The following is a 56,572-nucleotide window of genomic DNA, read 5'->3' on the forward strand; positions in this document are numbered from 1 at the left end:
CCGGAAACGCCGGACGCGTCGTTCGGGGGGAGCTGGTGGGCCACCGCGCGGGGGCGGCGGGCGCGGGGCGGTGTGGGCGGGCGTGAGGTATTGGGGGTGCAGGGGTGGGGCGCTGTGGGGCTGCGTGCGGGGCGGTGGGGTCACGGAGACGCAAGGCTGGGGGGGCGAGGATAAGGGCCCCGGGGCAGGTGGAACGCGCGGCGCGGGGGTGTGGAGCGGCGGAAGCACGGGCAGGCGGGCGCGGAGGGCGGACGTAGCCCAGCGGGCGGCGGGAGGGCGGCCGTAGCCCAGCGGGCGCGGAAGGGCGGCCGTAGCCCAGCGGGCGGCGGGAGGGCGGACGTAGCCCAGCGGGCGGCGGAAGGGCGAACGTAGGCCCAGCGGGCGCGGAAGGGCGAACGTAGGCCCAGCGGGCGCGGAGGGCGAACGTAGGCCCAGCGAGCGTGGGTCCACGTGCCCGGGTCCGAGGAACGCGGGGCAAGAGAACGCGGGTCACGTCCCGTCGGGTGGTGTACCGGCGCGGAGGCAATGGCTCGGCAGGTCGGCCCGCTGGGCCGGTGCCGGTGAGCAGGCCACGCCGTGGCCGGGCGGGAGAGTCGGCAGGCGCCGCTTCGACTCAGGGCGGAGGCCGACGGGCCCGCATCGCCACACCAGCCGGCGGGACACCGCCCGAACACGGGACCGGTGTGCGGGATCCGACGGACGCGAGGCAAGGAGACACGGAACCGACGCGCGCGGGCCCGCCAAGCATGAGGCAAGCAGACACGGGACACCGCCCCGCGCGGGTCCGACGGACACCAGAGAGCTGGGCTTCGGGGGCGGAGGGTGTTCGAGGGTGGGGAGCGGAGTGAGGCGCGGGGTTGCGGGGTGGAGGCCGACCGGGGCGGGGCTCCTACTCCCCCAGCCGCCCCAAATACGCCCGCAGCAGCACCTTCAGCTGGGCCAATAGCGCCGCGTCCCCCTCCCCGTCCCCCCGGAACGCCTCCTGCGTCACCGCGTCGGCCGCGAGGAAGGCGGTGCGGCAGGCGGTCGCGGCCTCGGGGGTGGGTGGGAGGAGGTGCTGGGCGACGAGGACGGTGTGGAGGCCGGCGGACATGGTGTGTTTGTGGCGGCGGTCGGCGTCGCGGGTGCCGTCGGTGAGGTCGCGGCTGAACCAGAGGGCGCGGAAGCCGGGTTGGGAGCGGTAGAGCTCGGCGAACGCGTCGACGAGGACGCCGACGGGATCGTCCCAGACCTCTTCGGCGGCCCGCTGGGCGAACGTCGACATGGCCGCTTCGAGCCGGCCCAGGTACTGCTCGGCCAGCGCCTCGACGATGGCGTCCCGGTCGGGCAGGTACTGGTAGAGCGCGCCGACGGAGACGCCCGCCTCGGCGGCGACGCGGGTCGTCGTGAGGGCGCTCACCCCCTCCTCCCCGAGGAGCCGTTCCGCCGCCGCGAGCACGCGGGCGACCTTCTCCTGGGACCGGGCCTGCCGTGGCCTGCGCCGCAGCCGCACCCCGGCCAGTTCGTCGGACTCCGCCACGCACGCCTCCCGATCGAGTTCGCTGGATCCTGAAACCAAACGTGACTTTGTTTCAGGTTCAGGTTACGTTTCGCGTCATGACGGAGCCGAGTCCCCCCTGGGAGGAAGCGCGGCGCGCGGTCGCGGAGGCGAGCCGGCGCCTCGCGGACGAGGGCCTGCTGATCGGCACGGCGGGCAACGTGAGCGTGCGCGTCGGCGACGCGGTGGCGGTGACCGCGACCGGCGCGGTCCTCGCGGGGATCACCCCGGACGAGGTGACGGTGGTCGGCCCGGACGGACGGATCCTCGCCGGTGACCTCGCGCCGACGTCCGAACTGGAGCTGCACCTCGGCGTGTACCGGAGTTCCGGCGCCGGGGCCGTCGTCCACACGCACTCGCCGAGGGCCACCGCGCTCTCGCTGGTCCTGGACGAACTCCCGTGCGTGCACTACCAGATGCTGCTGTTGGGCGGCGCGGTGCGAGTCGCGCCGTTCGCGGTGTTCGGCAGTCCTGAGCTGGCCGCGCACGTACTGGCCGCGCTGGAGGGCAGGTCGGCGGCGCTGATGGCCAACCACGGTGCGGTGGCGCACGGTTCGACGCTGGACAAGGCCGTGGAGAACGCGCTGCTGCTGGAGTGGGCGTGCGACGTGTACGCCAGGGCGGCGGCCCTCGGCACGCCGCGCGCGCTGGACGAGGAGCAGCAACTAGCCGTCATCACGGCCGCGTTGAACAGCGGCTACGGCAGTACGCGTGCGGCGAAGCCGTAATAGGTCAGCGGAGACAGGGAGTTCTCGTGAGTCAGACGGTCATAGCGCTCGGCGCCCACGTGTTCGACGTCCAGGTCCGCCCCGTCGAGTCCATCCCCGACGGGCAGGGCGCGACGCTGGTCGACCAGATCCGCTTCGCCCCGGCGGGCACGGCGGCCGGGACGGCGGTGACGCTGGCCAAGCTGGGCGCGTCGGTGCGGACGGCCGGGGCGATCGGCACCGACCCGATCGGTGACCTGCTGCTGAGCCTGCTGGCCCGGTTCGGCGTCGACACCTCCCTGGTCCTGCGCCGCGACGACGTCCAGACCTCCGCGTCGGTGCTGCCGATCCGCCCGGACGGCAGCCGGCCCGCGTTCCACGTGCTGGGCGCGAACATCACCTACGGCGCGGACGACGCCCCGCACGACGAGATCGCGGCGGCGACCCATCTCCACCTGGGCGCACCGGAGTTGATGGGCGGCGAGGCGGCGGCGAAGATCCTGCGGGCGGCGCGCGAGGCGGGGACGGTGACCTCGGCGGACATCCTCGCGGCCGGTGACAGCGGTCTGTTCGACTGGATCGCGGAGGCGCTGCCGTACGTCGATCACCTGCTGCCCAACGAGGACCAGGTGCTCGGGTTCACGGGGGCGGGGAGCGTGGAGGAGGGGGCGCGGGTCTTCCTGGAGCGCGGCGTGGGGTGTGTCGCCGTGACGCTGGGGGCGCGCGGCGCGCTGGTCGTCACTCCTCAGGAGACCATCGAGGTACCGGCGTTCGCGGTGGACGTCGTCGACACGACGGGGTGCGGGGACGCCTTCTCCGCCGGCTTCCTGCGCGGCCTCGGCCTCGGCCGCACCCCGCGCGAGTGCGCGGTGCTGGGCTGCGCGGCGGCGGCCCTGGTGGCGCAGGGCCTCGGCAGCGACCACGGGGACTTCGACCTGGAGGCGGTGGACGAGTTCGCGGCGAACACGCCGGTGCTGAAGGCGGATTAGCGGTCCCGGGAGGCATCGGGACCGCCGTGTCCCGGGGCGAGTTCAGGCGCTCATCGCGTCGCGGACGAGCGCCGTGTCCACGAACTGTTCGAAGCGGACGATCAACCCGCCCCGCACGACGAAGTGGTGGGCGACGCGGACGTCGATCGGCTTGCCGGTGGCCTTGTTGACGGCCGTGTAGCGGGCGAGGACGACGACGTTCTCGCCGTCGACGACGTAGGTGTCGTCGTGGGCGGTCCAGTCGTCCCAGTCCTTGCCGAGCTGCTGCATGACGGCGGCGGTGACGCCCTCGGGGGTGCGGTAGGTGCCGGCGAGGGGGAAGCCGGCCATCTCCTTCCACTCGACGTCGGGCGCGAGGGTGGCACGCAGGGCGTCGAGGTCACCGGCGGCGGAGGCGAGGTACTGGCGGCGGACGACGCCGGCGGGGCTCTCGTGGGTCATCGCGGTCAGCCCCACGTCATCTCGCCCTTGGCGACCTTCGCGCCGATCTGCGCGGCGATCAGCATGCCGTGGTCCGGGTAGCGGGCGACGAGCGCGGCGGTGAGGGCGGCGCCGTCGGCGGCCTTGCCCAGCTCCTCCTCGAACGCGACCAGGTACTCACGGGTCGCGGTGATCGCGGACGCGTCGGCGGCGGTGTCCGGGAGGCGGTGGCCGGGGACGACCAGCTCGGGCTCCAGCGCGGCCATCTCGTCCAGCGCCTTGATCCACGCGGCGCGGTCGCCGGGGGTGGGCGTGTCGGCGACCCACACGTGCTCCTGCTGGAAGAGCAGGACCCCGCCGACGATCGCCCTGTGCTCGGCCTGCCACAGGTAGTGCCGGTCGGGCAGCTCCGCCGAGCCGCCCCTCAGCTCGAAACGGTGCCCCTCCAGAACGAGGTCCCCGGTCAGCGGCTCGATCTCCACCAGCCGCGTCGGCAGGTTCGCCCCCAACGCCGCCCACGCCTTCAGCTTGCCCTCGTAGGAGTCCTTGATGTGCTCGATGACCAGCGGCGTCGCCACGAACCTCGCGTCCGGGAAGGCATCCGCGACGACCTCGGCACCGAAGTAGAAGTCGGGGTCGGCATGGCTGACGAACACGGTCGTGAGCGTCTTGCCCGAGTCCAGCACGGCCGCGGCGAGCCGATGCCCGTCCGCCCGCGTGAACGCGGCGTCGACGAGCAGCGCCTCGCTCTCACCGGTGACGAGCGTCGCCGTCTTGTTCTTGCTGCCGGCCGGGAAGTCCAGGTCGAGGACGGTGAATTCCAGGGTGCTCATGGGGGCTCCTTGAGGAGGCTGAGGGGCGACGACAATCCGCCTGACGACACAGTATCTGACTGTACAGATAGTTCGCCTTCGCGCCCCGACCCCCTATCAGTTCAACCCCGCCGCAAACCCCCGCAACTCCCGTACAGCCTCCCGGAGTTCACGGTTCACAACCCGCCCCGCCCGCTTCACGACCCGCCCGGCGACAAGGACGGTGTCCACGTTGTGCGGCCCGGCGGAGGTGACGACGGCGGCGACAGGATCGCGCTCCGCCGTGAGGACGTTGAGGTCATCGAGGCGGAGAAGAACGACGTCGGCCTGCTTGCCGGGCCGCAGGGACCCGGTCCGATCGCCGAGGCCGAGCGCGGTGGCGCCATCGATGGTGGCCATGCGCAGCACATCGGCGACGGTCAGCGGCACCTCGTCGGCCAGCCGGCTGGCCAGCAGCGCCGCGCGCATCACGGAGAACATGTCCCCCGGCGCGGAGGTGACCGTATCGGCGCCGAGACCGGTGACGACGCCCGCACGGCGCAGGCGTCCGGCGACGGGCGAGCGGTTGCCGAGCATCGCCTCGGCACCGGGGGCCGCGCACGCGGTGGCACCGGAGTCGGCGATCAGCTTGAGTTCGCCGTCGTCGAGCGTGTTGCCGTGGACGTAGAGGATCCGCTCACGCAGCAGGCCCGCGTCGCGCAGGGCGGTGACCGGGCGCGACGCGAGGGGCGTCGAGGCGACGTGGAAGGTGACCGGCAGATCCAGTTCGTCGACGGCGCGCCACTCCTCCGTGATCCGCTCGACCGGCGCGAACGACGGCCCGAGCGGCGCGTACGCGAGGGTGACGAGCGCCCGGTCGCTCGCGAGCCGCTGGTTGCGCACCCGGTACAGGTCGTCGAGGCCGTCCCCGCCGGTGACGGGGGTGCCGTAGCCGTAGACCGCGCGCAGCCCGGACTCGATGAGGGCGTCGACGGCCGCGTCGGCGTGCTCCGGGGAGTAGGTGATGTGGGAGTGGTCGAGCTGGGTGGTGATGCCGGAGTCGACGCACTCCAGGGCGGCGGCGAGGGTCGCCGCGTAGACGGCGCCGGGCGTGAACTGGGGTCCGTAGCGGGCGAGTGCGGCGAGGTAGCCGGCGAGGTCGGTGTCGACGGCGGCGCCGCGCAGGGCGGACTGCCACAGGTGGCGGTGGGCGTCGACGAACCCGGGCAGGACGATCCGGTCGGTGGCGTCGATGACGGTGGCCCCCGCGTCCGGGAGCCCCCGGCCGAGGGCGAGGATCCTGCCGTCCTCGATCAGGACGTCCGTGGCGTGCGTGGCGTGGGGGTGCGGCTCGGTGTCGACGACACGGCCGTTGCGGATCAGGATACGGGGATCTGTCACATCGAGAAAGCTACCCTGAAAGGCAACAAGAAAGCTATTCACAAAGCTATCCAGGCAGAGAACAGGGGCGGCCCCGCACCCGGAACCGCCCCGCGTCCCTCACACGTTCCGCCGGTACTGGCCTCCCACCTCGAAGAACGCCTCCGTCACCTGCTGGAGCGTGCACACCCGGGCCGCCTCCATGAGGACGGCGAAGACGTTGCCGTCGCCCACCGCCGCCTCCTTCAGCGCGGCCAGCGCCCGGTCCGCCTCGCTCCGGTGGCGGGCCCGGAAGCCGGTGACCCGCTCCAGCTGGGACCGCTTCTCCTCCTCGGTCGCGCGGGCGAGTTCGACCGGCCCCGGGGCGGCGTCGGCGGCGTGCGGGTTGCGGAAGGTGTTGACGCCGACGATCGGCAGCGTGCCGTCGTGCTTGCGCTGCTCGTAGAGCATCGACTCGTCCTGGATCCGCCCGCGCTGGTAGCCGGTCTCCATCGCGCCCAGCACACCGCCGCGTTCGCTGATCCGCTCGAACTCCTGGAGCACCGCCTCCTCGACGAGGTCGGTCAACTCGTCGATGACGTAGGACCCTTGGAGCGGGTTCTCGTTCATCGCGAGGCCCCACTCGCGGTTGATGATGAGCTGGATCGCGAGCGCCCGGCGCACCGACTCCTCGGTCGGGGTGGTGACGGCCTCGTCGTAGGCGTTGGTGTGGAGGCTGTTGCAGTTGTCGTAGAGGGCGATGAGCGCCTGGAGGGTGGTGCGGATGTCGTTGAAGTCCATCTCCTGGGCGTGCAGGGAGCGTCCGGAGGTCTGGACGTGGTACTTCAGCTTCTGGCTGCGCTCGTTCGCGCCGTACTTCTCCCTCATCGCGACGGCCCAGATGCGGCGGGCGACCCGGCCGAGGACCGCGTACTCGGGGTCCATGCCGTTGGAGAAGAAGAAGGAGAGGTTGGGCGCGAAGTCGTCGATGTGCATACCGCGCGCCAAGTACGCCTCGACGTAGGTGAATCCGTTGGCGAGGGTGAAGGCGAGCTGGCTGATGGGGTTCGCGCCGGCCTCGGCGATGTGGTAGCCGGAGATGGAGACGGAATAGAAGTTGCGGACCTTCTGCTGGATGAACCACTCCTGGATGTCGGCCATCATCCGCAAGGAGAACTCGGTGGAGAACAGGCAGGTGTTCTGCCCCTGGTCCTCCTTGAGGATGTCCGCCTGGACCGTGCCGCGCACGCTCGCCAGCGCCTCGGCGCGCAGCTCCGCCGCCTCCTCCTCGGACGGCTCGCGGCCCTCGGCTTCGCGGAAGGCGTCGATGCGCTGGTCCGTCACGGTGTTGAGGAAGAACGCGAGGACCGTCGGCGCGGGCCCGTTGATCGTCATCGACACGGAGGTGGTGGGCGCGACCAGGTCGAAGCCGTCGTAGAGGGCCTTCATGTCGTCGAGGGTGGCGACGGAGACGCCTGAGGTGCCGACCTTGCCGTAGATGTCGGGGCGTTCGTCGGGGTCGCGGCCGTAGAGGGTCACCGAGTCGAAGGCCGTGGACAGGCGGGTCGCGGGCTGGCCCTCGGAGAGGAGCTTGAAGCGCCGGTTGGTGCGGAAGGGGTCGCCCTCGCCGGCGAACATGCGGGCCGGGTCCTCGCCGTCCCGCTTGAAGGGGAACACCCCCGCCGTGAAGGGGAAGTGGCCGGGCAGGTTCTCGCGGCGCCAGTAGGTCACCAGCTCGCCGTGGTCGGTGGACCGGGGCAGGGCGACGCGCGGGACGCGGTTGCCGGAGAGGGATTCGCGGGTCAGCCTGGTGCGGATCTCCTTGCCGCGCACGGTGACGACCTGCTCGTCCCCGGAGTACGAGGCGACCACGGCAGGCCAGTTCGCGATCTGGTCGGCGGTCTCGGCGGGGAGGGCGCGACGGGCCTCGGTGGTGAGCGCGCGCACGTTCGCGGCGTCGGAACCCGCCCGCTCCAGCTCCTCCTCGACGGCTTCGAGCCGCTGCAACCGGCGTGCGGCGTCCGCGAGTTGGACCGTGCGGGCGTGGTAGGCGCGGACGGTGTCGGTGATCTCGGCGAGGTAGCGGACGCGGTCGGCGGGGACGACCTGGCGGATGCCGGAGGAGTGCCGGACGGCGACGGGGGCCAGGACACCCTCCGTGACGGGCAGCCCCTTGTCCGCGAGGACCGACCTCAAGTGCTGGTAGAGCGCGGTGACTCCGTCGTCGTTGAAGGTCGCGGCGCTCGTGCCGTACACCGGCATGTCCTCGGGCCGCTGCCCGAACGCCTCCCGGTTGCGGACCAGTTGGCGGCCCACGTCACGCAACGCGTCCTTCGCGCCCCGGCGTTCGAACTTGTTGATGGCGACCGTGTCCGCGAAGTCGAGCATGTCGATCTTCTCCAGCTGCGAGGCCGCGCCGAACTCCGGTGTCATCACGTACAGCGAGGTGTCGACGAACGGCACGATCGCCGCGTCGCCCTGCCCGATGCCGGGCGTCTCGACGATGACCAGGTCGAACCCGGCGGCCTTCACGACCCCGATGACGTCGGCCAGGTGCGCGGGCAGTTCATGGCTGCCTCGGGTGGCGAGGGAGCGGAAGAACACCCGGTTGCCGTCGAGGGAGTTCATCCGGATCCGGTCGCCGAGCAGGGCCCCTCCCCCGCGCCGCCGGGTCGGGTCGACGGCGATCACCGCGATCCGCAGCTTGTCCTGCTGGTCGAGCCTGAGACGCCGGACGAGTTCGTCGGTGAGCGAGGACTTGCCCGAGCCGCCGGTGCCGGTGATGCCGAGGACCGGGACCGCGCGCGCCGGTTCGGTGAACTCCCGTGGCAGCTTGCCGAGTTCGGCGCCGGTGATGGCGCGGGCGAGGGCGGAGCGGTCGCCGGCGAGCACGGCGTCGAGGTCGGCCGGACGCTCGTCCCAGAGGTCGGTGTCGCAGGCTGCCACGACCGAGTTGACCATCCCGGCGAGCCCCATCCGCTGCCCGTCCTCCGGGGAGAAGATGGTCACGCCGGACGCGCGCAGCCGGGTGATCTCCTCGGGCACGATGACGCCGCCCCCGCCGCCGACGACCTTCACGTGTCCGGCGCCCCGCTCGCGCAGCGACTCGACCAGGTACTCGAAGTACTCGACGTGGCCGCCCTGGTACGAGGAGACGGCCACCCCGTGCGCGTCCTCCTCCAGGGCCGCGTCCACGACCTCGCGCACCGAGCGGTTGTGCCCGAGGTGGATCACCTCCGCGCCCTGCGACTGGAAGATCCGCCGCATGATGTTGATCGAGGCGTCGTGCCCGTCGAACAGGGCGGAGGCGGTGACGAGCCGGACGGGGTTCCTGGGCCGGTGCAGTGCGCTCATGGGGACCTTCCAACAGCACGCGTCGAGATACTTGGTCGAGATACTTGGACGTCCTACTAAATAAATACTAGGACGTCCAAGTGAATTCGTGGGGTCCGGATCCCCTCAGATCCCCGCCGCGAGCCGCGCGAGCATGTCGTGGGCCGCCACCAGCGACGGTCCGTACCAGGTCAGCGACCGTCCGCTCACCAGCCGTACCGTCCGCCCCGGGAACATCTCGGGCCCGTCCTCCGCCGTGAACACGTACGGCTCGTCGGGCAGCAGCACGGCGTCCGCGCGGATCTCCGCGGCCTCGACGCGCGGATACCGGCCCCGCGCGTCCCCGTCGAACACGTTGGCGAGCCCGGCGCGGCGCAGCAGGTCCCCGGTGAAGGTGGAGCCGCCGACGACCATCCAGGGGTCGCGCCAGACGGGGACGGCGACGGTCGCGGTGACCGGCGCCGGCGCGCCGCCCCACAGCTCCCGCGCCTCGCCGAGCCAGCCGGGCTCCGCCACCCGCAGAGCCTGAGTGAACAGCCGTCCGAGCGAGTCGAGGGCCTGCGGGACCGTCTCCACGACGGTCACCCACACCGGCACGCCCGCCGCCCGCAGCCGGGCCACGTCCAGCTCGCGGTTCTCCTCCTTGTTCGCGATCACCAGGTCCGGCGCGAGCGCGGCGATCGCCGCCCGGTCCGGGTTCTTCGTCCCCCGCACCCGGCTCACCCCGAGGTCCGCCGGATGCGTGCACCAGTCGGTCGCCCCGACGAGGACGCCCGTCCCGGCCAGGGCCTCGGTCAGCGAGGGCACGAGGGAGACGACGCGGCGGGGCGGACGCGGCAGGTGGACCGGGGTTCCCATGTCGTCGTACATCCCGGCACTGTGCCACAGGGGCACGCCGGGATGCCCGCGGGGCGGGTGGGCGGCGGCCGGGGTCCGCCGAGGGGCGTCGGGACAGGGGGCGTCGGGTTGCGGGGCGCCGGGACGGAGGGCGCCGGATTGCGGGCGCTGGGGCAGGGGGCGTCGGGTCGGAAGGCGTCGGATCGCGGGACGTCGGAGCAGAGGGCGTCAGGCGTACGGCTCGCGTTCACGCGCCGCCGTAGGCGACGCCCGCCGTGCGCTCGTCCAGGGCCGTGTCGCCGGAGAGGACGGCGTGGTGGAGCTGGCGCAGGGAGGGGGAGGGTTCGAGGCCCAGTTCGGTGACGAGGGCGCCGCGCAGGCGCTGGTACGCCTCCAGGGCCCGCCAGGCGCCGCCGGAGCGGTGCAGGGCCAGCATGAACTGGGCGCAGAACCGCTCGTGCATGGGGTGACGTGCCGTCAGAACCCGGAGTTCCGGGACGACTTCGGCGTGCCGGCCGAGCCGGATGTCGGCCTCGATGCGCCGCTCCAGCGCGGCCATCCGGTTCTCCTCCAGCCGCAGCACCTCCAGTTCGAGCACGCTGCCCGCGCGGACGTCGACCAGGGCCGGCCCGTGCCACAGGTTGAGGGCGTCGCCGAGGAGGCGGGAGGCGGTGCGGTAGTCGCCGGCGTCGTAGGCGAAGCGGCCGTCGGCGACCAGCTGCTCGAACTCCTGGACGTCGACCTGGCCGGGCTGCACGCGCAGCAGGTAGCCGCCGAACTGGGTGACGAGGACGTCCTTCGCGCTGCGCGTCGGGTCGCCGGCGAGGCCCGCCGCGATCCTGCGGCGCAGTTGGAGGATGTAGGTCTGGAGGGTCGTCGACGCGCTGCGGGGGATCCGTTCGCCCCAGATCTCCGCCATCAGCGTCGGCACGGTGACGACGTGGTCCGCCTGGAGGGCGAGCAACGCCAGAATCTGCCGGGGTTTGGCCGCGCTGGGAACCACCGAGGTTCCGTGGACGTGCGCGGACAGCGGTCCCAATACCTTGATCTCCATAGCGTGCTCTCCCTTTTCGAGTCGCATCCCCTGGACCCGGGTGTCCCCCACTCGGAGCGTGCTGCGCATGCTCCCATCCGTGGTCGGGGGCGCCCAGTGAGCAACGCACGAGCGCAATCATGAAAAATTCATGGTCGGCCCATGACGCGCACAGCTCCCCCGTCCGGGTCCGGTTCGCCCAGAATCTGACCGCGCACACGCTCGATTCCTCCGGGATTCCGCCGTCTTCGACGACCGGCGGCCGGGAAGCGGTGCGCCCGACGGCTTGCCTCCCGCGCGCCGTGAGCGCCGGTCTGCCTCCGGCGTGAACTGCCGGGCCCTGATGCCGGGTTCCGCCAATCAATCCCCGTTCGGCCAGCCTCCGAAGGGCTGGAACAACGTATATTTCGAACAGTTCCAGCGGTCTTACGAGGAGGCACCGCATGGCCGACCCGTTTCGCCATACGGACACCGGAGCCGGTCACGAGGGGTCGGGCGCGTCCTTAGGCGAGGACGGAAGACGGCGGCCCCGTCCGGACGGGGACATTCCGGCGGCCCACGTCGTGAAGTTCGTCGCCGTCGCCGTGCTGTGCGGCTACTCGGCGGTGCTCGTGCTCAACGTCCTGTGGCACAAGCCGGGGCCGGGGAAGCTGGCGCTGTGCCTGGCGTGTGTGACGGCCCTCGTCGGGGTCCAACTCCTGCACATCACCCCGAAGATGCGGCGCCGGCCGCTGCGCTGGAAGGTGCTCACGCTCGGCGTCCAGACGGTCCTGACGTTCCTGCCGTTCATGTGGTTCGGGGTGACCTGGGCCGGGGTCGGCGGTGTCCTCGGTGCCTCACTGCTGCTCCTGCTGCCCCGTCCGCTGTCCTGGGTCCTGTTCGGACTCGTCGCCGCGGCGATCTGCGCGTACACCGTGCACCTGGGGCTGCCGGTGGTCAGCCAGATCTACACGCCGCTGACCACGGTGCTCACGGGTCTGGTGCTGCACGGGCTGACGCGGCTGACCGATCTCGTGCGTGAAGTCCACGCCACGCGCGCCGAGTTGGCCCGGATGGCGGTCGCGCAGGAGCGGCTGCGGATCTCCCGGGACGTGCACGATCTGCTGGGCTACAGCCTCTCCGCGATCACCCTGAAGTGCGAGTTGATCCACCGGCTGGTGCCGGTGCACCCCGGGCGGGCACTGGACGAGGTCGCGTCCGTCCTCGAAGTGTCCCGGCAGGCCGTCGCGGACGCGCGGCTGGTCGCCCACAGCTACCGGGAGATGTCGCTCGCGGACGAGGCGGAGTCGGCGGCGGCGGTGCTGGCGGCTGCGGATATCCGCACCACGATGGACATCTCCTGCGGACGGCTGCACCCTGCGGTGGACACGGTGCTCGCGACCACGCTGCGCGAGGGTGTCACCAACATCCTGCGCCACAGCAAGGCGCAGACCTGTGAGATCAGGGCCGTGCGCGAAGGGGAGAGCGTGCGGCTCGTGCTCGTGAACGACGGGGTGGGCGGCAAGGACCGGCCGGCCGCCCCGGGCTGCGGGCTCGACAACCTCCGGAGCAGGGTCGACGCGGTCGGGGGGCGACTGACGGCCATGGTCCGGGAGGACGGAAGGTTCCGGCTTGTCGCTAAAGTACCCGTACGGCCGAACTCCTCGGCGGCACCGACCAATGCCGTGCGGGAGATCGCGTAATCGTCACCGCACACGCGGACACGCTTGATCAGGGGGAATCATGCTGTCGGTGAAGATTCTGCTCGCCGAGGACGTCCACATGGTCCGGGGAGCACTGGTGGCCCTGCTGGAACTGGAGCCCGACCTCCAGGTCGTCGCGTCGGTGGACCGCGGCGACCTGATCGTGGAGACGGCGCTGCGCACCCGCCCCGACGTCGCCGTCGTCGACATCGACCTCCCCGGTACGGACGGCATCACGGCCGCCGCCGAGCTGCACGAGCGGCTGCCGGCCTGCCGGGTCCTCATCCTCACCAGCCTCGGGCGGCCCGGCATGGTCCGCCGGGCCCTGTCCGCCCACGTCTGCGGCTTCCTCCTCAAGGACGCGCCCCCCTATCGGCTCGCCCACTCCGTCCGCGCGGTCGCCGCCGGGAAACGCGTCGTCGACCCCCAACTCGCGCTCTCCGCCTGGGAAGCCGCCGAGTCCCCCCTCTCCCCCCGCGAGGCCGAAGTCCTCCGCCTCGCCTCCCGAGGCGCCGACGCCGCCGAGATCGCCGACGCCCTCTACCTGACCAAGGGCACCGTCCGCAACTACCTCACCGCCATCGTCGCCAAACTCAACGCCCGCAACCGCATCGACGCGATCCGCATAGCCCGCGAGGCCGACTGGATCCCGTGACACGCGTCACTGACCGGGGGCCAACGGGGTAGGGGTCGGGGGGAGTTGGGGGTTGGCGAGGATATCGAGGCGCACCGGGGCCAGGGGAGCACCGACACCCGGCGAGCGCCGAGAGCACCGGCCAACTTCCCCGCCCCCAGGGCGCGTTCGAGGGAAGCTGAGGGTCGGGGGAAGCTGAGGGTCGGTGAGGGTATCGAGGCGCACCGGGGCCAGGGGAGCACCGACACCCGGCGAGCGCCGAGAGCACCGGCCAACTTCCCCTCCCCCAGGGCGCGTTCGGAGAAGCTGGGGATCGATGGAGGCGCCGAGGCGCGCCGGGACCCGGAAGACGCCGACGGCCAGCGAACGCCGAAGGCAACGACCAACTCCCCCGACCTCAGGGTGCATTCGGGGAAACTGAGGGCCAGTGGAGGCGTCGAGGCGCGCCGGGGCCCGGAAGACGCCGAGGCACGAACAGGGCCGGGGAAGCACCCCGCCAGCCAGCGAACACCGAGCGCGCAAGCCAACTCCCCTAACCCCAGGGCGCGTTCGGGGAAACTGAGGGCCAGTGGAGGCACCGAGGCGCGCCGGGGCCCGGAAGACGCCGAGGCACGAACAGGGCCGGGGAAGCACCCCGCCAGCCAGCGAACACCGAGCGCGCCAACCAACTCCCCCAACCCCAGGGCGCGTTCGGCGGCCGGCAGGATGCCCCCGTGCCACGCCGGGCGTCTGCCGCCCGGGGTTCTGCGCGTGCCGGGGTCTGCGGTCTCCTGGGCGGCGGTTCCCCACCCGGGGAGGGCGCGGGCCGACGTCGCTCGCGGTGGTGTTGCGCCGGGTGATCCGGACAGGCGGGCCATCGGCCGCCGCCCGGCGCCGGAGCGGCAGTCACCGGACTGCTCGCCCGGCCTCTGCGAGGGCCACTAACCGGCGGCAGCGCCCCGGGGCGATACGCCGGCGGCAGCCCCGGCGGGCCGCTCTGCCGAGTCACCGGATCCGTGCCGATACGCCGCCCGGCGGGACACCACCCCGCGCGCGGCGCAAGCTCCGCTCGGCCGGGCCACGTTCGGCTCTCCGCGAGGCGCTTCCCCACCCGGGCACGGCACCGGCACACGCCCGGGACGACGCCTCCTCGCCCGGCCGCAGTCCCCCGCCCGACGCACCCGCTCCCACCCCACACATCCCCCCGCCCCCGGATACAGCACCCGCCCCCGCCCAGGACAGCACCTCCCCGCCCGGCCGCAGTCCCCCGCCCGACGCACCCGCTCCCACCCCACACATCCCCCCGCCCCCGGATACAGCACCCGCCCCCGCCCCAGACAGCGCCTCCCCACGCCATGCCTCCGCCCCCCATCCATACCTCCTCAGCCTCCCGGTTCCGGCATCCGCCCCGCCCAGAACAACGCCTCCCCTCACCATGCGTCCACCCCCGATCCATACCTCCTCCGTCCCCCTCCTCCGTCCCCCGTCCCCCTCCTGCTTCCCTCGCGCCCTCCGCCCCCCACCCCCCTCACTCCCCCACCCCCGGCTCCCCCGCGTCCAGCGCCGCGAGCACCCCCGCCAACGGAAGTGTGTCCGTGTCGTGGGAGATGGAGAGGCAGTGGGGGCCGGTGGGGCCGGCGAGGCGGCGGAGGAGGGGGGTGAGGATGGGGCGGGGGGCTATTTCGATGATGTGGGTGGGGGCGTGGTGGGCGAGCATGTGGCGGGCGGCGTCGGCGAAGCGGACGGGGGCGGTCATGTGGTGGGCCCAGTAGGAGGTGCCCAAAGGGTCGGTCAGTTGGCGGCCGTAGACCGTGGAGTAGAAGGGGAGTTGGGGACGGGCGCCCGGGGAGCGGCGGGCGGCCGCCGTGAACGGGGGGACGGCCGCCGCCATGAAGGGGGAGTGGAAGGCGTGGTCGACGGGGAGGAGCCGGCTGGAGATGCCGGCGTCCGCGAGGCGGGTGCGGACGCGGGCCAGTCCTTCCAGGTCGCCGGAGAGGACGGTCGCGCGGGCCGCGTTGACGGCGCCGATGGACACACCCGGCTCCACCGCGGCGACCTCCGCGGCCTCGTACGGATCGGCGCAGGTCGCGAGCATGCCCCCGCTGCCCGGAAGACGTTGCATGCACGCGGCCCGCAGGGCGACGAGCCGCGCGGCGTGCCCGAGGGTCAGCGCCTCGGCGACGGTCGCGGCGGCGAACTCCCCGATCCCGTGCCCGAGGACGGCCACGGGCCGCACCCCGGCGTCGAGCAGGGTCCGCGCGAGCGCGTACTCGACGGCGAACAGCGCCGGCTGCGACAGGGCCGTGCGGTCGATGCCGGGGTCCTGCCCGAGGACCAGGTCCGTGACCGAGCGGCCGAGGTAGGGCCACAGCACCTCGTCCACCCAGGTCAGGCTGGACCGGTAGCAGGTGGAGTGCCGGTACAGCCCCCGCGCCATCCCCGGGTACTGGCTGCCCTGCCCCCCGAACACGAACACCGCCCGCACCCGCTGCCCGCCGTCCTCCCCCGCGCGGCGGGCCGCGAGGTGCCGGGCCAGTTCCCGGACCGTCGGGTACATCCACAGGTCCGCGGGACCGACCCCCGGCCCGAACTCGGCCTCGATGTCGCCGTAGAGGCTGAGCCGGGCCACCGAGTCGAGCCCGCAGTCCACGAGCAGCGCGTCCCGGCCCACCTCTCTTCGCGTGTAGTCCGCGATCCGCCCCGTCAGCCAGCCGACGCACTCCCGCTCGTGCCGTTCCCCGCTCAGTACGCGGATCACCCCAGCCCCCCTCCGTCGTCCCGGTTCATCCGGTCAGTGCGGTCGCTCCCACGGCCAGGTCGGTGTCGAGCCGCTGGTGCAGCGGACGGATCCGGCCGCGCAGGAACAGCTCGCGCATCGCGGAGCGCTCCACCTTCCCGCTGGTCGTGCGGCGCACGGTGCCGGGCCGTACCAGCAGCACCCCGCCGACGTGCACGTCGAACTCCTCGGTGAGGCACCGCTCGACCTGCCCGGCGAGCGCCGCGAGGTCGAGGTCGTAGCCGCTGCGGGCGCGCAGTTCCTGCACGACGACGACCCGCTCCCGCTCCCCCGGCACCGCGAACGCCGTCCCCGGCCCGAACAGCGCGTTGACGTGCTGCACGGTCCGCTCCACGTCCTGCGGGTAGAGGTTGCGTCCGGCGACGACGATGACGTCCTTGAGCCGCCCGGTGACATACAGGTGCCCGTCGTCGAGGGTGCCGAGGTCACCGGTGCGCAGGAAGCCGCACTCCCCGTCGGCGGTGCGGGCGTGGAACACGCGGGACGTCTCCCCGAGGTCGCGCCAGTAGCCGCGCGCCACCCCCGCCCCGCGCACCCAGATCTCGCCGATCCGCCCGTCCGGGACCGGCGTGCGGGTCTCGGGGTCGACGATCCGCACCTCGCAGCCGGCCGCCCGCCCGCACGACAGCAGGCGCCGCACCGGCCGCCCCGGACGCGGCTCCTGCCACAGGTGGCGTTCCAGCGCCTCGGCGTCCACGAGCCGTTCGGGCCGGGTGCCCGCGCTGCCGGAGACGAGCAGGGTGGCCTCGGCGAGCCCGTAGCAGGCGGCGAACGCGTCGGCCCTGAACCCGGCGGGGGCGAACCGCTGCGTGAAGTCCCGCAGCGTCTCCGGGCGGACCGGCTCGCCGCCGGAGACGGCCGTCCGCCAGCCGCTCAGGTCGAGGCCCGCGAGCTGGTCGTCCGTGACCCGGCGCAGGCACAGGTCGTAGGCGAAGTCGGGGGCGCCGCTGACGGTGATCCCGTGCCGGGCGACGGCCTCCAGCCAGCGCACCGGGTGGCGGACGAAGGTCTCGGCGGGCAGCATCACCGAGGTGCCGCCCAGCCACAGCGGGTGCAGCAACTGGCCGACCAGGCCCATGTCGTGGTGGAGCGGCAGCCAGCCGCCGACCCGGTCGCCGGGCCGGGTGTCCAGGGCTTCCTGGATCGCGCGCTGGTTGGCTAGCAGGTTCTCGTGGGTGATGACGACGCCGTGCGGGTGCCCGGTGGAGCCGGAGGTGTACTGGAGGTAGGCGACCGTGTCCGGGGTGGTCTGCGGGGGCGTCCACGGCGGGGCGCCCGGGACGGCGTCGGCGGGCAGGCACGGCATGTTGCCGAAGCCGCAGCGGGCCAGCAGCCGGGAGACCTCCGGGGCGAGGGCCGCGTCCGTGAGCGCCACGCACGGCGCGGTGTCCTTCACGATGCCGGTGATGCGCTCCTCGTGGTGCGCGTGGCCGCCGCCGGGCGGGCAGGGCACGGCGATGGCCCCGGCGTACAGGCAGGCCAGGAAGCTGACGGCGAACTGGCGGCGGGAGCGGTGCAGCAGCAGGACGCGTTCGCCGGCCGCGCCCTGGCTCTGCAGCCAGCCGGCGAGCCGGCGGACGGCCGCGTCGAGGGCCCGGTAGGAGACCGGTTTCGGGCGGCCCCGCTCCTCGCTGTCCGGCAGCAGGAGCAGCGCCTCCGCGCCGGGTGTCCGCTCCGCCCTGGCCAGCATGAGTTCGATGAAGTTCCGGTGGCTGGTGGTCAACACGTCCCCCTCACATGTGTTCCCTCGGTCACGGAACGGGCCGGCGGGCCGCGCGGAGGTGGCGTGACCGCCCCGGCCCTCACTCGGCACGCCGCGGTCCGTGTTCCGCGACCTGCCCCGCCGGTTCGCACCGGCGCCGCCATCACCGCGGGCTCGTCCCAGGGCCCTTCTGAGGAGCGGGTGCGCGGACATGACATACATTGCCGCAGTCCGCTCGAACGCCGGTCGTGTGCGGGCCGGGGGAAGGTCGAGCGCGGGGTTGGGGGACGGGAGGGGTGCGCGGGTCACGGGGGCGGGGGCGTGGCCCGTTCCACCGTCAGACGGGTCGTGAGCCGTTCGAGGCGGCGGCGGCCGTCGTCGAAGCGGGTGCTGGACAGGGCGGCGGCACAGGGCTGGGCTGCGTGCCACCACATGAGGCCGAGGTAGGCGCGCGGATCGGTGGTGGAGCGCAGCAGGAGGACGCCGCCGAAGCCGATGTCGTGCATGAACGGGCCGGCGAGGGCGCCGAAGTCGCGTTCGAAGCGCGCGGGGTCGCCGTCCACGGACGCCTCGACGAGGACGGCGTGCGCGGTGTCCGGCAGGGTCGCGGGGGTGCCGAGCAGGCCGACGCCGACGGCCTGGGCCGGTTCGACCGTGGCGAGGGCGCCGAGGCGGCCCTGTTCGGCGCGGGCGCCGCCGTCGTGGAGGGCGGCGAGCAGCGTCGCGGACGAGCCCCAGCAGCTGACGTGCAGATAGCTGCGGGGGCGGTCCAGGGAACGGAGCGTCACCTGGCCCCGGTCGCCGGGGCGGCCCTCCTGCCGCCGGGCGCTGCGTCTCAGCTCGCGTTCAAGGTGCTCCCGGGAGTCCTCGCCGGTCAGCTCGTACCGCCGTACGGCGGCGACGAGGCGCACCGGCTCGCCCTCGGTGTCGGCCCGACGGGGTTCCCGGCTCGCCCCGTTCGCCGTGTCCCGCGCCACAGCGCACCGTCCTTTCGGGGACCTGACGATCTCAGCGGAGTCTCGCCGCGGCGTGCGCGTTCGCGGCATACACGTGACACCTGAGCAAGAAACGCTCGAGCACGGCTAGAGCCCCTGGCGCGGGGCGGTTGAACTGGCGCGAACTTACCCCTGGGGGCCCGTTTCGAGCCGCCATCGAGCAGGCCGGCGCACCCTCCCCCGGACCACCGCCTCCACCCTGAAGGATCCCGCCATGCCCGTCCCCCCGAACCCCACCCCCCACTCCCTGACCAGCCGCCTCCTCCGTTCCGCCTACCACTCCCTAGCCCTATACGGCTGGTTCTGGCTCCCCGGCGTCCCCCCGTCCGACCTCTTCGACCCCCCATACCCCCCGGAATGGAAAACCCCACCCACCCCACCCACCGCCCCCTGAACACTCCGGCCGATTTGCCCCCCACCGCCGGCCTCAACGAGCCACATCGGTGGCGTCCCGCCGAGTGGTGTAACCATGCCCGCCGTGTGGCTCCGCTCAGGGTCGAGACGGCGCCGGCCGACCGGCTCGTGCGGCCGCAACGCGTGCTGCTCGCGGGCGTGAGCACCCCGATCCGGTGCCGAGGCGAACGCGTCGGCCAATTGACCTGCGGAGTCAAGAGCCCTGCGCCGCCACACCACTCGGCGGGACACCAGCGCCACATCCACCGACACGGCCGGAGGCCCGACGCGACTGAAGCGGCCACCGTGGCCACCACGGCCGGAAAAGCTGGCGCGGCCGGGAGGCCGGGAGGCCGGGAAGGCCAGGGAAGGCCAGGGAAGGCCGGGAAGGCCGGGAAGGCTGAACGATCGGCGCGGCTGGCGCGGGCGAAGCGGCCGGCGCGGGCGACGCGGTTGGCATGGCCGACGCGGCCGGCCGGCAGCCGTGGTCGGCGCAGCCGGCGACGAAGGCGTGTCGGTCGCCCCCTGAACGCTCCGGCCGAGGGCCCCGTAGGCCGTGCCCGGCGCAGAGACCGCCGGGAGGAGAACTGGACCCGAGGCACACGGACGCGCTGCGGCCCCCGCCGCGCATGACAGCCGCCCCGAGACAGCCAGGCTTCTCGGCCCGCCCGCGCCCGCCTCCCCACCCGGGTACCTCGCGGGCCGCGCCCCGGCAAGGGGACCGCCGGCGCGCCCCAACGAGCCCTACGGGTGGCCTCCTGCCGGGTGGCGTAGCGATGCGGGGCCGTCAGCCTCCGCCCGGAGCCGAAGCCGCGCCTGCCGGCCTGCCCGCCCGGCCGCGGCATGTGCCGCTCACCGGCGCCGACACCCCGACGCGCCGCGTCGACCCCGCCCCAGCGGGCGTGCCTGCCGAGCCACCGATCTCCGCGCCGGCACACCACCCAGCGGGACGTGCCCCCAGCCCTGCGTCCCCATAAGCCCCACCCTCCAGACACGCAGCCCCGCGCCCCTCGCCCCTCGCCCCGCGCCCCGCGCCCCGCGCCCCGCGCCCCGCGCAGGCGGAAGTGTCGGCGGCGGGGTCACGGCCTGCGGGCCCGCCGACGCCACCCCGGCACGTTCGCGGGTGTACTGACGCCCTCCCCCGGGGCCCTTGGGAGGAGGCCGGGGAGAGGGCGTCCGGGTGGGGTCACGCCTGGTGTTCGGCTATCACCGCCGCGTCCTTCGCGCCGTCGCCCGCGGCGACGACCGCGTGGAAGCGGGCGAGGACCGTGTCGAGGACGGGGAGGGTCAGGCCGGCGGTGTGGGCCGCCGTGGTGGCGATGTCGATGTCCTTCTCCATCAGGTCGGCGCGGAAGAAGGCGGGTTCGTAGCGGTTCTCCTTCATGAGGGCGGCGCGGAACTTCATGACGACGGAGCTGAAGCCGCTGTCCGAGATGGAGGTGATGAGCTGGGTGCGGTCGAGGCCGGAGGCGACGCCGTAGGCGATTGCTTCGGACAGGGCGGCGACCTGGGCGCCGAGCAGGAGGTTGAGGACGAGTTTCATGCTGGTCGCGGTCCCGGGCGGACCGAGGTGGAGAACTTGGGTACCAAGCGCGTCGAGCACGGGGCGGACCTCGGCGAAGTCGTCCTCGTCGCCGGAGACGTAGACGCGCAGGGCGCCCTCGCGGGCCTGGAAGGGGTTGCCGACGACGCACGCCTCGACCCGGCGCAGCCCCTGCGCGGAGAGCCGTCCGGCCGCGTCCCGGGCGTACCCGGGGGAGACGGTCGAGGTGTCGACGACCAGCGCGCCCGGCGCGAGCACCGGCACGACCCGCCCGAACAGCACCTCCTCGACGGCCCGTTCGTCACTGAGGCTCAGCAGGACGACGTGCTGCCCCTCGGCGGCCCCCTCGGGAGAGTCCGCGAGGACGGCCCCCGCCTCCACGAGCGGTTTCGCCTTGGCGGACGTCCGGTTGAAGACGGTGAGCCGGTGGCCCTGGTCGAGGAGCCGGTGCGCCATCCCCCCGCCCATGTTGCCGAGGCCGATGAACGCCAGCTGGTTCATGACTAGCTCCTTCCGGTCGGTACGCGGCGTGTCAGTACGCGGCGTCGACCTCGTACACGGCGAACGGCTTGCCCGCGCGGGTGTCGCGGAACGGCCGCAGCGGCGCCGTGTCCGCGCGGTGCCCGGCGCCCTGTTCCCATTTCTCGAACGCGGCCATGGACTCCCAGCGGCTGACCACCGCGAGCGCGGTCGGATCGGCGGGGCTGCGCAGCAGCTCGTTGCCGAGCATGCCGGGCACCCCCGCGAGCCGTTCGCTCACCAGGTGGTAGGCGGCCCGCACCTCGGCGAGCTGGGCCTCGTCGTACGCGGCCTGGTAGACCATGACCCTGACCTCAGCCGGCACGGCCCGCCGCCTCGCCGACGAGGTGGGTGACCAGCTCCATCGTGTGGAACGAACCCCCCTTGCGGTACGGGTGCAGGGTCGCCCGGTGCGCCAGGTGCTCGGGGCTGTCCTCGAACGCCCGGAAGCGCGGCTCGTCCACCCAGTCGCTGACGATGTAGTAGGTGGACTCCTCGGCGGTGGACCGCGACAGGGACTGCCCGAGGTTGGCGGGGTGCCCGGTGACGGCGTCGGTGCCCTCGTGCCAGGCGCGTTCGAAGGCGGCCTCCTTGCCGGGTTCGATCTCCATGCGCAGCATCACCCGGAACGTCATCAGGAGATCCCCCCGTCGACTCCGATCACGTTGCCGGTCACGTACCGGGACAGGTCGCTGGCCAGCCACAGCACCGCCCCGGCCACCTCCTCCGGCGTGCCGAGCCGCCCGAGCGCCGTCTTCGCGCTGTAGCGCTGGAGCATCAGCGTGCGCTGCTCCTCGGGCAGGTTGTGGAAGTTCTCCGTCTCGATGACGCCGAGCGCGAGGACGTTGAAGCGGATGCCCTTGGGCCCGAACTCCTTGGCCAGCGACCGGTTCAGGCCCACCAGCGCGGCCTTCGTCATCGTGTAGTGGGCCCGCAGCGGGATGCCCGCGTCGATCGACCGGGAGCCGATGCTGACGACGGAGGAGCCCTCCCCGAGGAGCGGCAGCGCGTGCTGGATCACCAGGTGCGCGCCGGTCACGTTGGTCGTGAGGATCCGCTGCCACTCCTCCAGCGGCAGGTCGGCGTACGGGACGTGGCTGATCGTGCCCGCGTTGTTGACGACGAGGTCGAGGCGGCCGTACCGCTCCCGGACCTGCTCCAGCAGGCCCGCGATCTCGGCCGCCTGGGAGAGGTCGGCGCGCAGGACGTGGTGGTCGCCGCCGGTCTCCTTCAGCGCGGCCTCCAGCGAGGCGACGTGCTCGCTGTCGTTCTGGTAGCAGGTGACGACGTCCATGCCGGCGCGGGCCAGCGCGAGGACGATGCCCCGGCCGACCCCGCGGGTGCCGCCGGTGACGAGGGCCTTCTTGCCCCGGAGCGCGAGTTCCATCGGTGTTCCTCCTTGAGCGGTTGGGTCAGAGCAGGACGCCGAGCGCGGCGCAGTTGATCAGCAGCGCGGCGATGGTGAGGAGGCTGCGCCTGCGGTTCCAGGCGCCCCAGTCGTGGCGCGGGTCGCGGTCCGCGAAGTCCGCCGGCAGGTCCTCGGGGTCGAGGGTGCGCATCCAGCGGTTGACGGGGACGTTCTTCGCGACCGAGATGACGGAGGTCGCCGCCGCGAGGACGGCGGCCACCGCGAACGCGGCCCGCGCGACCGGCTCCGGCGCGAGGAACGCCAGAGCCGTGTCGCAGCCGACGGTGCCGACCAGGCAGAGCGGCATCGCCGGGTCGTAGCGCGTCCCGAAGAACGCGTGGGCCTCGACGTACCGGTCGGCGGGCAGCGAGGCGAGGTAGGGGAAACCGCCCAGCTGGGTGCCGAACAGGACGCCCGCCGCGAGGCCGTTCAGCAGCAGGACGAGGGGGACGAGGAGGGTCAGCACACCGGCTCCCTCAGTGGGCGAGGGCGCGGGCCGCGGCCTCGACCTTCTCCTTGATGAGCGCCATCTGGACCTTCGTGTTGCGGTTCAGGTGCGCGGTCATCTGCTCGTCCGTCGCGGGGGCCTGCGGCTTCATGTGGAAGTCCTGCACCCAGCGCATCCGCACCCCGCCGCCGGGCTCCTCGGTGTACTCCCAGTAGATCTTCATGAAGTCGAACGGGCCCGTCTCCACGCGTTCGGCGTGCACGGTGCGGGCCTTGGGGTCGCTGGTGCGCCGGGATACCCAGCTCCAGACGTTGCCGTCCTCGTCCGGGTGCATGGTGAGGCGGAACAGGACGGTGTCGCCGTCGCGCTCCAGGATCTCGGCCTTGGCGTACTCGCTGAACAGGTCGGGCCAGTTGGGCACGTCGTCGGTCATCCGCCACACCAGGTCCATGGGGGCCTGGATGACGATGTGGTTGTCGGTGTGTCCGGCCATGTCACGCTCCGTTTCTCGTCAGGGTCGGCCCAGGACCAGGGCCGAGGTGAAGCCCCCGTGGCCGCGCGCCAGCACCAGGGCGTGGCGCAGGGGGAGTTGCCGGGGGCCCTCGGTGACCAGGTCGATGTCCAGGCCGGGGGCCGGGCGGCGGGTGCCGATGGTGGGCGGGACGACGCCGTCGCGCAGCGCGAGCAGGGCGGTCGCGACGTCCAGGGGGGCGCCGCCGCCGTAGAGGCGGCCGGTGAGGGTCTTCGGCGCGGTCACCGGGACGGCCGACGGGCCGAAGATCCCGGCGATCGCCTCGGCCTCGGCGCGGTCGTCCGCCGGGACGCCGGCGGCGTCCGCGAACACCACGTCGATGTCCCCGGGGGTCAGCCGGGCGTCCCGCAGGGCCTGTTCGGCGACCCTGCGCAGCACCCGGGGCCGGCCTGTCTCCGCCGGCGGGTCGAAGCCGGCGGCGTGGCCGAGGACCCGGCCGTAGCCCGGCCCGGCGCCCCGCGCCCCGGCGGACGCGGCGCTCTCCAGGACGAGGATGGCGCCGCCCTCGCCGGGCACGTACCCGCTCGCCTCCGCGTCGAAGGGGAGGTAGGCGCGGGCCGGGTCCTGCGCGGTCGACAGCTTGCCGGTGGACAGTTGCGCGGTCAGGCCGTACGGGCACAGCGAGGCGTCCGTACCGCCGGTCAGCACCAGCCGCGCGCCCTTCCCGGTCAGCCGCTTCGCCTGCGCGAGCGCGTCGAGGCCGCCCGCCTGCTCGCACGCCAGCACCCCGCAGGGCCCGCGCATCTGGTGCCGGATGGACAACTGGCCGGTGGTGGCCGCGTAGAACCAGGCGATCGACTGGTAGGCGCCCACCCACGACGGCTCGTGCTGGTACAGCGCCGTCATCTCCCGCTGCCCGAACTCGGTGCCGCCGGACGAGGACGACGTGACGACCGCCATCTCGAACTCCGGCAGCGCCCCCGGGTCCACCTCCGCGTCCGCCAGCGCCTCCTCGGCCGCCGCCAGCGCCAGATGCGTCCAGTGGTCCGTCTGCGAGATCAGCCGCCGGGGCCGCACCGCGCTCTCCGCGTCGAACCCCGGCACCTCCCCCGCCAGCCGCACCGGATACCCCGCCGCGTCGAACCGCTCGATCCGCCCGATCGCCGACTTCCCCGCCAGCACGGCGGCCCAGTGCGCCTCCACCCCGATCCCCGTCGGAGCGGTCACCCCGATCCCGGTGATCACCGGTGCGCCGGTCATGATCCGCCCCTTCCCGCCGCCGCTGCCGCTGTGCCCGGACGGGCCAGGAGCATGGCGGTCTGGAAGCCGCCGAAGCCGCTGCCGACGCTGAGGATGACGTCCATGGCGTGGTCGCGAGCGGTGCGCGGGACGTAGTCGAGGTCGCACTGGGGGTCGGAGTTGTGGAGGTTGGCGGTGGGCGGGACGACCTGGCGCTGGAGGGCGAGGGCGCAGGCCGCGACCTCGATGGAGCCGATGGCGCCCAGGGAGTGGCCGACCATGGACTTGATCGAGCTGACCGGGATGTCGTAGGCGTGCGAGCCCAGGCTGCGTTTGAAGGCGGCCGTCTCGTGCCGGTCGTTCTGCTTGGTGCCGGAGCCGTGGGCGTTGATGTAGCCGACGGCCGTCGGGTCCAGGCGGGCCTGGTCCAGGGAGACCCTGATCGCCTCGGCCATCTCGCGGCCGTCCGGCTTGAGGCCGGTCATGTGGTAGCCGTTGCTGCGGCCGGCGAACCCGACGATCTCGCCGTAGATACGGGCCCCCCGCGCCTCGGCGGCCTCGCGTTCCTCCAGGACGAGGACGGCCGAGCCCTCCGCGAGGACGAAGCCGTCACGGTCGCGGTCGAAGGGGCGCGAGGCGTGCTCGGGGTCGGAGTTGTTGGGCGTGGTGGCCTTGATCGCGTCGAAGCAGGCCGAGGTGATCGGGGAGAGCGGCGCGTCGGTGGCGCCCGCGAGGGCCACGTCCGCGCTGCCCTCCTCGATGAGCTGCGCGGCGTGCGCGATGGAGTCGAGGCCCGAGGTGCAGCCCGTCGACACCAGCGCGACCGGCCCCTCCGCGCCCACCTCCCACGCGACCTCCGCCGCGAGGGTGCTCGGCACCATGTAGCCGTACAGGTGCGGGACGCCGTACTCGTGGTCGACCAGCCACTTGCGGCCCCGGTCGCTGAGGACGACGTACTCCTCCTCCAGGCCCATCGTGCAGCCGACCGCGCTGCCGATGCTGACGGTGATCCGCTCGGGAGGCAGCGCCGCGAGGTCGATCCCGCTGTCCTCGACGGCCTCCCGGGCGGAGACGACCGCGAACTGGGCGGCGCGGTCCATCCGCCGGATCTGCTGCGCCCCGAGCCCCGCCGCCACCGGGTCGAAGTCGACCTCGGCGGCGACCTGGGAGCGGAAGGGCGCCGGGTCGAAGAGGCTGATCCGGCGGGTGGCGGTGCGTCCCTCGGACAGCAGCTGCCAGAACGCCTCCCGCCCCACCCCGCCCGGCACCACCGCGCCGACCCCGGTGATGACGGCCCGTCGGCTCACGGCGTACCGCCCACGTCCGGGTTGGACCGCTCGGGGTGCTGCGCCGCCTCGGTGTCGACGTGGCCCAGCTCCGGGCGCGGGGCCAGCGGCGAGAGGTGGAAGGCGCACTTCGCGGTCGTGTCACCGACGTTCACCAGCCGGTGGCGGACCCCGATCGGCACGAGCAGGGAGTCGCCGGGCCCGAGGTCGATCCGCTCGCCGTCCAGGGTCATCGTCAGCGTGCCCTCGACGACGTGCAGGAACTCCTCGGAGTACGGGTGGTAGTGCTCGGTGACGTGGTCGCCGGGCTCCAGGGTCATGACCCCGCCGAAGCCGGAGGTGCAGCCGACCGTCTTGGGGCTGAGCGTGACCCGGATGTCGCCGCCGCGCCGGGTGTTGGGCACGGCCTCGTCGGCGGAGACCTTCACGGTCCGTGTGATGGAGGTGGTCACCGGATCCGCCCCTCGTCCTTGGTCCAGATGTAGAACGGCTCGGCCATCGCGTCCTTCGGCTCCTTCCAGTCGGGGTCGTAGGGCTCGACGCACTCTGCGAGCCGCGTGTTGATGTCGTGGTAGAGCGGGTGGCTGCGGGCCCGGTACAGGTTCGGGGTGATGTCCTCGTCGGCCTCGACGAGGTGGAAGTACAGCCCGTGGAAACGGAACAGGGTGCGCCGGGAGACGCCGATCATCCCCGGCAGGTCGGAGGCGTCGGACTCGGCGAAGATCTCGGCGATGTCGTCCGCCTTGTCGGGCTTGAGGCGGGCGACGATCAGGGTGCGGTGCACGGCGTACCTCCTGGGCAACGGCGTCCGGCGTCAGGTCGGACCGGACCGTCGCACCGGCGTCTGGAGGGTCACTCGAAACCACCTCCAACTCCGGCGGGGTGGACGGGCGTTCGAGCGGAGCGCGAGAGGGCTGGGCTGGTCTGGGGGCCGAGACCGGCGCCGGAAACCCCGGTGCAGGGAACCCCGATCCCCGAGGAGCCGTCCATGCCGTTCGCCGCGATCACCTACGACATCAAGCCCGGCTGCGAGAAGGAACTCACCGAGATCTTCGGCAACTTCAGGCGGGTGCGCGGCAGCAGCGTCACCGACGACGCCGGCCGCGAGGCGGGCACGATCCTCGCCACCGCCGTCTTCCTGCGCGACGACACCCTCGTCCGCGTCATCGAGTACACCGGCGACCTCGACGCCGTCGCCCGGCACATGGCGAGCCAGCCCGGCGTCCGCGAGGTCGAGCGCAAGCTGAAGCCCTACCTCACCCGGCCGCGCGACACGGACACGCCGGAGGGCTTCGTGGCGACGTTCCGCCGCAGTCTGCTGACGACGGTCGCGGAGATATCGATACGCGACCGCGCGTAGCGAACACGCAGGCCGTGCAGCCCTGTCCCGCCGACCGGGACAGGGCTGCACGGGGTTGGTGGGTCAGGCCGCCGTGACCGCCGCCGCCGTCACGGCCAGGGCCAGCACGGCGAGCGCGGTGCGCAGGAGGTGCCAGCGGCGCCACAGGGGGCGCGGGTCCTCCCAGTCGGCGGGCAGGTCCGTCGGGTCGGTGACGGCCTTGACGCGGCGGTTGATGGGGACGTTGCAGAGGTGGGAGACGGCGGAGACGCCCAGCAGGAGGACGACGGCCGCCAGGAACAGGGCCCGCGCCGGGCCGCCGGTCAGGGCGGCCAGCGCGCCGTTCGCCAGGGCGCTGCCCAGCACGATCACCGGCATCGTCGGATCCCAGTTGCGGCCCAGGAGCCGGTGCGCGTACACGTACGTGCCCGTCTCCATCGCGAAGAGCGCCGGGACGACGCTCAGCGCGACCGCGAACAGCACCCCCGCCGTGATCCCGCCGCCGAGCAGCGCGGCGACACCCAGCAGGGAGGTCATGACGCCGGGGCCGCCGCGGGGTGGGTGTCGATCGTCAGCTGGGACACCGTCCGCATCGTCGCGTCCCGGAAGTACGCCGCGAACCCCTCCCCGGAGCGGGTCTCGCGCTGCTCGGCGAGGTAGGGCGCCAGCTTCTCCTCCAGGACGTGCACCCCCTTCTGCGCGGCCATGTGCCGGGCGACGGCGGAGAAGTCGCCCTCGTAGTGGATGACCCGCACGAGGACGTCGTCCTTGAGGAAGACGGCCGTCCCCAGCAGCCGTCCGGCGCTCGCGCCGCCCTTCCCCGCGAAGTCGGGGGTGTCCACCCGCTGGAACCCCGCGAAGATCTCCGCGATCTCCTCCTCGTGCCCCGGTTTCACCCGGTAGGTGATGGCTGCGTACGGCATCAGATACCTCCGTCGACTTCGAGTGTGGCGCCGGTGACGTACGAGGCCGTCTCCCCGGCGAGATACAGGACCGCTCCGGCGACGTCCTCGGGACGCCCGAGCCGGCCGAGCGCGGTCAGCCCGGCGATCCGCTGGGCCACCGCGGGCGGCAGCCCCGCGCCGGGCTCCGTCTCCGTCACCCCGGGGGCGACGGTGTTGACGCGGATCCCCCGCCCGCCCAGCTCCTTCGCGAGCGCCCGCGTGAACCCGATCAGGGCGGCCTTGGACGCGCTGTAGTGCGCCCCGAGCGGCCGGCCCCGCAGCGCCACCGAGGCGCCCACGTTGACGACCGACCCGCCGTCCGCCAGCAGCCCCACCAGGGCGTGCGTGACGAGGTACGCGGACGTCGCGTTGTGGTCCATCACCCGGCGCCACTCCGCCTCGGCCAGGTCCTCGAACTTGGCGTGCCCGTCGACGCCCACGTTGTTGACGAGGACGTCGGCGCCGCCGAGTCTGTCGCGGACGGCGTCGGCGAGGCGGCGGGCGCCCTCGCCGGTCGTCAGGTCGGCGCGGACGAGGGCGTGGTCGTCGCCCAGTTCCTTCAGCTCGCTTGTGAGCGTCCGCACCGGCTCCCCGTCGGTGCGGTGCGCCACGACCAGCCGGGCGCCGGCCCGCGCGAACGCCAGCGCGGTCGCCCGGCCGATGCCCCGGGTGCCTCCGGTGACGACCACCCGGGTGCCCTCGAAGCCGGTCACCGGACCGCTCCGGCGCCCGGCGCGTCCTTGATCATGTTCAGCAGCAGCCGCGGGGTCTCGGCCTCCATCACGGCGTCGTCGGACAGCACGATGCCGTGCCGGCGCGTGATCAGACCGGTCACCTGGAGCAGGGCCAGCGAGTCGTAGCCGAAGTCCAGGAACGGCGTGTCGAGGGCGTCGTCGCTGTCGAGGCTCGTGCCCTCCTCGGGGGCGCCCACGCACTCCAGCAGCAGTTCGCTCAGCTCGGCCAGGGTGATCTCGCTCATCGGCGTTGTTCCTTCCACGAGACGGTTCGGTCGGGGATGTTCGGGGACGGGAAGACTGGGTCGGGGTGGGGAGATGGGGAGGACGGCTACCGGTGGTCGTCTGTTTCCTCAGCCGACTTTGGCGAGGCGGCCCGACGGCATGCCGACGTCCAGGTCCAGCAGGGACGAGCCCAGGACCGCGCGCTGCAGGTGCTCGATGCCGGGCGACGGGTCCAGGCCCAGGTTCTGGCCCAGCGCCGTGCGCAGCTGGCGGTACGTGGTGAGGGCGTCGCCCCGGCGGCCCGCGCGGTAGAGGGCGACCATCAGCTGGCCGTGGATGCCCTCGTTGAGCGGGTAGCGGGCGGCGAGCCCGGACAGCTCGCCGATCAGCTCATGGTGGCGCCCGAGCCTCAGGTCCGCCTCGATCCGCCCGTGCAGGACGCTCATCCGGGACTCTTCGAGGCGGGTCGCCTCCACGTCGAGCAGCGGGCCGCGCTGCACGTCGACCAGGGCCCGGCCCTTCCACAGGGCCAGCGCCCGGCCCAGGTGCGCGGAGGCCGCCGACCAGTCGCCCTGCTCCAGGGCGCGGTGGCCGGCCGAGGACAGGACCTCGAACTCCTGCATGTCGAACAGGCCGCCCTGGGTGTCCAGCAGATAGCCGCCTGGCTCGGTGATCAGGACGCTCTTCGCGCCGTTCGGCAGGCCCGCGCACTCCTCGCCGAGCGCGGCGGCGATCAGCGTGCGCAGTTGCAGGATGTACGTCTGGAGGGTGGTCTGCACGCTGCGCGGCGGGGCCTCCCCCCACACCTCCTCCACGAGCGAGGAGACCGAGACGAGCTGGTTGGCCTGCAGGGCGAGCAGGGCGAGGACCTTGCGTGGCTTGACTGCGGTCGGGGTCACCGACACGCCTGACTGAGTCGCTTTGAACGGGCCGAGTACGCAGATGTCCATCCGCGGATCTCCTTCCACAACGAACACGTCAGCCGACTTGGGGCAGCGGCATCTCGGAATGCAGCGCCGCCCCGACGGCAAGGGGCAACTCACGGCCGCGGACGAAGAAATGCGCACCGGGCATCGTCCTGAAGTGGAACCGGGAGGTCGTGCAGCGCTCCCACGCGCGGACCTCCGGGACGCCCACCATCCGGTCGTCCCGGCCCGCGAAGGCCCACAGCGGGCAGGGGAGCGGGCGGGCCGCCACCGAGCGCAGGCTGCGGGCCAGCCGCAGGTCCGCCCGGAGCGTGGGAAGCGTGGCCCGCAGCCACTCGGGGCGCCCGAGCAGCAGCTCGGGCACGCTGTCGTCGTCGGCGAGCAGGCCGACCAGTTGCTCGTCGGTCACTCCCGGCAGGGACGCTTCCTCCAGCAGGCGTGAGGGCAGGTGCGGTGCCGGGCAGGCGCCGACCAGCACGGCCTCCGGCGGTCTGCGGCCGGTGGCGGTCAGATGCAGGGCGAAGCGGTGGGCGACCAGGGCGCCGAGGCTGTGCCCGTAGAAGGCGTACGGCCGGTCGAGGAGCGGACCCAGGTCCTCGGTCAGCTCCTCCATCAGCCGGTGCGCGTCGGTCAGGGGAGGCTGGCGCCGCAGGGACTCCCGCCCCGGCAGCCGCACCGGGAGGACCGAGACGCCGGCCCCCACGCGCTGACGCCAGCCCGCGAAGGTCATCGCGCCCGCGCCGGCGTGGTGGAAGCACAGCAGCCGCCGTGCCGGGTCGTCCTCGGCCTTCGGACGCGTCGCGAGATAACGCAGCACTCCCGGATCCCCCTTCCGCACAGTGCCTTCCGGTGAGACGTCCCAGAGCGTCACCGCGCCCTCTGGAAACGCGCTCAACGGGCGGTCGAGCGGAGGTCGTTAAACACCGCCGCGCTCCCTCCCAACCCGCTGAACCCCCAGCTCAGCGGCCCCTTCCCGAGAGTTCCCGATTCCCCCGAAGACCCCTGGGGGCGCTCGACGCACACCCTCGCGTTCGCTCCCGCGATTCACGCGGGGCGCGCGGGGAGCGCAGGGGGCGCATTCCGTTTGTGGGGGAGTGCGCCGGGGCTCACCCCTCCGGGAAAGCCCGTACGGCGTCCGTCGCCGCCCGGTACTCCTCCCTCAGGCTCCGGGCCTCCTCGCAGTCCACGCCCTGCAGGCGGCACGTGTCCTCGCAGGAGGCCGCGTGGGTGAGCCAGGTCCGGTAGAGGGTCGCCGCGCGGGCGTGCGGCGGGTCCTCCGGAGCTTCGGGGGGTGTCATCACCGTGCGGTCCCCTGTCGTTCCGGGGCGCCTCACCTGGGGGTGGGGCGGGGCGCCGGGGGTGTGCGGGTGTCCTGTGTCATGGGTGGTGGGGGGATTGCGTTCACATGGGTGGGGTTGCAGGGCGGAGTGACCGGGGGCGAGGAGGTAGTACGGGGGGTCCCGTAGGGGGTGAGGGAAGATGTACGGGTCGTGGACATAGGGGGTTCGGCGGGGCGGGGGAGCAATGGGGGTACTACGGGGATTACGGGTACGACGGCGTCGGTACGACAGCAGCGTCGAGAGCAGGTGACGGGCGAGGCGTTTCATACGTGGGCTCCGGTGCTTTCGCGGGGTGTTCGGTGAGCCTGGGTTTCCGCTGACGCCGATACCCGGGCGGGACGGTCCGCCCCGGGCGTCGGCGGAGGCTCGACCGGGTGAGAAGGGGTTGCCCGGGAGCCTCACCTGCCGCGCGGTGTCGGGGGAACGTGCGCGGCAGGGTTCTACGGGAGCACCGGGGTGGGCCCCTGCGAGGGGAGGGCCTTCTCGGCCCAGACGGTCTTGCCGATGACCTCGCCGACGACGCCCCAGCCGCTGGCCAACGCATCGACGAGCGCGGGCCCCCGCCCGCCGTCCTCCTCGGCGCCGGCCTTCCTGAGCCGCGGCATCCTGTCGCTCTGTGCGTCCCGGACCTCGACGCGGAAGACGTCGCCGGTGCGGGTGATGGTGAGACGGACCTGACGCCCCGTGGTGCCGGGGATCCGTCCGTGGGTGACGGCGTTGGTCACCAACTCGTCCACCACCAGCGTCAGTTCCTCGGCGAAGTCGTCGTCCACGGGGATACCGCAGGCGAGGAGGAACTTGCGGCAGTCGGTTCGGGCACGGGCGGCGGCGAGGCGGGTGGTGGGGTAGTGGAAGGCGGCGAACGTTTCGGACATGGCTGGGGTTCCTTCGGTAGGCACGACGCCGACGATTGCTTGCAAGGTTGATACTTTCGATAGCCTCCAAGCAACATGGACGCGAAACTTCGCCCGTTCGAGTGGTCGCCGAGCGGTATCGTGTGGGAGCGCTCCGGCACCTGCTATCGCTGGTCAGACCGGGAAAGGGGGGTGTGACTCATGGCGACGCGCCGGATGTTGCAGCCGACTGCACGACAGGTCCGACTGGGATCGATCCTTCGTGGTCTTCGCGAGGACGGTAACGGCAGCCAGGGCGCCGTGTGCGGTGAAATCGGCTGGTCGGAATCCAAGTTGAGCCGTATCGAGACGGGGCGCTTGGGGATCAGCGAAGACGACCTGCAGTTCCTGCTGGATCGTTACGGCGTCAAGGACCAGAGCTTGCGCGGTTACGTCGTCGACCTGCGCCGACGAGGGAACGTCCGCGGCTGGGAGACGCGTGTCCGCTCGGCGGTGAGCGGCCCGTACGCCGACTTCATCGGCTACGAGTCGGATGCCGCGGAGATGTACAACGCGGAAACGATGCTGATCCCCGGACTGTTGCAGACGCATGACTACGCGGCGGCTGTCATCAAGCAGCAGGTGCCGGACATGCCCGAGGAAGAGCGCCGTGAGCGCTTGGACATCCGCGACAAGCGCCGAGAGGTGTTCGACCGGCCACGCCCTCTGGTCTTCTGGGGTGTCATCTCGGAGTCGGTGTTCCGGCATGTCATGGGCGGGCCCGAGGTGATGGCCGGTCAACTCGAACACTTGCTGAGCCTGTCCAGGGACTACCCGAGCACGATCAACATCTACGTCCTGCCGGAGGAGTCCCAGTCGCACGGGACCCTGTTCGGCCCGTTCGTCATTCTCTCGTTCCCTCAGCGCTGGGAGCCTGACATCGTCTACCTGGAAGGCTTCACCAGCACCAAGTTCCTGGAGGACACCGATCAGGTGCAGGAGTACAGCAGGCTGTTCCGACGCTTGATGATGACGGACTCACTCCGTGGACCGGAGTCCCTGAAACTGATCGAGCACTATCTCAATGATTACCGCAAGGATGTATAGGAATGGCGCACTACATAATCACGGACGCCTCCGTGATGGATGTTTCATGGAAGAAAGCTTCAACCTCCGGCGCCAACGGCAACTGCGTTGAACTCGCCCCCTACCAAAACCGCATCGCCATCCGCGACAGCAAATCCCCCCACGGCCCCGCCATCCTCTACTCCCACTCCGCAGCCACCACCCTCCTCATCTCCCTCAAATCCGACACTTTCTGAGGCAAGCAGGCTGGGGCTGCGGAACTCCTCGCAACCCCCTCTGACTTCTTGGACTTCTCGCCTGCGGGCAGGATGCGCCTTCCTGAAATCAGAAGCAGTGATGCCCCGATGAATCGAATCATACTTTTTAGAATTTTTCGATCTTTTCCCCGTCGGGTACTTGCATCCGGTGAGTGTCACGAGAGCGAGGAACGCCGTGAGCGCGAGAGCGCCCGTCTTCAGTCGGCTTTTTGGAAGCACTGCGAGTACACAGTCACGTCAAGCAGAGGCGTATTTCCATCGATGCCTTTAAGCCACCTGACCTCAAGCTGACTATTCGTCTCCTGGTGGACGGCCAGGATCTCCGGATTCTTATTTCGACTGCCGTCATCTCCATCCTTCACGATCTTCCACCCGTCACCGGGAAGCGATTTCTTCAGATTAGAGAATCCTTCACCGAGCTTGCTATTATCGATTCCATACATGGACCAGGGATGCCTAACCCAGACACCCTTTTGGCCACTATCGGTGCAGGATGAAGTGTACGGTCCGGGTTCAGTGACTTTCCCTTTGACTTTAAACATGTCCAGCACCCGACTGGAGAGCGACGAAACCTCTCCCTCCACTGTCGATGAACTGCGCACCGGCAAAGATTTGCCGATTCCCTTTCCCATTGAACATCCTGAGGCGAGAAGGAGCGATGAAGTCATGAGTGTGGCGGCCAGAAAAGCTTGCCATGCACTCCGTCTATTCCAGCTTGACATCTCCATACCTTCCTGCGATTACGTCTGCTTGGTTTTTGAGGCTCGTTGAAGCCTGCCCCTCTTCGTAGTCCCAGTAAGAGCTGTGACCCGAGAAGAAGCCGCCGGTGTCGTTTTGCATGACATTGGCGCCGAAGGATTCATCAGTGGGATTCGCCAACCAGTCGCCGAGGCCGACCAGTCTGCCACCGTGACGGACGATAGCGTCATCCATCGACCCGTCCGCCCCTTCGGCCCACACGTGGTCTGCCCCTACCCCAAGGTCCTTCGCATGCTCGACCTGCATGCCGGGGCTGCCGAGCGCGATGATGTCATCGGCCGGGATGTGGTTATGTCTGGCGGTCTCGCCGATTACCGTGCTGCCGTAGCTGTGACCAATCACAGTCGTGTGGCTAGCATTTGCTCCTCCTTGCGCGGTCTGGGTGCCTTGGAGGAAATCTTCGAGTCTTGTGCTGGCACGCTCAGCACGTGAACCACTCATGGCCTGCGGAATTCCATCCGGGGCGTCATAGTCGAACCAGTAAATACTTGAAACTGACTGACCTGGCACGAGGCGCTGACTTTCCCGCCACATTACCTCGCTGCGCTCGATTCCACCGCCAGTCCCCCCGATATTTGTTCCCGTACCAGGAACGTATATCGCAGTGTGATCGGCAGTGTCGGGATTTCCGTTGGCGAGGATTACACGCCCATCCCCCTCACCTTTGGGGTCGAAGCCCAAGAGATAGACTTCGGGGAGTCCGCTTTCGCCCGTCCTATCAAATCGTTCCTGGATCGAGTTCATTCCGTCGAGCAGTTTGTGGGCGTTCTTCCTTGACTCTTCCCACTCTTTCCACTCTTCGGTCTCGACATTGAATCCCATCACGACGCCCGTGTAGGGGTCGATGTACTTCTGGAATCGTTGCGGCTCCGGGTGTTCCTTCAGCCAGCCGTCGTATGCCACCTGCGCGACGCCATGAGCCTCCGCAAGCACCATGCGGTTGGCCTCGTCCCGCACCGTGGCCGGAAGTCCGTCGAGCGCGCCCACGGAGTCCGGTCGCATGGAGATCCAGGCGGCCTGTTGTTCGGCGTCGAGTCCCTTCCACCACTCGGCGTTGGCCTTGGGGTCGCCGTGCTTGGGTGGTTGGGGAAGGGAGTCGAGGTATCCCTTGCCCGCTGCCTGGACCCCCGTGGTGTCCGAGGAGGCGTCGGCGAGGTCGGCGTCGGAGACGGTGAGGTCGTCGTCGGCCTTCAGTGCGCGCAGTTTCGGTGCCCACTTGGTGTCGGCCTCGGTGGCCTCGGCCAGCGCGGCGGCGATGAGGTCGGCGCAGTCCTGGGCGGCGCGGTGGTGGGGGTTGGGGTCGAAGTTGGCGGCGGAGCGGCCGATCGCGGCGGCGCTGGGGTCGAGGTAGCCGCTGACGGTGCCGCCGTCGGGGGTCTTGCCGTCCGGGCCCTTTTCCCCGCCGGCCGGGTAGGAGACCGAGCCGTCGGTGTTGACGGTCAGCCCGGCCGCTGCCGCCTCCGCGAGGGCGGTGTCGAGTGTGCGTCTGGCCGCCTGCATCTCGTACGAGAACGCCTCGAGGGCTGTGGCGACGAGTCCGCATTCGATCTGGATGTAGTGGAAGTTCTTGCCGAGTTCGGTGAGCTGGCCGATGGCGGCTGTCGCGGCCTCGCCGCTCAGGGACTGCCGCATCGCCGCGGCGATCTGGTTCTCGATGCGGTCCTTGGCCGCGCTCGCGAGGGTGGCGGTGCTCCGGTAGCCGTCGGCGGCCTGGGCGTACTCGGTGGGCTTGAGGGCCTTGAGGGTCGCGAGGTCCATGCCGGTCAGCCCTTCCCGCCGACGGCGGACGTGTCCGCGTACGCCACCTTCAGGTTCTGGACGTCGATCAGGACACTGTCGTCGGTCTTCTGCAGGTCACTGCCCGCCTTCCCCAGCAGCGCCCCGAGCTTTTCGCACCGCCCGCCGACGTCCTTCACATAGCGCGCCCAGGAGTCGTAGACCTGCTTCTGCGCCCCGGCGGTCTCGCAGCCGGCGTCCGCGCCCAGCCCCTGCTGCCCGCCCGAGAGCTGACCCAGCGCCTTGGTGACGTCCTCGCGCAGAGCGCCGACGTCCTGTCCGGCCTTCGTCCAGACCGGCCTGTTCGACACCAGTTTCCCCGAGCCCGCCGCGTCGGACGGAAGCGAGTTCAGCCGCGTCCCCGCGCGTTCCGCCGCCGCGCCCTTGAGCTGTTCCCACTCGTCCCACGCCACCGTCAGTCGCTCCCGTGCCCTCGCCCGCCATGATCGGCTCACACGATAATCGGCTCGGCGGTGGCCACGTATCTGTACCTCTGCCTGGGTGTTCTGAGTATCCGTACTCAGAACGTGCCGGAGTCCCGGCCCGGGGGCGGAGGGATGCTGCCGGGCATGACCGGGGGCGGGCCGAAGCCCTGCTGGGGCGTGGGGTGCTGCTGGGGCTGGGGTGTCGGCGGGGCGGTGGTGCGGCGCTTCCGGACGACGACCGCTGCCGCCACGCCGATCACGCCCAGGGCACCCACGCCGAGGCCGATACCCAGCCACGGAGTACCGTCGTCGCCCTTCGTCGCGGCCACCGCCTTCGCCGGTTCGCTCTCCTTCGCCGACGGGGTGGGGGCGGGGGACGCCGACTGCTGCGCCTCCGCGAGGTCGGGGAGGGGGTAGACGTCCGCCGGGCCGGGGTCGCCAGGGTTCTGGAGGGCGATGCGGGGGCGGACGATGCCGTAGCCGATGGCGTCGTTGCGCTTGGCGCCGTCCGTGGGGCCACCGATGGTGTTCAGCATGACGCGCAGGACCTGGTTGTTGGTCCAGGTGGGGTGGACGGACCAGATCAGGGCGGCGCTGGCGGAGGCCAGGGCGGTGGCGTCGCTGGTGCCGCTCGTCTCGCAGAGGCCGGTCTTGCCACCGCAGGCATGGACCATGTCCTCGCCAGGGGCGGCCATGTCGACCTGAGGGCCGTACTGGGAGAAGTCGGTTCTGTGAAGGTTCTTGCCGACCGCCGCGACGCCGACGACACCGGGGGTGGCCGCCGGGTACATCAGCAAGTTGCCCTGCTCCGCGTCGTTGCCGACACCGGCGAAGATCAATGAACCTTTCTTCAGGGCGTACTTGACCGCCTCGGCCACTTCTGGTGTGTCCTCCCGGGCTGCCTGAGAGATGTTGATGACCTTCGCGCCGTGATCAGTGGCATAACGGATCGCAGGAGCCAATGCCCCGTTGAAGACCTTGTTCCCCTCGATCAGGTTGGCCCCTTTGCCGCTCTCGGGCAGGCGGATCGGCAGGATCTTGGCGCCGGGAGCGAGGCCGAAGGAGCCCCGCCCGCCGCCGTTCGCGCCCGTCGCCGCGATGAGCCCGGCCATGCCGGTGCCGTGGCCGTCATAGTCCGTGTGCTCATCGCCGGGCTGGTCCGTGGCGTAGTTCTTGCCCGGGAGAACGCGTCCGATGAGATCAGGGTTGGTGCCGTCCACACCCGTGTCGATGACCGCGACGGTGACACCTCTGCCGGTGCTGGTCTTCCACATGTTCTCGGCCTGCATCCGGTCCAGATACCACTGCTCCTGGCGGATCGTCTCGGCGCTGACCGCCGGTGCCGCGGCGGTGCCCGTCAGCAGCAGGCCCAGGGCCGTCGCCGCGACGACACGACGGACCCCGCGCCGAGTACTACCGGTACCCATGGACTTCGCTCTCCCTCATCCCGGACCACATGTCAGTCGACGACCGGCGGCACGGTGGGCCGCTGGTTCCGGCGCCAAGTTTCCTCGTCCTCCGTGACTCCGTACGGCCGACCGCTTCCGTTTCTCGTGTTCCGTGGAGGAGCCGACTGGGACGGGCCGGACGTCGCAGCCCCCGTCCGGCCCTCGCCGGGGCGTGCCGCAGCGGTCGTACCGCCGGTGACCGGGGTGCGAGGTCCCGTCCCGCCCGCGCCGGGTACCCGGGCGTCGGGGCGTCCCGGCCGCTGGGCCACACCACTGCCGACCACACCGGAAGGAGATGCCGTGGGGCGTCCTCCGACAATGCCGCCGGAACCGGACGGGGAAACGAGACGGCCACCTGGAGATGTGGCCGGCGTGCCCGCCGCCCGGCCGACGGGGGTGGTCGTGCCGGAGGTCTGACCCATCGGCCCCATCGGACCGCGTGCGGGGGCGCCTTCCCCGCCCACGACCGTGCCACGCGGGATGGCCCCCGCGGGCCGGCTCTCGGAGGGGAGGACGGGACGGCCTCCGACGATGCCGCTGCCGCCACCGGAGACGCTGGGCGCGCGGCCGAAGGCCATACCGGGCTCCTGACCGACCGGGGACAGGGGAACTCGGCCCACACCGGGCATCCGGCCCTGTGGCGCCGGGCTGTTGACGGGGAGAACCCGCCCACCGCCGGACAGCGGAGGCACGGGCCCGGTCTGTGGCAGCACGCCCCTCACCGGGCCAGGATCGACCGGGGCTCGCGGAGTCTCCGGCGGAGTCTGCGCGGGCAGACTGCCGACCGAATCAATGCTCGTCCGCACTGGAGGCAAGGTCTCGCCTGGGACGCGCGGCTGGACTGCGGGAGCGTTCAAGACGTGCCCCGCAGGAGAAAACCCGGCTGAACCACCTGCCCCGGAATCGCTACCAGCCACGTGACCTGTTCCGGTCGTGAATGGGGCACCAGAATGCCCGCCGAGATTGGGCCTGTCGGTGCTACCGACATCAACCTTCCCGGCAACTTCAGGCACGAAAGCCTCCGGCGGTGGCGGCAGCTTCGGCCTCTCCAACGAGTTCAGCTGCGTAGCCGACCACGAATACGACTGCGCCAGCTTGTTCATCTGGGTGGCCGCCTCCAGGCGGACCTTCTCCCGGTCCGCCTTCAGAGCCGCCAGCTCGGCGGAGGACTTGGACGCGATGGAGGCCGCGTCGGGGTCGTTGTGCGCGGCGTTCGCGGCGGCCAGGTTGGCGGTGGCGCCGGGCAGGTCGCGGGGAATGGAGGACTGGGCCAGGGAGATGGCGTCCGAGGCATGACCGAGCCAGGTGCCGGAGTCACGGCTGAAGTCGCTCAGCCGCAGGGTCGCGTTCGCGAGGTCGGCCGCCCAGGTGCGGAAGGCATCGGCGCCCTCGCCCTTCCAGGCGACCCACTGCGGACGGACCTTCAGTTCGTCGGCGATGCTCTGGATCTCGGTGGCCGCCTTCTTCAGACGGTCCGCCGCACCACTGACCACGCCCGCGTTCGCCTGGTCCAGCCACGCCAGCATCTGCTCATGGCTCATACCGTCGAAGAACGTACCGCCCGAACTCTGAGCGTCACGCATCAGACCGTCCCGCCCTCGACCAGCATCCCGCCCCTCCCGCACAGATCAGATCGTCAGACTCTAACCGCCCCTCCCGACAGCCGGCTTCCGGGGACGTCATCGTCCATCCAACCCCCACAACCACCCCGCCCGCATGAGTACCCCTACTCAGGCACTGGCCCGCCGCCCAGGAGCCGGGCACGGGCCGCGTCGATCTCCTCCCGCATGAGCGGATCATTGCCGGTCTCGAAGTCGGCGACGATGTCACGGAGCTTGTCCATGGCCACCCGTTGCTCCAGGGCTTCGGCCAGGTACGCGGAGAAACCCCCGGGGCCGACATGCTGACGCACGGCCTCGGCGAGGTCTTCGGGAAGGTTGACCGAGTATTTCTCGCTGCTGCCCCTGCTGCTCACGCTACCGCTGGCGGGAGTCGGCGTACCGCGTGTTACGGCGATGCGCCATGGGTCCACGCCCGCCCCCCGATCGAGTCGATCCCGAGTCGATCGATAGGGCGTTGGCTCACCGTCGGGTGCGGATCGGAGCCTCGGGGGTGCCGGGGTCCTCGACGTGTGAAGGGGCTGACGGAATCCATGCGCGTACTGTTCACGACCTGGGCCTGGCCTTCGCATCTGTACGCCCTGGTGCCGCTGGCGTCGGCGTTCAGGGCGGCAGGGCACGAGGTGTTGATCGCGAGTCAGCCGGCGTTGAAGGGGGAGATCGAGCGGACGGGGCTGCCGGCCGCGGTGGTCGGTGAGGACGTCGACGCGGTCGGCATGGTGCGCGGGTACGTCCTGCCGTCGTCGGCCGGCGAGTCCGCGGGCGGCCCGCAGGCGCCGCGCGAGGGCAAGGGCCCCCGGGCGCTGCGGATGTTCTCGGCGCACGCGGAGTCGATGACGGACGGCCTGGTGGAGCTGGCCCGCTCGTGGCGGGCGGACGCGGTGGTGTACGAGCCGACCGCGCTGGCGGGCCCGATCGCGGCGGCGGCCGTGAACGTCCCGGCGATCCGGGTGCTGTACGGCACCGACCTGATGCTGCGGGCCCGCGCGCTGCTGCCGGACGTCCTCGCCCCGCTCCTGGAGCGGCACGGCGTGACGGACTTCGACCCGCTGGGCGCGGTCACCGTCGACCCGTGCCCCGACACGTTCCAGGTGCCCACCGACTACGCGAGGCTGCCGGTGCGCCACGTCCCCTACAACGGGGTCGGCACCTCCCCGGGCCCGCTGCCCGCGCCCGCGCCGGGTGTGCGCCGGGTGCTGGTGACCTGGGGCCACACGATGGCCCGCCTCAGCCCCGATCTGTTCCTCGCGGGCGAGGTCGCGGGGGCGCTGCGGGCCCCGGACACCGAGGTCGTCCTCGCGGTCACGTCGTCCCAAAGGGCCCTCCTGGAGCCGGAGTTGGTCCCCAAGGTACGGGTCGTCACCGACGCCCCCCTGCACACCCTGCTGCCGGGCACCGATCTAGTCGTCGCGCACGGCGGCGCCGGCACCGTCCTGGCCTCGCTGCGGGCCGGCGTCCCCCTGCTCCTCGTCCCGCAGCTCCCGGACCACACCGGGCACGCGGGGCGCGTCTTCGCGGCCGGCGCCGGCGAGGTCCTGTCGCGGGACGAGGCGACGCCGCGCCGGCTGCGCGAGGAGGCCGGCCGGCTGCTGGACCCCGTGGCGGGCGCGGCCGTCCGGAAGACGGCGCGCGGGCTGCGGGAGCGGATGCTCCGGACGCCGACGCCCGCCGACATCGTCAACGAACTGCGGACGAAGGTGATCACGTGTGCGGCATAGCGGGCTGGGTCGACTTCCGGCGTGACCTGAGCGGGGAGGGCGCCACGGTGCGGACGATGGTCGCCACCCTCGCCAACCGGGGCCCGGACGCCGAGGGGGTGTGGACCGACCGGCAGGCCGCGCTCGGCCACCGCAGGCTCTCCGTCATCGACCTGGAGCACAGCACCCAGCCGATGACGGTCGAGGAGGACGGCCGCACGCTCGCGGTCGTCGTCCACAACGGCGAGATCTACAACTTCCGTGAGCTGCGCCGCACCCTGGAGGCCCGGGGCCACCGCTTCCGCACCTCGGGGGACACCGAGGTCGTGGTGCGCGCCTACCTGGAGTGGGGCGAGCGGTGCGTGGAGCACCTGGACGGCATGTTCGCGTTCGCCGTCTGGGACCCGGGCCGGGGCAGGCTCCTGCTGGCCCGCGACCGCCTCGGCATCAAGCCCTTGTTCTACGCCCGCACCGCGCAGGGCGTCCTGTTCGGCTCGGAGCCGAAGGCCCTGTTCGCGCACCCCGCGCTGGAGTGCGCGGTCGACGCCGAGGGCCTGGCCGAACTCCTCGCGTACATCGCGACGCCGGGCCACGCGGTCTACCGGGGCGTGCGGGAGCTGCCGGCCGGGCACACGGCGGTGATCGCGCACGGCGGGGTCACCGAGTCCGCGTACTGGAGCCTGCCGAACCGCCCGCACACGGACGACGCGGCGACGACCGTCGACACCGTGCGCGGGCTGCTCGCGGAGTCCGTCGAAGCGCACCTCGTCTCGGACGTCCCGCTGTGCACGCTGCTGTCCGGCGGCGTCGACTCCAGCGCCATCGCCGCGCTCGCCGCCCGCGCCGGGGGCCGCCCCCGGACGTTCGCCGTCGACTTCGAGGGCCACACCGAGCGCTTCCAGAAGGACTTCTGGCACGAGGACCCCGACGCCCCCTACGCCGCCGAGGTCGCCCGCCACGTGGGCGCCGACCACGAGCCGGTGGTGCTGCGGACGGCCGACCTCGTCGACCCCGTCGTCGACGCGGCGGCGCTGCGCTCCCAGGACCTGCCGCGCCCGATCCCCGACATGGACCGCTCGCTGTACCTGCTGCTGCGCGCGGTGCGCCGGCGCTCGACGGTGGCCCTGATGGGCGAGGCGGCGGACGAACTCTTCGGCGGCTACCGGTCGTTCCAGGACCCGTCGCTGGTCGACACCGGCAACTTCCCGTGGGTGACGATGGGGTTGAAGGTCGCCCCGCACGGCATGAGCACCGGCCTCCTCGACCCGGGCCTGCTGAAGAAGATCGACGTCCCCGGCCACGCCGCCCAGCGGTACGCGGAGGCGATCGCCGAAGTGCCGCGCGTGGCGGGCGAGTCGGAGCTGGAGCACCGGATGCGCCGGGTCAGCCACGTGCACCTGACGCGCTGGATGCCGCTGCTGCTGACCCGCGACGACCGGCTCAGCATGGCCGTCGGCCTGGAGCTGCGGGTGCCGTACTGCGAGCACCGGCTCGTCGAGTACGTCTACAACATCCCCTGGGAGATGAAGACCGCCGACGGCCGGGAGAAGAGCGTGCTGCGCTCCGCCGTGGCCGATCTGCTGCCCGCGTCGGTGACCGAGCGCCGCAAGAGCCCCTTCCCCATCACGCAGGACCCGGGCTACGGGCGGGTGTTGAAGGAGCGGTTCGACGCCGTCGTCCACGACCCCTCCGGTCCGGTCGCGCCGCTGCTCGACCGGGAGGCGTGCGCCCGGCTCGCCGCGCAGGACCGGCCCATCGAGGTCAGCGGGTGGGGGGAGCGGCGGGACGTGGAGATGGTGCTCCAGCTCGACACCTGGCTGCGGCAGCACCGGGTACGGCTGGACCTGTGAACCCGGCGAGCGCCGCACCCCGGCTCCGGCAGCACCACCCCCCCCCCAACTCCGACCTCCGGCCCCACCCCTGGCCCCGGCTCCGACTCCGACTCCGGCCCGGCCCTGGCGCAGCCCGGCCCCTGGCACTGGCCCCGGCCTCCGGCCCCGGCGCTGGCCCTGGCCCTGGCCCCGACTCCGACCTCCGGCCCCGACTCCGGCCCGGCCCTGACCCCGGCTCCGGCCCGGCCCTGGCACAGCCCGGCCCCTGGCACTGGCCCCGGCCCCGGCCTCCGGCCCCGACACCGACTCCGACACCGACTCCGGCCTCCGGCCCCGGCCCTGGCCCCGACTCCGGCCTCCGGCCCTGGCACTGGCCCCGATCCCGACTCCGACCCCCGGCCCCGACTCCGGCCCGGCCCGGGTCCCGGCCCTGACCCCGACCCCGGTCTCCGGCCCTGGCCCCGACCCCGGCCTGGCCCTGGCCCCGACTCCGGTCCGGCACTGGCCCCGGCTACGAACTCTGGCTACGAAAAGAAGGAGGATGCCCGTGCTGAGCAAGGAACTCCAGGAACTGGCCGAGCCCGTGCTCGCCAAGGTCAAGGAGCATCCGTTCTGGGCGGGGCTGCGGGACGGCACGCTACCGCCCGAGTGCCTGGCCCACTTCGTCGAGCAGGACACGTCCCACCTGCTGCCGGCGTACGCGCGGGCGCTGGCCCGCACCGCCGCCGCGACCCGCTGGGACGAGCACGCCTCGCTGCTCGCCCGCTCGGTCATGGGCTCGCTGGAGGCCCGCGACCGGCTGCGGACGGCGTACACCGAACTGGCCCCCGGTCTCGGGCTGCCGGCGCTCGCCGCCGCGCCCGAGGCGTCCGCCGCCACCCACGCCCACTGCTCCTTCCTGCACGCCGCGACCGCCTCGACGGTCGCCGCCGGGATGGGGGCGCTGCTGCCGATGGTCTGGTTCAACCACCGGATCTCCGACGACCTCCTGGAGCGGCACACGCCGGGCTCCCGGTACGCCGACTGGATCCAGGCGTACCACCCGGGCGAGGGCTACCGGTTCGCCGTGCGGGCCTTCATGGCCGCGTACGACGAACTGGGCGAGCGGATGGCCGTGCCGGGCCGCGCCGAACTCCTCCAGTACTTCACGACGAGCGTCCGCTACGAGTGGGCGTTCGCCGAGGGGGCCTGGTCCAGGTCGGGCTGGCCGCTGTGACCGCGCCGTCCGCCGTGACCGCCCCTGTCCGCCGTGAACCGATGACACCGTCTGTGAAGGGATCGATGTGACCGCCGACGTGAGCCCCGAAGTGTGCCCGCACGCCGCCAACCCGCCCAGGTATCCGTTCGCCTGGAGCCCGCCCATGGAGATGCCGGAGGCCCTGCGCGACGTCCACGGCTCCTCGGCGATGGAGGTGACGCTGCCGAGCGGTGACACCGCGACGCTCGTCACCCGCTACCAGGACGTCCGTGCCCTGTTCGCCGACAAGCGGCTGTCGCGCAACATCGCGCGGCCCGACTGCGCGCGGATCTCCAAGGACAACGACCTGTTCATGGACCCGCACATCGACCCCGACCCGCCGAAGCACACGCAGGTGCGGTCGCTGGTGACCAAGGCGTTCACCGCGCGGCGCATCGAGTCGCTGCGGCCGTACGTCCAGGAGGTCGCCGATCAGCTCCTCGACGAGATGGCCGCGGGGCCCCGTCCGGCCGAGCTGAACGAGGCGTTCGCGTTTCCGCTGCCCATCAAGGTCATCTGCAAGCTGCTCGGCGTGCCCGCCGAGGACCGGGACCAGTTCCGGGGGTACGTCGACGGCTTCCTCGCCGTGACGAAGCTGCCGCCGGAGGAGATCGGCAAGGCCCGGCAGAACCTGTGGAAGTACCTGGGCGACCTCATCGAGGCCAAGCGCGCCAACCCCGCCGACGACCTCATCAGCGAGTTCATCCGCGTCCGCGACGAGGACGACAACCGGATGAACGAGCACGAGCTGCACTTCTGGTGCCAGGGCCTGCTCATCGCCGGCTACGTCACCACGGCCAGCCAGATCGGCACCGGCACGGCGGTGTTGCTGAACCGTCCCGACCTGGTCCGCGAGATCCAGGCGGACTGGTCCCTGGTCCCGTCGGCGGTCGAAGAACTCCTCCGCACGCAGATCATGGGCTCGTCGGTCGGCACGATGCGCTACGCGGTCGAGGACATCCCGTTGTCCGACGGCAGCGTCATCAAGAAGGGCACCAGCGTCCTCCTCTCCGAAGAGGGCGCCAACTGCGACCCCGCCGTCTTCGACAACCCCTTCGAGCTGGACATCCGCCGCGAAGAGAACCACCACATGACCTTCGGCGCCGGCATCCACTACTGCGTAGGCGCGGCCCTGGCCCGCATGGAACTCCAGATCGCCACGGAATCCCTCCTCCGCCGCTTCCCGTCGATCCGCCTGGCCAAGCCCGCCAACGAACTCCCACGCGCCCTCGGCGGCTTCATGGAGGGCTTCACCGAGATCCCCGTGGACTGGTGAGGCACCCCATGCGCGTGATCGCCACCCCCTCCACCTGCGCAGTCAGCAGCCTCTGCGTCTACCGTCTCCCCACCGTCTTCGACCAGGACGAAGACGGCCTCGTCCTCATCCTCGACGACCACCCCGACCCCACCCTCCACGAAGAACTCCACCGAGCCGCCCGAGCCTGCCCCACCAACTCCATCAAAATCCTGGACTCCGACTGACCCCCACCTCTCCTGCCACCGGCCCGGGACCCCCAAGGGGCTCCCGGGCCGCACCATGCCCGGGGGCCACAGGGGGTGATGGGGCGGCGAACGGCGAGGCGGCGGTGCAGGCAACGAGCGGAGCCAGAGGGCTGACGGCGAGCAGCAGGCGAGGGGCGCGAGCGGCGGCCGGGGCGACGGGGGCGAGAGCCAGGCAGCGAACGGGGACGGCTGGCGACTGAGGCAGCGGGCAAGGGCTCGGGGACGAGCGGCGGGCAAGGGGCAGCGAGGATGGGCGACAGAACGGCGGGGGCGGACAGCAAGCGGGAGCGAGACGGGGGTGAGCAGCAGGCAGCGGGCGGGGCAGAGGGCTGACGGCGAACAGCAGGCGGCGGGCAGCGGCCGGGGGCGAGAGCCGGGCAGCGAACGAGGGCCGGGCGTCGAACGGCTGGGACAACGAACGGGCACGGCTGGCGACTGGGGCAGCAGGCAAGGGCTCGGGGGCAAGCGGCGAACGGCGAGGCAGCGAGGACGGGCGACAGAACGGCGGGGGCGGACAGCAAGCGAGGGCGAGGCGGGGGTGAGCAGCAGGCGGCGAGCGGAGGCAGGGGGCTGACGGCGAGCGGCGAGGCGGCGGGCTGACGGCAAGCAGCAGGCGACAGGCGGGGGCACGAGCGGCGGCCAGGGGCGACGAGGGGGCGAGAGCCGGGCAGCGAACGAGGGCCGGGCGTCGAACGGCTGGGGCAACGGGCGAGGGCTCGGGGGGCGAGCGGCGGGGGTGGGCAGCGAGCGAGGACTGGGCGTCGAGCGGCTGGGGCAGCGGGCAGCGGGCAGCGGGCAGCGGGCAGCGGGCAGCGGGCAGCGGGCAGCGGGCAGCGGGCGAATATATCGGTCACGTCCCGGTGGGTGGTGTGCCGGCGTGGAGCGGGCGGTCTGCCGGGCCGGCGTCGGCGCGGCGCGTCGGGGTGCCGGTGCCGGTGAGCAGTCCATGGCGTGGCCGGGCGGGCCGGCAGGTGCCGCTTCGGTCCCGGGCGACGGCCCCGCATCGCCACACCACCCGGCGGGACACCATCGACATATCCGATGCCGGGGATGGAAGGCGGCACGCCGCAGGAGGCGTGGGTGGCACACGGGACGTGGCTGGGTCGTGTCCCCCGTCGTGGTGTAGCCGATCACGGTCCGTCGCTTCCGCTTCGGAGCCGTCCGGTACGTGCCGCTGCGGTCCGTCGTGCGATCACCACTGGTCCCGGCTCGGTGAGCCCTCAACAGGGCCGCCGGCGAGGGCGATTCGGGCCGCGACCTGCGGATTCCGCCAGCTTGATCGGCTACACCACTCGGCGGGACGCCATCCGTGGCTGAGGCAAGTCACCCGGCGGCAAGTACGCGCGGGCGCCCCCGGTCGTCGTGGGCGGCACCGCAAGTAGCCGACGGACGTACCCACTTGGCCTGTCACCATCACGAGGAACCACCCGCACCCAACACCCCAGGGGCGCGGGGAACTGCGCGAACAACCACGACGCACCCGCACCCCGCAGCCGGACTCAGCCACCCCACCCGAACCCGGAACTCACCCACAACCCGAACGCCGGACAAGCTGGGGTTCAGCTTGTCCGGCGTTGAAGGGGAAAACGTCAGTCGCGGCCCAGGAGGCGTTGCACAGCCCCCTTCAGTTCGGTGACGGAGTCCGTGTCGGCGGATGTGGCTCGCCAGGAGACGAAGCCGTCGGGGCGGACGAGGACGGCACCGTCGGGACCGATCCCGTGGCGGGCGGGGAAGACGTCGGCGGGGTCGGTCAGATCACCGGTGCCGAGACGGTGAACAACAAGGGGGACACCGAGTTCGGCGGCGACAGCCGTACCGGCGGCCTCCCAGGCCCCGCCGGCGGCAGGCGTGACGAGCACGGGACCGGAGCCGTAGAGGTCGAGGGAGGACACGGACTCCCCACCCCGCGAGAGCGGAACGTGCGGCGCCCGAGTCCCCGGCTCACCGGACAGCAGCCGGGGCAGCACCGGCGCCCCCTCGGAGTACCGGTACCCGAACACGGTCGTGCTGTAGCTGTCGGCCGGCGACAGCCCCCCGTCCTCGCCCCCGTCCTGCCCGGTCCGGTCCTGCATCATCGCCATGGTCTGCTGAAGCGTCATCCAGGCGACGGGCTGCCGCTCGGCCTGATACGTGTCGAGCAGCGCTTCTCCCCCGCTCCCGCCGAGCACCGCGCCCAGCTTCCATGCGAGGTTGTGCGCGTCCTGGATCCCGAGACTCGCCCCGAACCCCCCGGTGGGCGGCACGAGATGCGCCGCGTCCCCGACGAGGAACACCCGCCCCCGCCGGTACTCGCGAGCGACCTGCGCCCCGATGACGAAGCTGAGCCACTTCGCCCCGCCGGCGGGCAACTGCGGCACGATCCGGACGTCGAGATCGGCCACCCCGATCGCCGCCCGCACGAGCCCGACCGCCTGTTCCTCGGTCACCGTCTCCAGTGTCGTCCCGGGCGGCATCGGCGTCGCGAAGATCCACCGCTTGTCCCCGTCGTGCGCGAAGAGGATCGTCGACGGCGCCGGCTCGTCGAGGTAGCAGACCCCCACCGGACGCCCGCGCGCCGCCTCACCGAGGTCCGCCTCGAACAGCACGGAGACGGTCGTGGCGAACTCCCCGGGCCCGTCGAGTTCGATCCCGAGCCCGGCGCGCACGGGACTGCGCCCCCCGTCGGCGGCGACCAGGTACCGCGCACGCACGGTCCGCTCGGCCCCGTCCTGCCGCAGCACCGCGCTGACCCCGTCGTCGTCCTGCTCGAAGGAGACCAGCTCGGTCCCGAAGGAGAGGTGCGCCCCGAGTTCCACGGCCCGCTCGCGCAGCAGGTGCTCCAGCCGGTCCTGGTCGATCGGCGCCCACTCGGCGGGGCTGACCTCCCCGCTCGGGTCGGGGCTGTCGGTCGGCCCGCTGAAGTGCTCCTCGGCGGCCAGCGTCCGCGCCCTGATCATCTGGAGCTTGCTGAAGTCCGTGGCGAGGCTCGCCTCGGCCCAGATGCGTTCGTCGAGCCCCGCCTGCCGGTAGATCTCGACGGTGCGGGGGTTGATGCCCCGGGAGCGGGGGTGGCTGAGGGTGTCGGGGTGCCGCTCGACGACGAGGGCGCTGACTCCGTGCCGGGCGAGGAAGACGGCGGTCGACAGGCCGGTGACCGCGCCCCCGACGATCAGCACCTGTACCTCGGTAGGCGCCTTGCTCATGAAGGAACTCCTCTCTGGTGGCGGGGGGTTCAGGGCTTCTTGCGGCACACGACGAGCGTGTCGTACTCGCTCAGCGGCGAGACCTCGACCTCGTCGAAGCCGACCTTCTTCGCGACGGCGACGGCCTCGGAGACCGGGTACTCCTCACCGCCGTCGGTGACGAGGAGCATGTCGAGGCTGATGACCAGGTTCTCGATGTGCGTGGACTCGTCCTCCAGCATCCGGTCGTAGATCAGCAGCGTCCCGCCGGGGTTGACGGCGTCGTACGCCTTCGCGATGAGCTGCGCGCGCTGGGTCTCGTCCCAGTCGTGCAGGACGTGGCCGAGGATGACGACGTCGGCGGTGGGCAGCGGGTCGGTGAAGAAGCTGCCGCCGTGGAAGGTGACGCGCTCGGTGAGGCCGTCCTCGGCGACGCGCTCGTCGAAGAGGGGTTCCATCGCCGGGAGGTCGAAGACGTGGCCGGTGAGGTGGGGGTGGTGCTTGGTGATGATGGAGCACAGGTTGCCCCGCGCGCCGCCGACGTCCAGCACGGACGCGTGCCCCGACCAGTCGTACTTCTGGGCGAGTTCGGGTCCGACGACGTGGGTGAGCGCGTCCATCATCCCCACGAACTGGCGCAGGATGTGCGGGTTCTTGGTGACGGCGTCGAAGTCGCTCCCCGACTGCTGCTGACCGGTCCGCAGCCCCTCGGACAGCCGCCCCCACGCCGGGTACAGATTCCGGTTCGACCGCTCCAGGAACCCGCCGACGTACGTCTTCTCCCCCTGCACGAGATAGGTGTCGGCACCGGGGGCGTTGCGGTACTTCCCCCCGTCCCGCTCCAACAGCTCCAGCGCGGTGAGCAGGCTGAGAAAGTCCCCGAGCCCCCTCCCATGCAGCCCCAGCGCCTCCTTGATCTCCCCCTCGCTCGCCTCCCCCTTCTCGTGCAGCACCGTGAACAGCCGCAGCTCCACGGCCGTCAGCAACGCCTTCGCATCACAGAACATGTTCCCCAGCCGGATGATCCCAGCAGGAGTCCCCACGTCCGGAACGGTCTGCGCCATAGCCCAGCACTCCCTCCATCACCCACGACGCCCATTGCCCCGCGGCCCCCGGACAGTGACACCCCGAAGTCGAGACCCCCTCGAACCCGACCGGTGCCGCCATTTTTAGGGGCGCGGGGCTGTACCGAACAGCGGCTGCGCCGCGGGGCGCGAACAACCACGACGAAACCCGCACTCCGCAGCCGGACTCAGCCCACCCACCCGAACCCGTCTCCACCACCCCTTGAGCCCGCGCGGCTATTCATCTCGCGTCCGTCCGGACCGTCCAGAGGGGACATACATGTACGACGTGAGGATCCCGGTGCTGATCGTCGGTGGAGGCCCAGTCGGCCTCTCCACCGCCCTGTTCAGCGGACGCCGCGGTGTACGCACGATGCTGCTGGAGAAGCGCGACACCACCTCCACCCTCCCCCGCGCCCCCGGCCTCCAGGCCCGCACGATGGAGCTGTTCCGCGCCGCCGGCCTGGGCAAGGAGATCCGGGCCCTGGAGATGGGCGACTCGCACGCCTACTTCGAGGGCGGCATCATCAAGGTCCACACCTTCGCCGAGATAGACGAGGCGGTCCTGCTGGAGGCCCCCTCCCTGGACGGCCCCACGGTCAGCCCGGAGCGCGTGATGGGCTGCGGCCAGGACCGCTACGAGAAGGTCCTCGCGGACAAGGCCCGCGAGGCCGGCGCCGACGTCCGCTTCGGCACGAAACTCATCTCCTTCGAGCAGGACGCCGACGGCGTGACGGCGATCGCGGAGGAGACCGGCGGCAAGAGGTTCACGATCCGCGCCGACTACCTCGTGGGCGCGGACGGCGCGGGCAGCCGCACACGGGAGATGCTGGGCGTCAAGCGCACCGGCCGCGGCACCGTCTTCGACGCGCTGAGCATCTACTTCCGCGCCCCCGAGCTGGAGGTCCTGCTGAAGGACGCGAAGTTCATCCTCTGCTACGCCAGCGCGGGCGGCACGCTGATGGGCCTGTCCCGGCTGCACGGCTGCGACCCGTGGCTCGCGACCCCCCTGTACTACCCGGAGAAGGGCGAGAAGCCGGAGGACTTCGACGACGCCCGCTGCGTCGACATCGTCCGCAGGGCGGCCGGCCACGACATCGACGTCGAGGTCGTCGCGAAGGTCCCGTGGCGCGGCGCGCAGCTCGTGTCGGAGACGTTCCGCGAGGGCCGGGTCTTCCTCGCGGGCGACGCCGCGCACGTGCACCCCCCGGCGGGCGGCTTCGGCGCGAACACCGGTATCCACGACGCCCACAACCTCGCCTGGAAGCTCGCCGCGGTCCTCCAGGGCTGGGGCACGGACGCCCTCCTCGACACGTACGACGCGGAGCGCCGCCCGCTGGGCACGGCGATGTCGGAGCAGGCCCTGGTCCGCAACCGCATCCGGCACGGCTACGCCACCGAGCAGGACCGCGCGGACTTCGTGGACGACGTGATCATCACGCTCGGCTACCGCTACCGCTCCTCCTCGGTGATCGCCCCGGCGGGCGCCAAGGTCCTCTCCCCGGACCTGGAGCTGACGGGCGAGCCGGGCACCCGGGCTCCGCACCTGTGGCTGCGCAAGGGCGGCGAGACGATCTCGACGATCGACCTGTTCTGGGACTCGTACGTCCTGCTCACCGGCCCCGACGGCGCGGCGTGGACGCAGGCGGCGGCGAAGGTCGCGGAGAAGCTGGGCGTCCCGCTGCGGGTGCACACGATCGGCGAGGCACAGGCGCTGAAGCCGGTGGACCGGGAGTGGACGGACGTCTACGGGGTGGGCCCGGCGGGCGCGGTCCTGGTGCGGCCGGACGCGTTCGTGTCGTGGCGTGCGGAGGGCCCCGCGGCCGATCCGCTGGCCGTGCTGTCCGATGTGATCGCCCGTGCGGCCGGCCATGTGCCGGCGTCGGTCTGAGGGGAGTCCGCGATGACGGACACCTCAAACGCCGCCGGGCGTCCGGCGGCCGTCCTCGGGCAGGCGATGGCGTTCCAGTACGCGAAGCTGGTGCTGACGGGGCTCGATCTGGGCCTGTTCGAGGCGCTGGCGAAGGAGCCGGGCACCGCCGAGGAGCTGCGCGGCCGACTGGGGCTGCACGCCCGGGGCACCGGGCACTTCCTGGCGGCCCTGGCCGAACTGGGCTTCCTGGAGCGGGACTCCGCTGGCCGCTACCGCAACGCCCCGACGGCCCGGGACTGTCTGGTGCCGGGCGGCGAGGGGTTCCTCGGCGGTTTCCTGCGGGCCGCGGACCAGGTGATGTACCCGGCGTGGGGGCGGCTCGCGGAGTCGCTGCGCACGGGGGCGCCGCAGGCCGCGACGTTCTCCGGCGAGGACATGTTCGGGGAGCTGTACGACAGCGAGGAGAAGAAGGGGGGCCTCGTCGGGATGGCGGAGGACGCGAGCCGTCCGCTGATCCCGGCGCTGACGTCCCGTTTCGACTGGCCGTCGTACCGTTCGGTGCTCGAACTGGGCGGCTGCCGGGGCAACGTACTGGCGGGGCTGGTGCGGGCGCATCCGCACCTGGACGCCCGGGTCCTGGACCTGCCGCAGATGGAGGCGGACTTCACCGCGCACATGGCGGCGATCGGGATGACGGGGAAGGTCGGCTTCCACGGGGGCGACTTCTTCGCGGGGCCGCTGCCCGAGGCGGACGTCCTGATGATCGGCCACTCCCTCATCGACTGGAACGACGAGCAGCGCGAGCGACTGGTGCGCAACGCCTTCGCGGCGGTGCGGCCGGGCGGGGCGTTCCTGGTGTGGGACCCGGTCATCGTGGACGGCGCGGACAGCTATCTGCGCAACCTGGTCCGCAGCCTGAACCTCCAGCTGATGACCCCGCACGGCACCGGGTACGACCTGGAGCAGTGCGCGGGGTGGATGCGGGCGGCGGGCTTCGCGTCCGTCGACCACACCTCACTGGGCCACGACGTGACGCTGGTCGTCGCCAGGAAGGAGTGAGCGCGGCCGTGTGACGACCGCCTCAGCCGCGGATCCGGGCGACGTGTTTCTCCTGGACCTCGCGGCTGCTGCGGACGAACTCGACGAGCAGCCTCAGCTCGTCCACCGAGTAGTGCTGGAGCCCGGCGTTGGCCTCCTCGGCGAGCGGCCGGTAGATCTCCTCGGCGGCCTTGCGGGTGCGCTCGCTGGCCCGCACGACGGACCTGCGGCGGTCGCCGGGGTCCGGTTCGCGGGTGAGGTAGCCGAGTTTGTCGAGCCGGTCCAGCATGGCCGTGACGCTGCCGGTGGTGAGTCCGAGCGCCGCACCCAGTTCACCGGGTGCGGCGCTCTCGCGTTGCAGCAGGACGTCGAGGCAGCGCAGGTCGGTCTGGTTGATGCCGAGCCGGGCGGCGGCCGCCGCGTCGACCGCCTCGACCGCGCCCTGGAGGGCCCGCACCTCGCCCGCGAGTTCCCAGCACAGCGCTTCCTTGCCCAGGCCGGTCACAGCTTCACTTGACATTCAAGTATCTCGACCTTCAAGATAGAAGTACGCCTTGACAGTCAAGATAGTTGACCGGCAAGGAAAAGCAAGCCGTACAAGATCGGGAATGTTGCCCGGGTTCCAGGAGGAACGCTGCGATGAACACCCCGCACGACATGAACAAGGACAGTAACAACACCGAGGAGACCGTCCTCGTGGAGGTGTACTACACCTCCGAGAAAAGGCTGGGCCACTGGACGACGGCCCGCCGGATCGAGGTCCACGCCCGCCGCTCCTCACTCCACCTCGACCTGCGCTCCCACCGGATCCCGGACGGCGAGATCACCGTCCACCTGCGGGCCGAGCGCACCACCGTCAAGCTCCTCGTCCCGGACGGCGCCACCGTCGACGAGAAGGAGCTGGAGCTGCCCGACAACTCCAAGGTCAAGGACGCCCAGCGGCACGCGCCGCACACCGGCGGCCGGCGGATCCGGCTCACCGGCCGGCTCCAGCACAGCGAGGTCCGCGTCGCCCGGGGCGGCATGGCCAACCTCTCCTCGATGTTCACGCGCGAGTTCGTCGAGGAGACCCGCCGCGCCCACCGCGACGGCGACCACCCCGCCCTGCCGGACCCCTCGCTGCCGGGCCCGCGCCCCAAGAGCGACGACGTCTGACGCCCCCGGAAGACGCCTGACACCTTCGCCCGACACCTTCGACAGAGGCTTGAGCGGCCCCCCTTACCTTCTCGCCCTGCCCGTCCGGAACCCCGGCGGGCGGGCCCCGAGAAGCAAGGAGAGCTGTGCGATGAGCCTCGAAGAACCGGCCCCCTTCCGCGCGGCAGGGGGCCCCAGGTGGATCTGAGCACCCTGGGCCGGCTGCTGCTCGCCCTGACCGTGATCGTCACCGTCGCGCGCCTGCTCGGCGCCCTCGCCGGACGGCTTCAACAGCCGCCCGTGATAGGCGAGATCATCGGCGGGATCCTGCTGGGACCCACGCTGTTCGACGGCGAGATCACCTCCGCCCTCTTCCCCGCCGACGTCCGCCCGTCCCTGACGAACCTCGCGAACCTCGGCGTGTGCGTCTTCATGTTCCTGGTCGGCCTGGAGTTCGACCGGGGTCTGCTGCGGGGCCAGGGCCGCATCGCGGCCGGCGTCTCGCTGAGCGCGATCGTCCTGCCGTTCTCCCTCGGCGCGCTCCTCGCCCTCCACCTCGCGGACGGCCACCCCACCGACGACAAGCTCGCGTTCGTCCTGTTCCTCGGGACGGCCATGTCGGTGACCGCGTTCCCCGTGCTGGCCCGCATCCTCACCGACAAGAACCTCATCAGCACGCCCGTCGGCGGCCTCGCCCTCGCGGCGGCGGCCGTCGACGACGTCCTCGCCTGGTCGATGCTGGCCGCCGTCGCGGCCCTCGCCGGCGCGGCGGGCGCCCCCTGGCACGTCGCGCTCGTCCTTCCCTACGCCGCGCTGCTGCTGTGGGGCGTACGGCCGCTGCTGGCGAAGCTGGCCGCGCGGGCCCCTGGCCGCAGGGCGGGCCGGCTGACCGACGCCGGAGTACTGCTCGGCGTCGCGGGCGGGCTGTACCTGTCGGCTCAGGCCACCGAGTGGATGGGCCTCCACCTGATCTTCGGCGCGTTCCTGTTCGGCATCGTGCTGCCCCGCGAAGGCGCTGCGCGGCTACGCAGCCGGGCCCTTCCCTGGGTCGAACGCACCTCCTCCCTCCTCCTGCTCCCCGTGTTCTTCATGGTCGCCGGCCTCAAGGTCGACCTCTCCCGCATGGACGCGACCGCCTTCGGCGAACTGGCCCTGATCCTCCTGGTCGCGATCGGCGGCAAGTTCATAGGCGCCTTCCTCGGCGCCCGCGCCAACGGTGTCCAGCCACGCCACTCCGTCGTCCTCGCCCTCCTCATCAACACCCGCGGCCTCACCGAACTGATCGTCCTGACCGTCGGCCTCCAACTCGGCGTCCTCGACCAGCCCCTCTACTCCCTCATGGTCATCATGGCCCTGGTGACCACCGCCATGGCCGGCATCGTCCTGCCGTTCGTCTACCCCGAGGAACGAATACGGGCCGACCTGGCTGCCCGCGAGGGGGCGACGCCCCGCCGGGTGGGGTGACCGCGCGGACCGTTCGGCTCCGCCAGAGGCCGGGTGGTGTCCGGCGGGGTGGTGGGCGGCGCGTCGCTCCGGAGTACCGGTGAGCGGCACATTCCGCGTCCGGCCGGGCGGGCGCCACCCCGCTTCCGGACGCCACCCCGACTCCGGGCGTCAGGCCGACGGCCCGCGCCGCCCGCCACCCGGCGGGACACCACCCGCGGGCCGTGCGCGGGTGCCGGCCAACCCGGCGCGGTGCGGCGGCCACCGCCTCGGCCGGTCGGCCCTCCGCGTCACGGGCTCCACTCCTCCACACCACCACGCCACCGGCAGAACACCGCACCACGCCCCCTGACACACCCGGGCGGGGTGGCTGTCGCAGCCACCCCGCCCGGTTTTCTGTGTGCGCCGGCTCAGCCCCCGGCGCCGTGCTCAGCCCAGCGACGCCTTCGCCAGCAGTTCCAGCTGGCCGGGGTCCGCTGTGCACGGGAAGATCAGCAGTTCGTCGCAGCCGGCCTCCTCGTAGGCGGTGACGGTGTCGCGGAGGGCTTCGGCGCCGATGACGACCGCTTTGGCGGCCATTTCCGCCTTGGGGCCGATGAAGGCGTAGTAGGACCGCAGGTAGCTCTCGGCGATGTCTCGTGCGCCGGGGCCGAGGCAGGCGTACACGAGGGCGACCAGGCGGGGTTTGTCGGGGCGGCCCGCCGTGCGCCATGCCTCGCGGGCCCGCTGCGCGAGGTCGGCGTAGCCGGTGGCAGAGCTGCCGCCGGCGATCCAGC

54 protein-coding genes (1 of these 54 running past the window's edge) are annotated in these 56,572 nt (G+C 72.0%); 16 read left to right on the plus strand and 38 right to left on the minus strand.

All coding sequences use genetic code 11. From position 1 onward, the window contains the following. Positions 1 to 889: 889 nt before the first annotated feature. The gene (locus IAG44_RS09510) at positions 890 to 1,519 is read right to left on the minus strand and encodes a TetR/AcrR family transcriptional regulator (RefSeq protein WP_246561606.1); all 630 of its coding nucleotides are present in this window, start codon (positions 1,517 to 1,519) and stop codon (positions 890 to 892) included. Positions 1,520 to 1,596: 77 nt separating this feature from the next. On the opposite strand from IAG44_RS09510, the gene IAG44_RS09515 reads away from it, so the two are divergent. Then, entirely contained in the window at positions 1,597 to 2,265 is a 669-nt protein-coding gene (locus IAG44_RS09515; protein WP_187746695.1) for a class II aldolase/adducin family protein, read from the plus strand. Between the two features lie 26 nt (positions 2,266 to 2,291). Beyond that, entirely contained in the window at positions 2,292 to 3,233 is a 942-nt protein-coding gene (locus tag IAG44_RS09520) for a carbohydrate kinase family protein (RefSeq protein ID WP_187746696.1), read from the plus strand. Between the two features lie 42 nt (positions 3,234 to 3,275). On the opposite strand, the gene IAG44_RS09525 is transcribed toward IAG44_RS09520, so the two are convergent. The 6 genes from IAG44_RS09525 to IAG44_RS09550 all read right to left on the minus strand — a co-directional run bounded on the left by IAG44_RS09525 (position 3,276) and on the right by IAG44_RS09550 (position 11,027). After that, a complete protein-coding gene (locus tag IAG44_RS09525) occupies positions 3,276 to 3,674 on the minus strand; it encodes a nuclear transport factor 2 family protein (RefSeq protein ID WP_187746697.1) in 399 nt (132 codons plus the stop codon). Between the two features lie 5 nt (positions 3,675 to 3,679). Then, positions 3,680 to 4,486, minus strand: coding sequence for an MBL fold metallo-hydrolase (locus IAG44_RS09530; RefSeq protein WP_187746698.1), 807 nt, complete (start codon positions 4,484 to 4,486; stop codon positions 3,680 to 3,682). 96 nt (positions 4,487 to 4,582) lie between these two features. Continuing rightward, a complete protein-coding gene (locus IAG44_RS09535; RefSeq protein WP_187746699.1) occupies positions 4,583 to 5,845 on the minus strand; it encodes an amidohydrolase family protein in 1,263 nt (420 codons plus the stop codon). A 99-nt stretch (positions 5,846 to 5,944) separates the two neighbouring features. After that, positions 5,945 to 9,157, minus strand: coding sequence for a fused isobutyryl-CoA mutase/GTPase IcmF (gene icmF, locus IAG44_RS09540; RefSeq protein ID WP_187746700.1), 3,213 nt, complete (start codon positions 9,155 to 9,157; stop codon positions 5,945 to 5,947). 105 nt (positions 9,158 to 9,262) lie between these two features. Continuing rightward, positions 9,263 to 10,006, minus strand: coding sequence for a helical backbone metal receptor (locus tag IAG44_RS09545; protein WP_187746701.1), 744 nt, complete (start codon positions 10,004 to 10,006; stop codon positions 9,263 to 9,265). Between the two features lie 214 nt (positions 10,007 to 10,220). Further along, positions 10,221 to 11,027: an AfsR/SARP family transcriptional regulator gene (locus IAG44_RS09550; protein WP_187746702.1), complete on the minus strand. Its 807-nt coding sequence runs from the start codon at positions 11,025 to 11,027 to the stop codon at positions 10,221 to 10,223. A 422-nt stretch (positions 11,028 to 11,449) separates the two neighbouring features. Here IAG44_RS09550 and IAG44_RS09555 point away from each other — a divergent pair, with 422 nt between their 5' ends. After that, a complete protein-coding gene (locus tag IAG44_RS09555) occupies positions 11,450 to 12,688 on the plus strand; it encodes a sensor histidine kinase (RefSeq protein WP_246561608.1) in 1,239 nt (412 codons plus the stop codon). A gap of 40 nt (positions 12,689 to 12,728) precedes the next feature. Further along, positions 12,729 to 13,343: a response regulator transcription factor gene (locus IAG44_RS09560; RefSeq protein WP_187746703.1), complete on the plus strand. Its 615-nt coding sequence runs from the start codon at positions 12,729 to 12,731 to the stop codon at positions 13,341 to 13,343. Between the two features lie 1,486 nt (positions 13,344 to 14,829). On the opposite strand, the gene IAG44_RS09565 is transcribed toward IAG44_RS09560, so the two are convergent. The 13 genes from IAG44_RS09565 to IAG44_RS09625 all read right to left on the minus strand — a co-directional run bounded on the left by IAG44_RS09565 (position 14,830) and on the right by IAG44_RS09625 (position 26,887). Further along, positions 14,830 to 16,059, minus strand: a complete 1,230-nt coding sequence (locus tag IAG44_RS09565; protein ID WP_187746704.1) for an acyltransferase domain-containing protein — start codon at positions 16,057 to 16,059, stop codon at positions 14,830 to 14,832. 25 nt (positions 16,060 to 16,084) lie between these two features. Beyond that, on the minus strand, positions 16,085 to 17,824 hold the full coding sequence (locus IAG44_RS09570; protein ID WP_425508433.1) for a fatty acyl-AMP ligase: 1,740 nt from the start codon (positions 17,822 to 17,824) through the stop codon (positions 16,085 to 16,087). Positions 17,825 to 18,105: 281 nt separating this feature from the next. After that, positions 18,106 to 18,777 (minus strand): hypothetical protein, encoded by a 672-nt coding sequence (locus IAG44_RS09575; RefSeq protein ID WP_187746705.1) that lies wholly within the window; start codon positions 18,775 to 18,777, stop codon positions 18,106 to 18,108. Between the two features lie 1,597 nt (positions 18,778 to 20,374). Then, entirely contained in the window at positions 20,375 to 21,232 is an 858-nt protein-coding gene (locus IAG44_RS09580; protein ID WP_187746706.1) for an NAD(P)-dependent oxidoreductase, read from the minus strand. A 31-nt stretch (positions 21,233 to 21,263) separates the two neighbouring features. Beyond that, complete coding sequence (locus tag IAG44_RS09585) at positions 21,264 to 21,575, minus strand: antibiotic biosynthesis monooxygenase family protein (RefSeq protein WP_187746707.1); 312 nt, start codon at positions 21,573 to 21,575, stop codon at positions 21,264 to 21,266. Further along, entirely contained in the window at positions 21,565 to 21,885 is a 321-nt protein-coding gene (locus IAG44_RS09590) for an antibiotic biosynthesis monooxygenase family protein (protein ID WP_187746708.1), read from the minus strand. Before IAG44_RS09590 ends, IAG44_RS09585 begins: the two co-directional genes overlap by 11 nt. Further along, positions 21,885 to 22,637: an SDR family NAD(P)-dependent oxidoreductase gene (locus IAG44_RS09595; protein WP_187746709.1), complete on the minus strand. Its 753-nt coding sequence runs from the start codon at positions 22,635 to 22,637 to the stop codon at positions 21,885 to 21,887. Before IAG44_RS09595 ends, IAG44_RS09590 begins: the two co-directional genes overlap by 1 nt. Positions 22,638 to 22,662: 25 nt before the next feature. Then, on the minus strand, positions 22,663 to 23,124 hold the full coding sequence (locus IAG44_RS09600) for an anthrone oxygenase family protein (protein ID WP_187746710.1): 462 nt from the start codon (positions 23,122 to 23,124) through the stop codon (positions 22,663 to 22,665). A 10-nt stretch (positions 23,125 to 23,134) separates the two neighbouring features. Next, a complete protein-coding gene (locus IAG44_RS09605; RefSeq protein ID WP_187746711.1) occupies positions 23,135 to 23,599 on the minus strand; it encodes an SRPBCC family protein in 465 nt (154 codons plus the stop codon). Positions 23,600 to 23,617: 18 nt separating this feature from the next. Next, positions 23,618 to 24,838 carry a ketosynthase chain-length factor gene (locus IAG44_RS09610; RefSeq protein ID WP_281404283.1) on the minus strand — a complete coding sequence of 407 codons (1,221 nt, stop codon included), beginning with the start codon at positions 24,836 to 24,838 and terminating at the stop codon, positions 23,618 to 23,620. Beyond that, positions 24,835 to 26,124, minus strand: a complete 1,290-nt coding sequence (locus tag IAG44_RS09615) for a beta-ketoacyl-[acyl-carrier-protein] synthase family protein (protein WP_187746712.1) — start codon at positions 26,122 to 26,124, stop codon at positions 24,835 to 24,837. Before IAG44_RS09615 ends, IAG44_RS09610 begins: the two co-directional genes overlap by 4 nt. Further along, a complete protein-coding gene (locus IAG44_RS09620) occupies positions 26,121 to 26,555 on the minus strand; it encodes a cupin domain-containing protein (protein ID WP_187746713.1) in 435 nt (144 codons plus the stop codon). The genes IAG44_RS09615 and IAG44_RS09620 overlap by 4 nt, the downstream gene beginning before the upstream one ends. Further along, positions 26,552 to 26,887, minus strand: coding sequence for a TcmI family type II polyketide cyclase (locus tag IAG44_RS09625; protein WP_187746714.1), 336 nt, complete (start codon positions 26,885 to 26,887; stop codon positions 26,552 to 26,554). Before IAG44_RS09625 ends, IAG44_RS09620 begins: the two co-directional genes overlap by 4 nt. Positions 26,888 to 27,091: 204 nt before the next feature. Between IAG44_RS09625 and IAG44_RS09630 the strand changes: the two genes are divergently transcribed. Continuing rightward, positions 27,092 to 27,463, plus strand: a complete 372-nt coding sequence (locus IAG44_RS09630) for a SchA/CurD-like domain-containing protein (protein ID WP_187746715.1) — start codon at positions 27,092 to 27,094, stop codon at positions 27,461 to 27,463. Between the two features lie 63 nt (positions 27,464 to 27,526). Here the strand turns inward: IAG44_RS09630 and IAG44_RS09635 are convergent, their stop codons facing one another. The 8 genes from IAG44_RS09635 to IAG44_RS09670 all read right to left on the minus strand — a co-directional run bounded on the left by IAG44_RS09635 (position 27,527) and on the right by IAG44_RS09670 (position 32,486). Further along, a complete protein-coding gene (locus IAG44_RS09635; protein ID WP_187746716.1) occupies positions 27,527 to 27,979 on the minus strand; it encodes an anthrone oxygenase family protein in 453 nt (150 codons plus the stop codon). Then, positions 27,976 to 28,365: a SchA/CurD-like domain-containing protein gene (locus tag IAG44_RS09640; RefSeq protein ID WP_187746717.1), complete on the minus strand. Its 390-nt coding sequence runs from the start codon at positions 28,363 to 28,365 to the stop codon at positions 27,976 to 27,978. The genes IAG44_RS09635 and IAG44_RS09640 overlap by 4 nt, the downstream gene beginning before the upstream one ends. Next, positions 28,365 to 29,099 (minus strand): SDR family NAD(P)-dependent oxidoreductase, encoded by a 735-nt coding sequence (locus IAG44_RS09645; protein WP_223006787.1) that lies wholly within the window; start codon positions 29,097 to 29,099, stop codon positions 28,365 to 28,367. The genes IAG44_RS09640 and IAG44_RS09645 overlap by 1 nt, the downstream gene beginning before the upstream one ends. Further along, positions 29,096 to 29,365: an acyl carrier protein gene (locus IAG44_RS09650; RefSeq protein WP_187746718.1), complete on the minus strand. Its 270-nt coding sequence runs from the start codon at positions 29,363 to 29,365 to the stop codon at positions 29,096 to 29,098. Before IAG44_RS09650 ends, IAG44_RS09645 begins: the two co-directional genes overlap by 4 nt. Before the next feature lie 108 nt (positions 29,366 to 29,473). After that, positions 29,474 to 30,295, minus strand: a complete 822-nt coding sequence (locus IAG44_RS09655) for an AfsR/SARP family transcriptional regulator (protein ID WP_187746719.1) — start codon at positions 30,293 to 30,295, stop codon at positions 29,474 to 29,476. A gap of 28 nt (positions 30,296 to 30,323) precedes the next feature. Further along, positions 30,324 to 31,088 carry a thioesterase II family protein gene (locus tag IAG44_RS09660; protein ID WP_187746720.1) on the minus strand — a complete coding sequence of 255 codons (765 nt, stop codon included), beginning with the start codon at positions 31,086 to 31,088 and terminating at the stop codon, positions 30,324 to 30,326. A gap of 289 nt (positions 31,089 to 31,377) precedes the next feature. Beyond that, entirely contained in the window at positions 31,378 to 31,569 is a 192-nt protein-coding gene (locus tag IAG44_RS09665) for a hypothetical protein (protein ID WP_187746721.1), read from the minus strand. 482 nt (positions 31,570 to 32,051) lie between these two features. Continuing rightward, positions 32,052 to 32,486 carry an ATP-binding protein gene (locus tag IAG44_RS09670; RefSeq protein WP_187746722.1) on the minus strand — a complete coding sequence of 145 codons (435 nt, stop codon included), beginning with the start codon at positions 32,484 to 32,486 and terminating at the stop codon, positions 32,052 to 32,054. Positions 32,487 to 32,666: 180 nt separating this feature from the next. Here IAG44_RS09670 and IAG44_RS09675 point away from each other — a divergent pair, with 180 nt between their 5' ends. Then, positions 32,667 to 33,551: a helix-turn-helix domain-containing protein gene (locus IAG44_RS09675; protein WP_187746723.1), complete on the plus strand. Its 885-nt coding sequence runs from the start codon at positions 32,667 to 32,669 to the stop codon at positions 33,549 to 33,551. Positions 33,552 to 33,553: 2 nt separating this feature from the next. Then, complete coding sequence (locus IAG44_RS09680) at positions 33,554 to 33,766, plus strand: DUF397 domain-containing protein (protein WP_187746724.1); 213 nt, start codon at positions 33,554 to 33,556, stop codon at positions 33,764 to 33,766. Between the two features lie 218 nt (positions 33,767 to 33,984). Here IAG44_RS09680 and IAG44_RS09685 read toward each other — a convergent pair whose 3' ends face one another. From IAG44_RS09685 to IAG44_RS09710, 6 genes are all read right to left on the minus strand, one after another. Continuing rightward, entirely contained in the window at positions 33,985 to 34,419 is a 435-nt protein-coding gene (locus IAG44_RS09685) for a hypothetical protein (RefSeq protein WP_187746725.1), read from the minus strand. Between the two features lie 73 nt (positions 34,420 to 34,492). Next, positions 34,493 to 36,304 (minus strand): alpha/beta hydrolase, encoded by a 1,812-nt coding sequence (locus IAG44_RS09690; RefSeq protein ID WP_187746726.1) that lies wholly within the window; start codon positions 36,302 to 36,304, stop codon positions 34,493 to 34,495. A gap of 5 nt (positions 36,305 to 36,309) precedes the next feature. Next, positions 36,310 to 36,735 carry a hypothetical protein gene (locus IAG44_RS09695; RefSeq protein ID WP_187746727.1) on the minus strand — a complete coding sequence of 142 codons (426 nt, stop codon included), beginning with the start codon at positions 36,733 to 36,735 and terminating at the stop codon, positions 36,310 to 36,312. Between the two features lie 107 nt (positions 36,736 to 36,842). After that, a complete protein-coding gene (mycP, locus tag IAG44_RS09700) occupies positions 36,843 to 38,174 on the minus strand; it encodes a type VII secretion-associated serine protease mycosin (RefSeq protein ID WP_187746728.1) in 1,332 nt (443 codons plus the stop codon). 32 nt (positions 38,175 to 38,206) lie between these two features. Further along, complete coding sequence (locus IAG44_RS09705) at positions 38,207 to 39,778, minus strand: WXG100 family type VII secretion target (RefSeq protein WP_187746729.1); 1,572 nt, start codon at positions 39,776 to 39,778, stop codon at positions 38,207 to 38,209. Positions 39,779 to 39,921: 143 nt separating this feature from the next. Next, positions 39,922 to 40,170, minus strand: coding sequence for a magnesium transporter CorA family protein (locus tag IAG44_RS09710; RefSeq protein WP_187746730.1), 249 nt, complete (start codon positions 40,168 to 40,170; stop codon positions 39,922 to 39,924). Between the two features lie 177 nt (positions 40,171 to 40,347). Between IAG44_RS09710 and IAG44_RS09715 the strand changes: the two genes are divergently transcribed. The 5 genes from IAG44_RS09715 (at position 40,348) to IAG44_RS09735 (ending at position 46,062) form a co-directional block, all read left to right on the plus strand. Continuing rightward, positions 40,348 to 41,532, plus strand: a complete 1,185-nt coding sequence (locus tag IAG44_RS09715) for a nucleotide disphospho-sugar-binding domain-containing protein (protein ID WP_187746731.1) — start codon at positions 40,348 to 40,350, stop codon at positions 41,530 to 41,532. After that, positions 41,520 to 43,361, plus strand: coding sequence for an asparagine synthase (glutamine-hydrolyzing) (gene asnB / locus IAG44_RS09720; RefSeq protein WP_187746732.1), 1,842 nt, complete (start codon positions 41,520 to 41,522; stop codon positions 43,359 to 43,361). The genes IAG44_RS09715 and asnB overlap by 13 nt, the downstream gene beginning before the upstream one ends. A 523-nt stretch (positions 43,362 to 43,884) precedes the next feature. Beyond that, complete coding sequence (locus IAG44_RS09725) at positions 43,885 to 44,559, plus strand: TenA family protein (RefSeq protein WP_223006788.1); 675 nt, start codon at positions 43,885 to 43,887, stop codon at positions 44,557 to 44,559. Between the two features lie 67 nt (positions 44,560 to 44,626). Then, entirely contained in the window at positions 44,627 to 45,856 is a 1,230-nt protein-coding gene (locus IAG44_RS09730; RefSeq protein WP_246561611.1) for a cytochrome P450, read from the plus strand. Between the two features lie 8 nt (positions 45,857 to 45,864). After that, the gene (locus tag IAG44_RS09735; protein WP_187746734.1) at positions 45,865 to 46,062 is read left to right on the plus strand and encodes a ferredoxin; all 198 of its coding nucleotides are present in this window, start codon (positions 45,865 to 45,867) and stop codon (positions 46,060 to 46,062) included. A gap of 1,610 nt (positions 46,063 to 47,672) precedes the next feature. Here the strand turns inward: IAG44_RS09735 and IAG44_RS09740 are convergent. Further along, positions 47,673 to 49,265, minus strand: a complete 1,593-nt coding sequence (locus IAG44_RS09740) for an FAD-dependent monooxygenase (protein WP_187746735.1) — start codon at positions 49,263 to 49,265, stop codon at positions 47,673 to 47,675. Between the two features lie 29 nt (positions 49,266 to 49,294). Continuing rightward, complete coding sequence (locus tag IAG44_RS09745) at positions 49,295 to 50,308, minus strand: methyltransferase (RefSeq protein ID WP_187746736.1); 1,014 nt, start codon at positions 50,306 to 50,308, stop codon at positions 49,295 to 49,297. A 280-nt stretch (positions 50,309 to 50,588) separates the two neighbouring features. Between IAG44_RS09745 and IAG44_RS09750 the strand changes: the two genes are divergently transcribed. Both IAG44_RS09750 and IAG44_RS09755 read left to right on the plus strand, forming a co-directional pair. Beyond that, complete coding sequence (locus IAG44_RS09750; protein WP_187746737.1) at positions 50,589 to 52,199, plus strand: FAD-dependent monooxygenase; 1,611 nt, start codon at positions 50,589 to 50,591, stop codon at positions 52,197 to 52,199. 12 nt (positions 52,200 to 52,211) lie between these two features. Continuing rightward, positions 52,212 to 53,240: a methyltransferase gene (locus IAG44_RS09755; protein ID WP_187746738.1), complete on the plus strand. Its 1,029-nt coding sequence runs from the start codon at positions 52,212 to 52,214 to the stop codon at positions 53,238 to 53,240. Between the two features lie 22 nt (positions 53,241 to 53,262). On the opposite strand, the gene IAG44_RS09760 is transcribed toward IAG44_RS09755, so the two are convergent. Continuing rightward, complete coding sequence (locus IAG44_RS09760) at positions 53,263 to 53,739, minus strand: MarR family winged helix-turn-helix transcriptional regulator (protein ID WP_187746739.1); 477 nt, start codon at positions 53,737 to 53,739, stop codon at positions 53,263 to 53,265. A 119-nt stretch (positions 53,740 to 53,858) separates the two neighbouring features. Between IAG44_RS09760 and IAG44_RS09765 the strand changes: the two genes are divergently transcribed. Together IAG44_RS09765 and IAG44_RS09770 are read left to right on the plus strand one after the other, a co-directional pair. Then, on the plus strand, positions 53,859 to 54,374 hold the full coding sequence (locus tag IAG44_RS09765) for a hypothetical protein (protein ID WP_187746740.1): 516 nt from the start codon (positions 53,859 to 53,861) through the stop codon (positions 54,372 to 54,374). Positions 54,375 to 54,551: 177 nt separating this feature from the next. Continuing rightward, on the plus strand, positions 54,552 to 55,817 hold the full coding sequence (locus tag IAG44_RS09770; protein WP_187746741.1) for a cation:proton antiporter domain-containing protein: 1,266 nt from the start codon (positions 54,552 to 54,554) through the stop codon (positions 55,815 to 55,817). Positions 55,818 to 56,225: 408 nt separating this feature from the next. On the opposite strand, the gene IAG44_RS09775 is transcribed toward IAG44_RS09770, so the two are convergent. Further along, positions 56,226 to 56,572, minus strand: the final stretch of a protein-coding gene (locus IAG44_RS09775) for an LLM class flavin-dependent oxidoreductase (protein WP_187746742.1). Its footprint extends 514 nt past the window's final position; only the last 347 of its 861 coding nucleotides appear in the window; its start codon lies beyond the right edge, outside the window — the gene reads right to left on this strand; it ends in the stop codon at positions 56,226 to 56,228.

It is taken from the genome of Streptomyces roseirectus (assembly GCF_014489635.1).
GTDB lineage: Bacteria > Actinomycetota > Actinomycetes > Streptomycetales > Streptomycetaceae > Streptomyces > Streptomyces roseirectus.

Coding starts and splice junctions, on each gene's coding strand:
- IAG44_RS09515 (WP_187746695.1), top strand. CDS start 1,597: ATGACGGAGCCGAGTCCCCCCTGGGAGGAAGCGCGGCGCGCGGTCGCG.
- IAG44_RS09525 (WP_187746697.1), bottom strand. CDS start 3,674: ATGACCCACGAGAGCCCCGCCGGCGTCGTCCGCCGCCAGTACCTCGCC.
- IAG44_RS09530 (WP_187746698.1), bottom strand. CDS start 4,486: ATGAGCACCCTGGAATTCACCGTCCTCGACCTGGACTTCCCGGCCGGC.
- icmF (WP_187746700.1), bottom strand. CDS start 9,157: ATGAGCGCACTGCACCGGCCCAGGAACCCCGTCCGGCTCGTCACCGCC.
- IAG44_RS09545 (WP_187746701.1), bottom strand. CDS start 10,006: ATGTACGACGACATGGGAACCCCGGTCCACCTGCCGCGTCCGCCCCGC.
- IAG44_RS09550 (WP_187746702.1), bottom strand. CDS start 11,027: ATGGAGATCAAGGTATTGGGACCGCTGTCCGCGCACGTCCACGGAACC.
- IAG44_RS09555 (WP_246561608.1), top strand. CDS start 11,450: ATGGCCGACCCGTTTCGCCATACGGACACCGGAGCCGGTCACGAGGGG.
- IAG44_RS09560 (WP_187746703.1), top strand. CDS start 12,729: ATGCTGTCGGTGAAGATTCTGCTCGCCGAGGACGTCCACATGGTCCGG.
- IAG44_RS09580 (WP_187746706.1), bottom strand. CDS start 21,232: ATGAACCAGCTGGCGTTCATCGGCCTCGGCAACATGGGCGGGGGGATG.
- IAG44_RS09590 (WP_187746708.1), bottom strand. CDS start 21,885: ATGACGTTCCGGGTGATGCTGCGCATGGAGATCGAACCCGGCAAGGAG.
- IAG44_RS09595 (WP_187746709.1), bottom strand. CDS start 22,637: ATGGAACTCGCGCTCCGGGGCAAGAAGGCCCTCGTCACCGGCGGCACC.
- IAG44_RS09605 (WP_187746711.1), bottom strand. CDS start 23,599: ATGGCCGGACACACCGACAACCACATCGTCATCCAGGCCCCCATGGAC.
- IAG44_RS09610 (WP_281404283.1), bottom strand. CDS start 24,838: ATGACCGGCGCACCGGTGATCACCGGGATCGGGGTGACCGCTCCGACG.
- IAG44_RS09630 (WP_187746715.1), top strand. CDS start 27,092: ATGCCGTTCGCCGCGATCACCTACGACATCAAGCCCGGCTGCGAGAAG.
- IAG44_RS09635 (WP_187746716.1), bottom strand. CDS start 27,979: ATGACCTCCCTGCTGGGTGTCGCCGCGCTGCTCGGCGGCGGGATCACG.
- IAG44_RS09640 (WP_187746717.1), bottom strand. CDS start 28,365: ATGCCGTACGCAGCCATCACCTACCGGGTGAAACCGGGGCACGAGGAG.
- IAG44_RS09650 (WP_187746718.1), bottom strand. CDS start 29,365: ATGAGCGAGATCACCCTGGCCGAGCTGAGCGAACTGCTGCTGGAGTGC.
- IAG44_RS09655 (WP_187746719.1), bottom strand. CDS start 30,295: ATGGACATCTGCGTACTCGGCCCGTTCAAAGCGACTCAGTCAGGCGTG.
- IAG44_RS09665 (WP_187746721.1), bottom strand. CDS start 31,569: ATGACACCCCCCGAAGCTCCGGAGGACCCGCCGCACGCCCGCGCGGCG.
- IAG44_RS09670 (WP_187746722.1), bottom strand. CDS start 32,486: ATGTCCGAAACGTTCGCCGCCTTCCACTACCCCACCACCCGCCTCGCC.
- IAG44_RS09675 (WP_187746723.1), top strand. CDS start 32,667: ATGGCGACGCGCCGGATGTTGCAGCCGACTGCACGACAGGTCCGACTG.
- IAG44_RS09680 (WP_187746724.1), top strand. CDS start 33,554: ATGGCGCACTACATAATCACGGACGCCTCCGTGATGGATGTTTCATGG.
- IAG44_RS09685 (WP_187746725.1), bottom strand. CDS start 34,419: ATGGGAAAGGGAATCGGCAAATCTTTGCCGGTGCGCAGTTCATCGACA.
- IAG44_RS09690 (WP_187746726.1), bottom strand. CDS start 36,304: ATGGACCTCGCGACCCTCAAGGCCCTCAAGCCCACCGAGTACGCCCAG.
- mycP (WP_187746728.1), bottom strand. CDS start 38,174: ATGGGTACCGGTAGTACTCGGCGCGGGGTCCGTCGTGTCGTCGCGGCG.
- IAG44_RS09705 (WP_187746729.1), bottom strand. CDS start 39,778: ATGCGTGACGCTCAGAGTTCGGGCGGTACGTTCTTCGACGGTATGAGC.
- IAG44_RS09715 (WP_187746731.1), top strand. CDS start 40,348: ATGCGCGTACTGTTCACGACCTGGGCCTGGCCTTCGCATCTGTACGCC.
- IAG44_RS09725 (WP_223006788.1), top strand. CDS start 43,885: ATGCCCGTGCTGAGCAAGGAACTCCAGGAACTGGCCGAGCCCGTGCTC.
- IAG44_RS09735 (WP_187746734.1), top strand. CDS start 45,865: ATGCGCGTGATCGCCACCCCCTCCACCTGCGCAGTCAGCAGCCTCTGC.
- IAG44_RS09740 (WP_187746735.1), bottom strand. CDS start 49,265: ATGAGCAAGGCGCCTACCGAGGTACAGGTGCTGATCGTCGGGGGCGCG.
- IAG44_RS09745 (WP_187746736.1), bottom strand. CDS start 50,308: ATGGCGCAGACCGTTCCGGACGTGGGGACTCCTGCTGGGATCATCCGG.
- IAG44_RS09750 (WP_187746737.1), top strand. CDS start 50,589: ATGTACGACGTGAGGATCCCGGTGCTGATCGTCGGTGGAGGCCCAGTC.
- IAG44_RS09755 (WP_187746738.1), top strand. CDS start 52,212: ATGACGGACACCTCAAACGCCGCCGGGCGTCCGGCGGCCGTCCTCGGG.
- IAG44_RS09760 (WP_187746739.1), bottom strand. CDS start 53,739: ATGTCAAGTGAAGCTGTGACCGGCCTGGGCAAGGAAGCGCTGTGCTGG.
- IAG44_RS09765 (WP_187746740.1), top strand. CDS start 53,859: ATGAACACCCCGCACGACATGAACAAGGACAGTAACAACACCGAGGAG.